The organism is Bacteroides sp. 214 (assembly GCF_010501015.1).
Taxonomy (GTDB): Bacteria; Bacteroidota; Bacteroidia; order Bacteroidales; family Bacteroidaceae; genus Bacteroides.
This window is the reverse complement of the sequence record NZ_QVML01000018.1, coordinates 1-57,671: the sequence shown is the minus strand read 5'-3', so window position 1 is coordinate 57,671 and position 57,671 is coordinate 1. Positions and strand designations below refer to the sequence as shown.

Here is a 57,671-nt window from a genome sequence, read left to right as displayed (position 1 = left end):
CTATATGCAGACCAATATGTCAAACAAAAACCTTTAAACGGAAATGAAAGAAAAAGCAGGCGAAATTGCAGGCAAAATCTGGGTGGCTCTTAACGAGACAGAAGGATTGACAGCAAAGCAACTGAAGAAAGCTACTAAAGTTTCAGCTGAAAAAGACTTATATCTTGGTCTTGGTTGGTTGCTAAGAGAAGATAAGGTAACTGTTAGCGAAGTAGAAGGAGAACTTTTCATAAAGTTAGCCTAACCTAAACAGAATCTTTGGAAACAAAAAAAGCGCGTTGGTGCAATGTAACATTGCTATCAACGCGCTTTTTTTTAGAAGCTGTTTTGAATTAGCTCGTTCTTTTATTAGTGCTATTAAAGAAAAAGCGAAATCATCTTATAGTAATTATTCTGTGGAAATTCAAAACAGCTTCTTATCTTTGTCGGAAGTATCACTTTATTTAATCAAAACATGAGAAAATTACTATTACTGACCGTTCCTTTTTTTGTTTGGGCATGTAGCTCGACCCAAAAAGAAGAAGCGCTAACATGGTCGCAAAAGATGGTTGAATCGCACGGACTTGTCGATTTCTATTGCAACAGACACCATCAGGCAGAGTTGGGTACTACCGGATGGGATTATGTTTCCGGACTTGTTGCCAATTCTGTATTACAAGCATGGACTCTGTATCCTGAAAAAACAGAGTATTACGACGCTGTGAAGGCGTTTGCCGACTTTAGTACTAACGAAGACGGAACTATGATATTAAACACTAAAGGTGAAACCGCCCTTCGGAAAGATAATATTGATGACCTTCCTGCCGGACGTATTTACTTCACCTTATATAAAGAGGAGATGAAGAGAGGTAATACGAAAGATGCCGAACGTTATAAAACAGCGGCAAATTTAATTCGTAATACACTTAAATACAATCATGCGCGCATTGCTGAAGGATTACCCGGTACAGGTGGTTTTTATCACAAAGCCAGTTACCCTAATCAAATGTGGTTGGATGGCCTTTACATGGGTTCGACAACTTATGCCGATTGGCAAAATGCTTTTGGCAAAGAAGATGAGGCAGACAACGTAGAAAGCTGGAGTGATATAGCGCTGCAGTTCAAAACTCTTCACCATTATACCTATAATGCCGAAAAACAATTGAACTATCATGCATGGTCGGCGAATCCGAAAGATGAAAATTCTTTTTGGGCAAATCAAACCGAGCCTTTCTTGGGAGCAAGCAAAGAGTTTTGGGGTCGCGGTATGGGATGGTATTTTGCTGCACTGGTTGATGTTTTAGAGTTTATGCCGAAAGATCATGCCGATTATGAAGCTGTGTTGGCCATCTATAATGAAGTAGCCGCCGGATTGAAACGTTGGCAAGATCAAGAGTCAGGTGCGTGGTATCAACTTCTACAATACGATGCTACTGTGGCAGCCGATGGAAAAGGAGATATTATAAATGGCGAAACTTACAACGTAGGCACAGCTTCTAACTATTTAGAAGCTTCTTGTTCGTGCATCTTTACTTATGCTTATCTTAAAGGTATCAGACTTGGATTACTCGACAAAACCATCTACGAACCTGTTGCCGAAAAGGCTTATAAAGGCTTATTGAACACCTTTATTCGTGAAAATGAAACAGGAACGCACATTGTACAAAGTTGCGCTTCAGCAGGTTTAGGACCAGCCAAAAATCTTTCGCGTACAGGTACCATTAACTACTACCTCTGCGGTAAGGATATTACTGTTGTTGAGAATGAAGGAAAGGCTATCGGAACCTTCATCATGGCGTCAGTAGAGTATGAAAGAAGGAGTAAATAATTGCAAAAGATCTCTGTGAAGACCCTGTGAAGGATAAAAGAGGGGGTCTTCACAGACAACTTACTCATAACCATTTACTTACAGCGATATGTGAAGGTGAAGACCTACAACAGCTTATTACATCTCTGTATACACAAACAAAAAAGCGACTTACAATAAGGTCGCTTTTTTGTTTATAGCCACTTTTTTGAAAAAAACACTATCTTTGCACCCTATAATATAAAATTGGATGAAGAATATACGTAACTTTTGCATTATTGCCCATATTGACCACGGAAAATCAACACTGGCCGACCGTTTGTTAGAGTTTACAAAGACCATTCAGGTTACTGGTGGGCAAATGTTGGATGATATGGATTTGGAGAAAGAGCGGGGAATTACTATTAAAAGTCACGCCATTCAAATGGAATATACTTATAATGGAGAGAAGTATATTCTAAATTTAATTGACACTCCGGGACATGTGGACTTCTCGTACGAAGTTTCTCGTTCTATTGCCGCCTGTGAGGGCGCATTGCTTATCGTAGATTCCACACAAGGGGTACAGGCGCAAACGATTTCTAATTTATACATGGCCATCGAGCACGATCTCGAAATCATCCCTATTGTAAACAAGTGCGACATGATAAACTCCATGCCCGAAGAGGTCGAGGATGAAATCATTGAGCTGTTGGGTTGCAAACGCGAAGAAATTATTCGCGCTTCTGGCAAAACAGGAATGGGTATTGAGGAGATTCTGGCTGCTGTTATTGAGCGAGTACCACAACCCAAAGGAGATGAAGAAGAACCACTTCAAGCATTAATATTTGACTCAGTCTTCAACTCTTTCCGAGGGATAATTGCTTACTTTAAGATAGTAAATGGTGTGATACGCACAGGCGATAAAGTGAAGTTTATTAATACAGGCAAGGAGTACGACGCGGATGAAATAGGGGTGTTGAAAATGCAAATGATGCCCAAGAAGGAACTACGCGCAGGAGATGTGGGTTATATTATTTCGGGAATCAAAACTTCGAAAGAGGTAAAAGTGGGTGATACCATTACGCATATTTCACGACCAGCCAAAGAGGCTATTTCTGGTTTTGAAGAGGTTAAACCCATGGTGTTTGCAGGTGTTTATCCTATTGAGGCCGAAGACTATGAGAACCTTCGCTCTTCCTTGGAAAAACTTAAATTGAATGATGCTTCGTTAACTTTCCAACCAGAAAGTTCACTTGCATTGGGCTTTGGTTTCCGTTGCGGATTCTTAGGACTGCTGCATATGGAAATTATACAAGAACGTTTGGATCGTGAGTTTGACATGAATGTAATCACTACCGTTCCTAACGTATCCTACCAAATATATGATAAGCACGGAGAAATGACCGAGATACACAACCCCGGTGGAATGCCCGATGCAACGCTTATTGATCATATTGAAGAACCTTATATTAAAGCATCTGTCATTACTGCTACTGATTATATCGGACCAATAATGACCCTATGCTTAGGAAAACGCGGTGAGTTACTGAAACAAGAATACATATCGGGCAATCGCGTAGAAATATATTACAGCATGCCACTTGGCGAAATTGTAATCGATTTCTATGATAAGCTTAAAAGTATTTCAAAAGGGTATGCTTCGTTTGATTATCACATGGAAGGATTCCGTCCATCAAAGCTTATTAAGTTGGATATCTTATTGAATGGCGAACCGGTGGATGCACTTTCTACATTAACACATATAGACAATGCATACGACTTTGGTCGCCGTATGTGCGAAAAGCTCAAAGAGCTGATACCAAGACAGCAATTTGATATAGCGATTCAGGCTGCGATTGGCTCTAAAATCATATCTCGCGAAACAATTAAAGCTGTACGAAAAGACGTAACAGCAAAATGCTATGGTGGTGATATTAGTCGTAAGCGGAAGCTACTCGAAAAACAAAAAAAGGGAAAGAAGCGTATGAAGCAAATAGGTAATGTGGAAGTTCCGCAAAAAGCTTTCCTTGCAGTGTTGAAGCTTGATTAAAAATAAAATCTCATAACTAAAAAAGAAATAATATGGCATTTCTAAGTCCGCGAAGACGTTTAACCACCATGAATATAATGGGTAGTGTTTTACTTTTCTTAGCAGCATTACTCGCTGCCGTATTAGCGAATTCACCACTTGCTCACTATTATCACGATTTCCTAGCTCTGGAGATGGCGTTGCAGATAGGAGAGTTTAACCTATTTTCGCACGGTGGCCATCCGCTCACTGTGTTTGAGTTTATAAACGATGGGTTAATGGCTGTTTTCTTCTTCTCAGTAGGGCTTGAAATAAAACGCGAACTACTTGTAGGTGAGTTATCCTCGTTCCGTAAGGCATCCTTACCATTTATAGCTGCTTGTGGTGGGATGATTGTTCCGGTATTAATTTACTCTTTGATTTGTACGCCCGGCACACCGGGAAGTGAGGGGCTAGCTATTCCGATGGCAACGGATATAGCCTTTTCACTGGGTGTGTTAAGTTTACTAGGACAACGCGTTCCACTTTGTTTGAAGGTATTCCTGACTGCTTTTGCTGTTGTAGATGATATTGGCGGCATATTGGTTATCGCTATATTCTATAGTAATCACATTGCCGTTTCCTATCTACTTTGGGCAGCATTGATTTTTGCCGTATTATATTTCTTGGGACGTAGTAGGGTTGTTCCAAAGATGCTTTTTGTATTGGGTGGCGTTATTGCATGGTACTTGTTTTTACAAGCGGGTATACATAGTACAATCGCAGGTGTGATATTAGCGTTTGTAATTCCAGCTCGTCCGCGACTGAATAGTGGAAAGTATATCGAGCGTATCCGTCGCGTAATTAATACTTTCCCTACCATGAATGATGAAAGTATTGTGCTTACCAATCAACAAATAGCAAAATTAAAGCGTGTGGAGTCGGCTTCGGACAGAGTCATAAGTACGCTTCAATCTCTGGAAGACAACTTGCATGGCATGGTTGCTTTCTTAGTACTTCCATTATTTGCCTTTGCTAATGCCGGTGTTGTGTTAGGTGGCGGTGAGGGAGAACTAATAGGACCAGTAGCTATTAGTATAGCAGCAGGGCTTATAATTGGTAAGTTTATCGGAATATTTAGCTTTACCTGGATGGCTATTAAATCAAAATTGGTACCTATGCCCATTGGCATGAATTGGAAGAATCTTGCTGGAGTATCGCTATTAGGAGGTATTGGCTTTACGGTTTCACTCTTTATTGCGAATCTTTCGTTTGGCAATACAAATCCGGAGTTCCTTAATCAAGCTAAATTTGGAGTCTTAACAGGTTCTGTAATAGCGGGTATATTGGGTTATACAGTGTTACACTACGTATTATCTAAGAAACAATAACAAGACAACAGTTGTTAATCGGCCATTTTCTTTAATTCTTTGAAATGGTCGATTAGTTTCACATAATCACGGTCGCAACAGAAGTCAAATTTATCCCACAAGTCCTCCATAATTACGGCACCACCAAATCCAAAATCTTTTATTTCCAATAAATTATCTACAGTAACGCCACCGAAGGCCATAACCTCTGTATCAATAACATCCTTTTTTACAGCTTCACGCAATTCTTCGGGAGTATACCTTCCAAAATTTCTGCCGTCGGAGTCAATATCATATACAGGCTTCAGAAATACATAATCATAAAAGTGTTTCTTTCGTGCCAATTCTTCGAGCGAACGGCAGGAGCAACTTACATGGCCGGCGTAATCATATGGTTCTTTTGGGTTTCGCGCATTGAGATGAATACCCATTAAATGAAATTCTTCTTTGAGGTAGAAGTGTTCGTGTGTAACAATTCGCTTATGGTATTTTTCGGGAATAAGCGTAAGCAGTCTTTCCGAGAACATCGCCGATGTTTCAGGTTTTCTGAGATGAAGAATATCCAACCCCTCTTCAAAAAGAACTGTAATAATCTTATCTTCTTCTACAAAGAAAGTCGGACTTGTTGTTACAATTAATTTCATTTGGCTTCCCTATATAAAACAAAGGTACTCATTTGGCGGTTGGTTGGCATATCTTTAAAGTGAAATTATGTTATGATAGTTTCTTTAAGACAATTCTGGCACAAGCTTTTACGGCACTTGCATGGTTGTTTAGATTCTCATTTTCCAGATAGATACGTAGTTCGGGTAGCAGTTCAGGCTCTTTTATACACAATATATAAGCTATTTTTATGTATAAAGATTGTGCGGCAATGCTTTCATTGGGAGAAAACATGCGCACTAAACAGTAGTTTAATAACGGAATAGAGATAGGTTCTTTTACTGGGATATTGCGGATAATAGATAGCCAAAGACGTCTAACTCCACTGTGCGTACAAGCAAATAGCCGTTTTTCGATATCATCTGCTTTGGGTGTAAACCATTCAGGATGTATTCGTGAGAGATGGTCGCACGCCCAAGCAGCCCTCCACGAAACTTTTTCTTCGCTATCTTGTGTGAGTTGGTAGAGGATTTCTACTTCATCGGGATTTTTGATTGCTGATTCAATTATTTTGTCTAGGAATTTTCTTCCGAGCGGTTCGGATAATTGTTTACGAAGAAGGATGGTTTTGTTCATAGCCTCTTATAATTAATGATGCAAATAAACAAAATAATTCGATGTTCAAGATGATTTTGGTGGTTTTTATTGTATGTGTTCTTCTGTTATTAGAAAACCAGCTTTCTAGGTAGAGATAATGAATAAAGCCAAATAAAAAATCTTTCATTGGTGTTTTTTACATTTATTGTTTATATTTACACAATAAATGATAACAATTTATATATAAATACTAATGAGTAATTATTAAACTATTATGAGAATACACATTAAAACTACTCCAAGCATCGGGATTGTACCCTACGATTACCAACAACGTCTTATTGGTGTGTTACACAAATGGTTGGGAGAAAACAATTTACACGACCTTATATCCTTGTACTCATATTCATGGCTTATGAATGGGGAAGGCAAAGGCAAAGAAGGTCTTTCTTTTAATAAAGGTTCAGAATGGTTCATCTCTTTTTATGATGACACCTACTTGAAAAAGATTATAGACACTATATTAAAACATCCCGAAGTGTTTGGTGGAATGAAAGTAAAAGAGGTATTCATCCAAGAAAACCCCGACTTTACCAACCAAGAGGTATTTCAACTGGCCAGTCCTATACTTATAAAAAGGAACATAACTGAAGATTTTGAAAAACACTATACTTTCAATGACGAAGAATCCAATGCCCTAATGAAAGAAACTCTGCTACATAAAATGAAGGAAGCAGGCCTGGAGCAAGACGATACCCTGGAAATAGCCTTTGATTTGTCTTACCACAAACGAAAAACAAAGAAGGTAAATATTCACGGAATCGGGAATATTGCCAATTACTGCCCGGTGATTATAAAAGGGAAGCCGGAGACGAAGCTTTTTGCATGGCAGGTGGGACTGGGAAATTGCACGGGGAGTGGGTTTGGGAGTTTGAAGTAAAAGAATTCCTGTTGGAAACAGCAACTTCCGGTTCCCATAACCAGAAGTTAATTTCAAGAAGATGGTGCGATTAACATGGAGTACTTTACTATTTCAATTCCAACTCCTCTCGAAATCGCCCAAAGATACAAAGAATACTCCAAAAGATATATCTATATTAAAAAACTTTAAAACGCATACTAATAACATGTAATACTTTACTTGGATAACTATATTTGCAGCAAATAAATAAACAGTATGCAAACTAAAAAAGATAATATAATGCCTGAATTAAACACATGGTTCACCCACCCCACCGGTGACCCGTTTTCTGACATAGGTGGCTACGTCATTAAAACGTTGCATCAAAGATTCCCGGATAAAGATATTCTTGGATTGATTGAGTATGTTACAAAAATCTACGTTGATAAGTGGAAAGCAAAAATCAACCCTTTCTTTCTGAATTCCAAAGTAACTCAGCCTGCATTTAATGCGCAAAAGAAGATTGAAGAAACGCAGAAATATTTCGCGGCACTACTTAATGGCACAGAGAAAAATGATAAAGGCTTTTGCAGGATTACAGGACAGGAAACCTTATTATTTGCAGCAGGAAGAGACAACTCCATTCTTTCTGGTTCAAGTACATTCGTGAATTTCCATCATACTTTTGACGGTGGAATCATGCTTTCAAAAGAGGCTATCATTCGATTTCATTTTGTTCCGTTGGGTTGTGTCTACCTATTAGGAAAAATTGCTTTGATACACAGTAATAATCAGGAAATAACAGAGTTCTTTGCTCAAACAAACTGTAATTTGAATTTAGATGCAATTGCCAAAGGTGCATCTGAAGGCATATTAAGGTCGCCTTGCAAATCGCCAGGGACAGCTCTATTCCGATTTGTCGAGAAAATAGTTCTTGACACCAAAAAGGAACTTGGACAGGTGATTCGCGTTCATTCAAACAACTCGATGACCCTTTATCATTTCACTAATTTTGGGGCAAGTCCTGAAGTCTCAATTTATCAAGTACCAGCCAAAGTCTTCGATTTTCATAGAGCAATGCAAACCTCTTCGCTAAAAAAAGATTGGGCTGATTTTGTTAATTCACATTATAGAAGTAGTGAATATAAAAAAGCTCAATACCAAAAAGAAACACGGAGATATGAATGGGAGCAAAAAGGGGGAAAAGGCTTTATAGAAGAATCTGATTACCAGAATTGGAGTAACCCCATCTACGATAAACTAATTGAAGATCGGTCAATACTAAGAAGCTTCATGTATTGGAGTGTGGAAAATAAACTTAATTTCAATATTGTAGAAATCTATCAACAATATATACGTAACATGAAAAAGGAAACAATTGCTAAAATTCAGGAGATGGCGGAATTTATTCTTAATGCCAATGATGAGCAAGGTGTAGTGAAGTCTATTAAAGCCTTAAACAATGCCAAAAGCTCGTATCTACTGAGAAGGTTTATTATTAATGACATTGTAATAAAGTATTCTAAAGAAAATGAAGGTATCCTTCTAACTGTAGAAGATTATACCGAATACCTATTCCCCGATTCAAGCTCTTGGCAAGAAACCAGGGATGTTTTATTGATAGCTATTTTTCAGAAAATACATGAACGAAAAATAAAAATCGAAAAAGAAGAATTAATAACTGAAGAAACCGAATAAAAAAACAATTAGACATGGAAAACATGGTAGTACAAGGATTTGTCCTTCTGGACGTAGACGTTGTGGCACTTAACAACGCAGGGAAAAGCACTAATACGCTTAATGATAACGGAGTAGCCACAAAAACCATTATTAAGAATGGGAGAAGGTATGTATATGTATCGGGACAGGCATGGAGATATTGGTGGCGAGAAGCCTTACAGAAAAATCAAGCATGGAAACTTTCACCTATAACTCGTGAGGCTAAAATTGCATTTACCAACGCCAACCCTATTGAATTTGCCGATGATGACATGTTTGGCTATATGCGCGCTGCAACCGAAAAAATAAAAGATGAAAAAGGCAAAGAGAAGAGCATGAACATTACCGTTACCAGAACTTCACCGCTTAAAAACTCGGCCATAGTTTCGGTTGCATCAACATTTCCGGTAGAAAATTGGTCGAGCATGTCGCGCCAAGAAGGAGAGGCCGTTCCGTACTTCAAACAGGAGTATAGCGCTATTATGAAAGGAATGTTTAGCTTAGATGCAAATATGGTAGGCACATTCTCTAATTATAATAGAACGGGTTACATGAACCTATCGCAAAAACTTCGCGAAGAAGCCATTTCAAAAGGGGCTATAGAAATAGAGGATCCTTTTGTAGAAAAACAAAAGCTGATTCGACTGCCTAAGGAGGTTCGTGAAAAAAGAATCATTGATACCATTCAAGCATTGAAATATATTTCTGGGGGGGCCATGCAAACCAATAATATGGGAGATGTTACTCCTAAATTTATTATTTTGGCTACCACCAATACCGGCAATCATCCTTTTAGCCATGTTGCAAAATCTAAAGGAGACCGAGATGATGTGGCTTGCCTTGATATAGAAGGAATCAGAGAGGTGCTTAATGAGTATAGAGATACTTTTATTGGCAAAGTTTTCATAGGCAAACGCACTGGCTTTATGGACGACCATTCTGATAGCTTGAAAGCATTAGCTAATGAATATGAAGGCTTAGTTATATATGGAGCCGTTAATGAAATGATTGATGCTTATTGTGCACAAGTTCAAACTCAATTAAGTTAAGATGGAAGTGTTCCGAATTAAGATAAGTTCGTGGACCTCAAGCTTTAGATATCCGAATATTATTTCCGGATTTCAACCAACGCTAGAAGTCCCTCCCATATCTACTGTATTGGGGCTTATCAATGCGTGTTCGGGTAAGTATTTAATGCATCATTCTTTTATGATAGGTTATTATTTCACCTATCAAGCAAAATCGGTAGACTTAGAAACTATTTATCAAATAGAAAACGACAGTAAAGGAGTTCCGAAAAATCAGGTTAAATCCAATGTTATTCGACGAGAGTTTCTTTATGATTGTCAGCTCTATATTTACATAAAAGACGAACAAATAGCAGGCTATTTTCGGAATCCGCATTACCAACTAACTTTAGGGCGGAGTAGTGACTTGGCTAGTATAGAGTCTATTGAGATAGTTGAATTGACAGAAAAAGAAGATGCGACACACATTGCCGGACAGGTAATCCCTATCAAAAAGCACCTATTGCCGGGTACATTGCAAGCTCTACCTGCGTATTTTAGTAATACTATTCCGCGAAAACCTTTATTGGTGGAACCTTATAGTGTTATTTCATGTCATAATCCTGTTAGGGATCCTCAAATGAAAATTTATGCTGATTCGGTTGAAGGAGATGAAATTGATATTTACTTTCATCAGATAACTGTGCCTAATGAATAATACAAATAAATTTCAGGTTCTGGCAAAATCAGAACCTGAAATTTCGCTTACTCAACATATTTGTGACTGTTTATGTATTTATGAGCAGCTAAGAAGGTGTATTCCAAACTTACCTTTGGTGGATAGGGATTTTTTTTGGAACTCACTGAAAAATTGCATTATACTACATGATACAGGAAAAGCACATCGGGAATTTCAACGGATGCTAAAGAATTTACATAATAAGTGGAATGGTCAGCGACATGAAATCTTCTCGGTCATACTTGCGAGTTGCATAAATTTAACTGAGAAAGAAAAAATATATATTCTACCTGTAATTTTGTGTCATCATAAATCTTTCGATGAATTATACTCACGAATAGAGTATGATTATAAGAATGAAGACGATTTTCTTCTTGATATTTTAACTGATTGTAAAACCAACTTCCGGGAAGAATTAAATCAAATAGACAAAAGAATAATCAGTGAAATACTTGGCGAATATGAAATCAAATTTCAAGATGAAGATTCCAATCTCAATATTCATACTTTTATAAATCAATTGAAAAGCAAAGTAATATTTAAGAGCAGCAATATTTCTGTTGAGTACCTGTTGCTTATTGGCGCATTGAAACAATGCGATCATTTAGCCTCAGCAGGCATCACTAAACTCAAACAACTCAATGAAGGGGATTTTAGTTTTACACATAAATTTCCACCACATTTTCATCAGAAAAGAGCATCAGAAACAGCAGGAAACATTATTCTTAAAAGTCCCACAGGTTCGGGTAAAACAGAAGCAGCCTTCCTGTGGGTAGAAAATGAGATAAAGAATCGGGGGCAAGGTCGAGTATTTTATGTATTGCCATTTACTGCTTCTATTAATGCAATGTACGAGCGCCTTAATCGTGAAGTATACGACAACAAAGTAGGTATGCTACATGGGAAAGTTACTCAATATCTTGACGCAAAGATGTCGGAAGATTCTAGTATTGAAGGAGTTACTTTGAACGAAGATTTCAAAACGTTAGTAACTCCCGTAAAAATAGTCACTCCTTTTCAACTACTAAAACATTTATTCGGATTAAAAGGCTATGAGAAAGGATTATTCGAGTGGGCAGGTGCTTATTTTATCTTTGACGAAATCCATGCTTACGAACCCAATGTTTTCGCGCAGATTGTGGCCTTATTAAAGTTTGCCATTCAGAAACTTCACGTACATGTTCTAGTCATGACAGCTACCTTGCCGCAATATTTGCATAAAGAACTAGAGGCGGCTTTAGGAAACCATGAATTCATTCAGGCTGACACAGCTTTGTATAATGAATTTATGCGACATCAAGTATTTATGTTACCCGGACTTTTATCTGATTCATTAAAGTGTATACAAAGAGTATTAGATATTGGAAAAGAAAAAGTCTTGATTGTATGCAATACAGTAGAGCAAGCACAGATTGTTTACAATGAACTGGATTGTACTAACAAAGTATTATTGCATGGACGGTTTAATAATAGAGATCGCGTAAAAAAAGAAAGAGAATTAAAGGGAGATTCTGTAAAATTGCTTGTAGGCACTCAGGCTATTGAGGTAAGTCTTGATATTGATTATGATATTATTTACACAGAACCAGCTCCGCTTGATGCTTTGATTCAACGTTTTGGAAGAGTAAACCGAAGAAGAAAAAAGGGTATTTCACCCTGCTATGTGTTTGTAGAAAGGAGTGAAAATGATAAATACATTTATAAAGAAGAAATAGTTCAAAACACAATAGAAATACTTAATCGTTGCATTCAAGAAGAAGATGGATTTGTAAAAGAGGCCAAATTACAAGAAATGATGGACTTTGTTTATCCTGATTGGCTGAAAGGCGACAGAGAAGAGTACAATCAAACTTTAGATTTACTAGAGTACTTCACTCAAAAAAGTTTAGTTCCATTTAGTGAGTATCCTGAACAAGAAGAGGAATTTTATAAACGGTTTGATGGAATAAAAGTGTTACCAGTTGAATTGATTGATGAATATCAAAATCTTCTAATTGAAAATCAATATGTTAGAGCTGAGGGATTGTTGGTCTCTATTAGAAAAGGACGTTTTGCCAGTCTTAGAAGTACTAATGAAATTTATAAGCAAAGATTTTGTTTTGAATCAAACAAATCTAAAGACCTATATGATAAATCCGTCTGGATTATAAAACGTGTCTATAGTGAGGAATTAGGACTTCAAATGAATATGTTTAAAGAAACAGATTCAGATAATCAATTATAAATAATATGCGCATCACCGGTACTCACTTCAACTATCTGTTTGTTTGTAAACGAAAACTATGGTTGTTTATAAACAACATCAACATGGAGCATACTTCAGACCTTGTTTATGAGGGTAAGTTGATTCATGAAAATAGTTATCAACAGCGTTCGTATAAATATGAAGAGATTGAGCTGGATGGTATCAAGGTTGATTTCTATGATACCAAAAACAAAATCATTCATGAAATTAAGAAGTCCAATAAAATTGAGGCAGCTCACGAATGGCAGTTAAAATACTACATATATGTATTCGAACGCAATGGAATAACAGGAGTATCGGGCATCTTAGAATATCCGTTGTTACGAAAAAAGGAAACGATTATCTTAAGCAGCATAGACAGGGAATCCATTCAGAAGATGGAAAAAGAGATTGAATCCATTGGAGAATCGGATACCTGTCCACCAATTGAGAAGACTAAGATTTGCAGAAACTGCAGTTATTTTGATTTTTGTTATAGTGGAGAGGAAGAATCATGAAGAAGACATTTTATTTGTTTAATCCGGGTGTGTTGGAGAGAAAAGACAATACACTTAAATTCACTCCGGTTTCGGAGGATGGAGATGGTAGAGAAAGAGATGGACAACCCCGTTATTTACCGGTCGAAGATATCAGCGAGTTTTACGTCTTTGGCTCTTTGCGAGCTAATAGTGCTTTATTCAACTTTCTCGGTCAGAAAGATATAGCGGTTCATTTCTTCGATTATTACGAAAACTACACCGGTTCTTTCATGCCTAAAGATTCGCTTCTTTCGGGAAGAATGCTGTTAGCGCAAACTTCCTTCTATCAAAACAAAAAGAAACGAATGGTTATTGCACAGAAATTCATAGAGGCTGCTGCGCACAATATGATTAAAAATCTTCAATATTATAACAGGCGTGGCAAGGATATGGAGGATATAATAAATATCATTAAAGAATATGCATCTAAAATATCCGAAACCACAGCTGTTGACGAACTCATGGGAATAGAGGGATTGATAAGGCAAAATTATTATCAGGCATTTAACCTTATTCTGGGAGAGTTTACTATGGGTGTTCGCACCAAACAGCCTCCTCAGAACGAGGTAAATGCTTTAATTTCATTTGGTAATATGATTTGCTACACAGTTTGCTTAAGGGCTATTCACCAAACTCAGCTAAATCCTACAATCAGTTTTCTTCATACCCCGGGCGAAAGACGATATTCTTTAGCCTTAGACGTGGCAGAAATATTTAAGCCTATTATTATTGATAAAGCCATCTTTAAAGTGCTTAACAAGAAGGAAATTCAAGAAAAGCACTTCGACAAGAAGCTCAATAGGTGCTTATTAAACGAATCGGGCAAAAAAATCTTCGTGAAAGCTATTGAGGATAAACTAACTGAAACAATCAAACACAAAACATTGAACCGTAGTGTTAGCTACCGTCATTTGGTGAAATTGGAATGCTACAAATTATCAAAGCATTTATTGAACATTGAAGAATATAAACCTCTTAAAATGTATTGGTAATTATGTATGTTGTTTTAGTTTATGATTTTGGCGAGAAACGGGTAGCCAAAATGCTCAAATTATGTCGCAAGTACCTTAATTGGATACAAAATTCAGTATTTGAGGGAGAAATTTCAGAAGTTCGTTTAAAAGAACTTGTATCTTTGGCTAAAGGTTTTATGAAAGAGAATGAGGATAGTATCATTATCTTCAAAGGTCGTCAGCAGAATTGGGTCGACAAGGAAATCATAGGAAAAGAACGAAGTAATATTGATGTTTTTCTATAGGTTGTGTTTGTCGATCCATGCTATAAAACTGATTGAGGATTGTTGTGGATTACAAAGTGGTCTTTGACGTATTGATTATCAATTTGTTAGATGTAATGTCGATCTTCTAGAGATTTATTGTTATTATGGGTCGACAGATTTTTTGAATAAAAACACCCTCTGTTTTGCAAATAAGTAACTGATTATCAAAGTGAAAAATATGGAATTTATAGGGGTCTTAATCGTACTGTTGTAGAATTGAAATACCGAACAACAATGCCGATTCTGATAGAGGACAACGTCTTAATCGTACTGTTGTAGAATTGAAATTTGACTTTTCCAAGCCATCCAATGCACCTTGCAATGTCTTAATCGTACTGTTGTAGAATTGAAATTTCCGCAAGATGTGCAAAAGTTGTTGCGTTGGCAGTGTCTTAATCGTACTGTTGTAGAATTGAAATAAAGACGGAAGAAAATGCAACCGCCCAAGTATCCATGTCTTAATCGTACTGTTGTAGAATTGAAATAGAAATCACATGAAGAAATTGCATCTTGTACGAAGGTCTTAATCGTACTGTTGTAGAATTGAAATGCAAAACATCCAATTCAAACAAGACAATCAAGGTGTCTTAATCGTACTGTTGTAGAATTGAAATATTCTTCCGTGGCTGCATTTTCATACCCTTGTCGGAGTCTTAATCGTACTGTTGTAGAATTGAAATCCATTCTTTCAATCCATTAAGTGTTACAAGCTGAGTCTTAATCGTACTGTTGTAGAATTGAAATAGCCTACAGGAATAAAGTATAATGTTACTGGATTAGTCTTAATCGTACTGTTGTAGAATTGAAATACTTATAAGGCGCTATATCTTCTTCGTCGAACTCGTCTTAATCGTACTGTTGTAGAATTGAAATACCTGCACACCGTTCTTGCCCACCATGGCATCAAGAGTCTTAATCGTACTGTTGTAGAATTGAAATACTATAAGCACAACGAGCACCGTGTAATACACTGGGTCTTAATCGTACTGTTGTAGAATTGAAATGATATTATAGGTTTCGGACTCGTCGAAACCAATGTGTCTTAATCGTACTGTTGTAGAATTGAAATGTTTACAAAGAAGCCTATCCAGACACTTCGGTAGCGTCTTAATCGTACTGTTGTAAAATACAATATAAGAAACGGAGTTTTTTCAATTATTGGAGATTGAAATACACCAATGCCTATCTTTCTCAAACAAAATTCTTTCTAAACTGCTATTTGTGCTTTTATACAAATGTATTGCTTTAACTTATTAAAGACTTGTTAATAAAAGCTATATAGAAACTTTTTATGTACCTTTGCGGCAAATTTAGAAAAGAACGAAGATATGGCCTTTACCAACAATGTAATGATTGTGCGCCACAAGTTGCTGGCGAAGCTTGTAAAGCTCTGGAAAGAAGAGCAGTTGACAGAGAAAATAGACCGTCTGCCAATTGAATTAACCCCCCGTCAGATGAAGGTTCACGGACGTTGCTGTGTGCATAAAGAACGCGCTGTGTGGAAATACAAGACTTTTCCTTTGCTTGGTTTTGATATGTCCGACGAGGTCGACGAACTTACACCACTTTCGGATTATGCAAAGAAAGCCCTCTCTCGTTCTACAAACGAAAAGGAGAACTTGATGTGTGTTATTGACGAGGCATGCTCATCGTGCGTGCAAGTGAATTACGAAATCACCAATCTTTGTCGTGGCTGCGTAGCTCGCAGCTGTTATCTCAATTGCCCCAAAGGTTCTATCCACTTCAACAAAAGCGGAAAAGCCGAAATAGATCATGATACCTGTATTTCGTGTGGTAAGTGTCATCAAAGCTGTCATTATCATGCCATTGTATATATGCCGGTTCCTTGTGAGGAAGCCTGTCCGGTAAAAGCTATTAAAAAGGATGAATATGGTATTGAAAGTATCGACGAATCCAAGTGCATCTATTGTGGCAAGTGCATTAACGCTTGTTCATTCGGTGCTATTTTTGAAATATCACAGGTCTTTGATGTGCTACAACGTATTCGCAATGGCAAGGAGGTAGTGGCTATTGTTGCTCCTTCTATAGCTTCACAATTTAAGGCTCCACTGGAACAAGTGTATGGCGCAATACGCAATATGGGTTTCTCGGATGTAGTGGAAGTAGCACAGGGAGCAATGGAAACAACCCGTTGTGAAAGCGAAGAGTTTATAGAAAAATTAAACGGCAAAGAACCATTTATGACCACCAGTTGCTGTCCGTCGTACATGCAATTGGTAGAAAAACATATTCCTGGTATGAAGAAATATGTTTCTTCTACACGTTCACCAATGTACTATACGGCTAAAGTGGTAAAAGAAAAATCGCCCGATGCTGTTGTGGTGTTCATAGGCCCGTGTGTGGCGAAACGTAAGGAAGTGAAAAATGACCCTTATACCGATTTTACCCTTACATTTGAGGAACTAGGCTCGATGTTGGCAGGTTTTGAAATAAACTTAGCAGATATGCAACCTTATTCTGTTTCTTTTGCCTCGAGTAAAGAAGCACATGGGTTTGCCAAAAGCGGTGGCGTTATTGAGGCAATCAAAGCTCAGCTTAATGGCAAAGATGTAAATGCCATACAAGTTGCCAACCTCACAAAGAAAAATGTGGCTTTATTACGTTCGTATGCCAAAGGTGGCAATGCCCCGGCGCAGTTCCTTGAAGTTATGGCGTGCGAAGGAGGCTGTGTTACCGGCCCCTGCACAAGAGTAGAGGCATCGGCAGCACAACAACAGCTGATGGAAGAATTGATGAAGATACGATAAAGTAACTGTAGCTTATTTTGCTACATTATTTATCGGTTTCCCAGCTTGATACGCTTCTATATTTTCCAGCATTACTTTCATTAAGCGCTGGCGCGAAGCATACGTAGCCCAAGCAATGTGTGGTGTGATATAACAATTCTTTGCGGTCAGCAACGGGTTGTCTGCTTTGGGTGGCTCTGTTGATAACACATCCAAACCGGCGGCATAAATAACTCCGTTGTTCAAGGCATCCGCAAGGTCTTGTTCATTGATAAGTTCACCGCGACCTGTATTAATGATAATAGCACTTGGCTTCATAGAAGCAAGGCGTTTGGCATTTACCATTTCTTTGGTAGCATCATTGAGGGGGACATTGAGTGTAATAATGTCACATTCATGGAATAATTGGTCTAACTCCATCTTTTTAATTTCGGGAGGGAGTTGTAAGCGCGATTTTGAGGTGTATGCCCATACTTTCATCCCAAATCCGAGGGCAACACGAGCTACGTTATAGCCAATCTGACCTAACCCAACAATACCTATTTTCTTTCCTAAGAGCTCAATAAGTGGTGTGTCGGTAAATGTAAAGTCCTGACTCTTCTCCCAACGACCTTGGTGTACTAAGTCCGAGTGATGTTTTACCTGCGAAGTTATATTGAGAATGTGTGCAAAGACTAATTGACCTACTGAAGGAGTGCTGTAAGCCGGTATGTTTGTTACGATGATTCCACGAGCTTTAGCTGCTTCTATATCCAGGACATTGTAGCCTGTGGCAAGTACACCGATATATTTCAAATCGGGTAGGGCGTTGATGAACTCTGCAGGGAGTCCGGTCTTATTGGTTAGAACTATTTCTGCACCGGCAGCGCGTTGCAGAACCTCTTCGGGGGCAGTGCGATCGTATATTTCACATTCGCCCAACTGTTTTAATTCATCCCATGACAGGTCACCCGGATTGAGGGTAAAACCATCTAAAACAACAATTTTCATAGACTAAATTTATTATTTATTATATTTCTCGCCCCATAACATTTTCATTCGCTCAGTGAGTTTATCCTCAGCAGGATTACCTTGCGGCATCCATATCCGGTTGTTTTTTAGTTCATCGGGCAGATATTGTTGGTTCACAAAATTTCCTTCGTAGCTATGCGCGTATTTATATTCTTGTCCATATCCTAGCTGCTTCATCAATTTAGTAGGTGCATTGCGTAAATGAAGTGGCACAGGAAGATTACCCGTTTGGCGTACCAACTCAATGGCTGCATCTACTGCCATGTAGGCAGAGTTGCTTTTCGGACTTGTGGCTAAGTAAATAGTGGTTTGTGCAAGCGTAATACGCCCTTCGGGCCAACCAATTTTCATCAATGTGTCAAAACAAGCATTTGCAAGTAAAAGAGCATTAGGGTTGGCTAGTCCAATATCTTCGGAAGCAGAAATAACCAATCGGCGAGCAATAAAGGCAGGGTCTTCACCACCTTCGACCATGCGTGCCAACCAATAAATGGCACCATCAGGGTCGCTACCACGAATAGATTTGATAAAGGCAGAGATGATATCATAGTGCATTTCTCCATCCTTATCATACGCTAAGGGGTTTTGCTGAAGGCGTTCGGTTACGATGTCGTCGGTAATAACAACCGTGTCGGCACTATCCGATTCAACAACCAGTTCTAATATATTCAGCAGTTTGCGGGCATCTCCTCCCGAAAAACGAAGAATAGCATTTGTTTCTTTTAATTCGATACTTCGCTCTTTGAGAACCACGTCTGTTTTAATAGCGCGATTAAGTAATTCAAGCAAATCCTCTTTTTCGAGAGATTTGAGCACATAAAGCTGACTACGTGAAAGTAACGGACGAATAACCTCAAATGAAGGGTTTTCTGTTGTTGCACCAATTAAGGTAACAACCCCTTTTTCTACTGCGCCTAACAAAGAATCTTGTTGAGATTTGCTGAAACGGTGTATTTCGTCAATAAAAAGAATAGGGCTTGCTTGCGAAAAAAAACGGTTACTCTTTGCTTTTTCAATCACCTCACGCACATCCTTTACACCCGAAGTTACAGCACTCAGCGTATAAAAAGGTGTTTCAAGTTTATTGGCGATGATGTTTGCAAGTGTTGTTTTACCCACACCCGGAGGTCCCCACAAGATAAATGAGGATATACGCCCCGAATCAATCATCTTACGCAAGATAGCACCCGGACCCACCAAGTGTTTTTGTCCGATATATTCGTCCAGCGTATTGGGTCTAAGTCTTTCTGCCAGTGGTTTTGTCATAGCATATATGATTTCGTTAGAATATCATCTGAATCATGAAGCGTATGCCGTGCTTGTTGATACCGGGATTGTCGAGGTAGGTCAATCTGCGCACATACTCCACATGAATCAGCTTAAAGATATTGTATATACCAACACTCGCTTCCATATAAGGAGTCTTGGGATCCATAACAAAACTGGTATATTCGCCATCGCGCATTGGGAAAAGGAATAAGTCTCCATCTCCCGGATTTTTGAACGGATTATTCTTGTTCGACAAATCGCCCCATAATGCCTTGAAACGAAAGGCTTCTCTCCATTTTAGTTTTTTAAGTAATGGTATGCGATTAAAAAGTTTGCCATTCATGTCATAATTAAAAGAGATAGAAGCATAGCGGTCGTTCATAAACTCCATATTGTTAATGAGGTTGAACGTCTCTTTCTGTGTAATGTATGAGAGGTTAGCTGCAGGAAGTATCAGTAATGGATGCGGTACTTTATCCCATTGAACACCCGCTTTTACGAAAACATCTACTTTTCCCCACGATGAAAGCCAAAATCGCTTCCAAATACTTGCTTCGGTAAGGTTGAAGTTGTAATCACCACCAAAAACATCTTTCACACCCATTGTGTACGAAAGTGTATAAATAGGTGCGTCGAGTGATACAGGACGACGACGCTGTTTGGTGTTGATAAAGGTCTCACCCGGAGCATAGCGTAGCACTACACCCAATTCAGTAGTTGAAATGTCATTGATTATAGTTTGTGCATCATCATTCTTTATATACTCTAGTCTTCCTGCGGGTTCGTCGTTGCGTAAACGTGCTGTTGCTACTACAGAAAATCCGGAGTTTGTTTCTAATTCGTACTTCACCGAAGCATCGCGGATATAAGACATTTGATCTACTTTGGTTGCTTTCATAGAGACAAACATATTGTCTTTATCGGTAGCTAAATATTTATCCATAGGCGACATTACGTCATAACGGTAACCAACAGACAAGTTGTGTCGTGGAAATTCCCATGGGAAGAATTCGCGTTTGTCGAAAGAGTAGGTGAGTTCAGCCTCATATTTCCAACGCTCATCTTTAAGACCATATGCCGCGTATCCTTTCAAGAACCAGTTTGGATTCAGCTTAGCAGTAGTTTGTCCACTTAATCTAAAACGTGTGCCGTCAACAAAATTGCTGGAATAAATCGTATTAATAGGGCCAAAGTCAAATTTACTAGGGTTCCCCGTCTCCACAAAATTCTCAATTAATGCTTTTGCACCAAAGATGATAAATTTGAAACCGGGTATTTGTTGTAAGTGATTTACAAATAAATCCATCGAACTTTCTGTTTCGGTAAGTGGAACTTGCCGTGCCTGTGCCCAGAATTCGTCGCTTTTATTGAGCATATCTGCTTCTTTAATAACAGTTCCACGCAGCCTGAATAGCCGTGCTTCAATGGGCTCAAATTCATAATTGGTATATTTGGTGGTACGTCGTACCTGTACACCTGTGTTCGCTCCAAATATTGTCATATCCACTACCATGTCATCGTCAGTCAACACCCAGTTGCCATTAGGTAGTTGGGTGAATTCCTGCGTAATGTCTAAGTTTTCCACAAAGTTCACACCAGTTTTCTTGGGTAGGTTCATCGTGCATTTTTTCACAGCATAAGTAGAATCTTTTAAAACATAAAGATGTCCGGTAAAACCAAAGTCTTGTGAATTGGCAGGAACAAAGCTCAAATGTACACATTCATTCCTGTCTACCATAACTGTATCCATAAGATAGTAGTGATAGAAAGAAATACCCGAATTAGAGATGGGACTAACAAAACGTTGTTGCAATAGGCGAATGTCATTATCGTAAATATTCACATCAGAGAATACATCGGTAAGAACAGTTCCCATCATACCTCCGGTAGAGAATAGCTCTTCAATACCATTAGAATTCATTCCTTTAATTATCGACTTTTCGCTGTGCGGATCCTTGCGGTAAATTGTTTGTGAGGCTGTTTCTTGTACGGAGATAGGGAGAATTTTCTTTTGGCTTTCGGGAGAAACTTCAACTTGTTCTTTCATAAAGGAGAGTTTCTTGAAAAGCCCCTCAGTAAACATTTCGTCGGTAACGTTGTTTATTGAGGTTTTCATTTTCTGATACTTATCGTACTGGTAATAATCGTTTTCCTCGAGATTTTGAGCTTTCTTATTAGCAATAACTTTGCGCATAAACTCCACTGCAGGGTTATCTTTGCGAGAATAGCGTTCGCGTTTTGGTTTAATAACCACCTCACTCAACATGTATGAGTCCTCAGACATCTTAATATTAAGAAATTTCGTGTCGGGTGTTATCTTAACAACCTTTGTGTTGTAACCTACTGCCGAGAATGTTAGCTCGTTCCATCCTTTACGAGTCTCAACAGTGAACTCTCCCTTTACATTGGAAACCGACCCCACACCTTTTCCTTCATAGAACACAGAAATATACATGAGTGGCTCGTTGGTTATTGAATCTGTTATTACTCCTTTGATTTGGGAGTATGCCTGATTACTAAAAAGAACTACAAACAGTAATATGATGAATTTGCAATACGTTCTTGCCATAATATTTTAAACATAAGGTGACAAAGTTAATAATTAACAGTCGAATTGTTTACTAATATAGTCTAAGAAAATAGATGTTAACTTAAAGAAACACTCTAAATTCAGCACGGAATAATTATTCTAGAGTGTTTTCTTTAGACAGTAACTCAAGAATTCACTGTTTTTTATTGTAGTTTTGTAGCAAAATAAACAGAATGTTATCCATACTGATACCCACATACAACCTGTCATGCGTAGAACTGGCAAAAGAACTACATTGCCAGGCTACATCCGCGGGCATCCTTTTCGAGATGCTTGTGGCAGATGATTGCTCTGTGGTAGATGCAGCAAGGGTAGCAAACCAGCAAATAGCCGAGTTAAGCAATGCTCGTTTCATAGAGATGAAAGAGAATATGGGACCGGCAAAGTTACGTAACTACCTGGCACGGCAAGCACGCTATAAATATCTGCTTTTTGTTGATTCGGATACCTTTCCTGTAAGCACAAACTTCATCAAAGCATACCTCGAAGCTACAACAGAGAATAGTGTAGTTTATGGAGGCTTTGTTTATAAACGCGAACTACCGCCAGCAGAATATTTGCTACGATACTATTATGGTATTCATGTAGAAGAGCGTTCGTTGCAGGAGCGACTGCGACGGCCATACCACAGCTTTATCACGATGTGTTTTCTCATTCCACGTGTAGTGTTTCTGCAGGTACTGTTCGACGAAAGCTTCCATTTGGGCTATGAAGATAGTTTGTTTGGTATGCGCTTGCAACAGCAAAATATCCCCGTTGTACATATAGATAATCCTGTTTATCACAATCACTCGTGCAATAATGAAGTTTTTTTATTTAAGACGAGGCGGGCAGTACAGAATCTTGTTGGACATGAAGAAGAGATGCGTTCTATGGTTCGACTACTGAAAATCTATCATACCATCAAGTGTATGAGGTTGGTGAAACCTGTAGCATGGTTTTTTGCAATGACTCAAAAAAGCATCGAAAAGAACCTTTGTGGTACTTCTCCTTCACTTAAATTATTTGCTTTTTATAAATTGGCTTATCTTTGCAGCCTGAAAACAACAAAATTACCGTAAATAGAGCCATGCCTACATTTATTCAGATAATAGAATTTCTCGGAACGTTTGCTTTCGCAACCAGTGGTATTCGTCTTGCTTCGGCAAAGAATTTCGATTGGTTTGGCGCTTACGTAGTAGGACTTGCCACAGCAATTGGTGGCGGTACTGTTAGAGATTTATTGTTGGATGTAACCCCTTTTTGGATGACTGCACCAATCTTTCTTATCTGCTCGGGGCTTGCGTTGCTTTGGGTAATACTGTTCAGTAAATCATTAGTACACTTGAACAACACCTTCTTTATGTTCGACACTATTGGGCTTGCACTATTTACCGTTGTAGGGGTAGAAAAGACGCTTGCTTTAGGCTATCCTTTTTGGATTGCTATTATTATGGGGGGCATTACCGGTTCGGCAGGAGGGGTGCTTCGTGATATACTCATCAACGAAATACCACTTATATTCCGTAAAGAGATATATGCTTTGGCTTGTGTGATAGGTGGAATCGTTTATTGGGGATGCAGCATGTTTGGATTCAACTTGTTGGTTGTACAAATACTCAGTGGAGCATCTGTGCTTGTTGTGCGTTTGTTTGCTGTTAAGTTTCAACTTGGCTTGCCCAAACTTAACGGAGAATAATTTCTTTTCGAACTCTTATCTCTGATTTCACTTTCTTTTCCCACTGTTTTCTTAACACAAAAACACTCAAAAAAATAGGCTCAAGTCGAAATCTTTTTTGGTGCTTGTCCTCTCTTTACATTTCTGCTTATTCCCCCAAAAAACAACGTGCACTAAGACGCTTCTGAGAGGGGTATTTCAGCCCCAAATACTTGACGCGTCAACTCTTTATACTTGACGCTTCAAGTATTTGGAGCACACGGCTATACTATTTAATGATCCGAAAATTAGCCGTGAGTGTATACATATAGTCTACGTCCAATTAGATTTAAACGAACCAATAATTGAAATTGTTTTTGCAAGCTGTTTCATTTTTGTAACATCAAATTGTTCTAAAACTCTTGAATATTCTTATCAAACAGTCTAAAACACCTTCTAAAAAACAAAACCTCTTCTTTTTTATTAACTTCAAGTCATTATAAAACTATCAATTGCTTCAAATTTAATAAGCAATAAAAACAAAACCAGAATTATGAAAGTAAACTTAAGTTTTAGAAAAGAGCTTATTAGCATACAAAATGAGTTACATCGATTTGCACTGAAATTGACGTCAAATACAGAAGAGGCAGATGATTTGTTGCAAGAAACGATACTCAAGGCTTTAGATAATGAAGATAAATATACCCCCGAAACGAACCTTAAGGGGTGGGTATACACAATTATGAAGAATCTTTTTATAAACAACTATCGCAGAATTGTACGCAAACAGTTGTATGCTAAACAAACAGAGATTATATACAGCAATTCCCTGCAGGTCTCGGGCAAAGATGATACGGAAACATACTGCGATCTAAAGGAAATATATCAAGCAGTCAACACTTTACCTCTAGAATACAGACTGCCTTTTTCTATGTACATTTCGGGTTTCAAATACTGCGAAATCTCCGAGAAATTGGGACTTCCGTTGGGCACTGTTAAAAGTCGCATATTTTCTACCCGGCAAAAGTTGCAAAAAAAGCTAGTAGACTTCATTGCATAATTCATTCCCCTAATAGTATTCTTCTTTATAAAAATATTACTCTACAAAAATTTGTAATTGTAGAGTAATGATGACTACCTTATTGTCTTTTTCGAATACTTTGAATAAAAAAGGAAGTGTTTATTTATAGATTGAAAATAATTCGCTTGATTATGTTTCAAATATAAATGAAAGCGGCAAATAGGGGTATTTATGGCTTCTTATGCACTGCTGGAAAACATGATATTAAACATACTATTTGTAGTTCTTTTAATAAAGAAAAATTTCTTTAATTCAAAAAACACTCTCTATATTTGTAGTGTAAAAACCGTATCTAAATACATTATTAAATCTATGAAGGAAATTAAGTTTAGTCTCGTATATCGAGACATGTGGCAATCGTCGGGTAAATACCAACCACGATTAGATCAGTTGGAGCGCATTGCGCCGCTAATTATTGAAATGGGATGTTTCGCACGAGTAGAAACAAACGGTGGCGCTTTTGAACAGGTAAACCTCCTGTATGGAGAAAATCCCAACAAAGCCGTTCGCGCTTTTACCAAGCCTTTCAATGATGTAGGAATCAAAACACACATGTTAGACAGAGGGTTGAACGGGCTACGTATGTTTCCTGTTCCTGCCGATGTGCGTAAGTTGATGTATAAGGTAAAGCATGCTCAAGGGGTAGACATTACCCGTATTTTCTGCGGATTGAACGATGTACGAAATATAATTCCATCTATTAAATACGCATTAGAAGCGGGAATGACACCACAAGGCACTCTTTGTATTACCTATTCGCCTATTCATACGGTAGAGTACTATGCCGCTATAGCCGATCAGTTAATTGAAGCTGGTGCTACGGAAATTTGTTTGAAAGATATGGCTGGTATTGGTCGTCCGGGTATGCTTGGAAGATTAACCAAAGCTATCAAAGATAAGCATCCTGAAATTATATTGCAATATCATGGACACTCAGGGCCAGGCTTGTCTATGGCATCTATCCTTGAGGTTTGCGAAAACGGTGCAGATATTATTGATGTGGCTATGGAACCAATCTCATGGGGCAAGGTGCACCCGGATGTAATTTCAGTGCAAGCAATGCTAAAGGATAAAGGGTTTAAAGTTCCGGAAATCAACATGAAAGCATACATGAAAGCACGTGCAATGACGCAAGAATTTATCGACGACTTCTTGGGCTTCTTTATGGATGATACCAATAAATATATGTCTTCCTTGCTACTGAAGTCAGGGCTTCCCGGTGGTATGATGGGATCAATGATGGCAGATTTGAAAGGTGTACATTCGGGTATCAACATGTACCTTAATTCAAATGGAAAGCAAGAGTTGAGTATTGACGATTTGCTATTGATGCTGTTTGATGAAGTGGAGTATGTATGGCCAAAATTGGGTTACCCACCATTGGTAACACCTTTCAGTCAATATGTGAAGAACGTGGCGCTGATGAATGTAATGGCAATGGTCAAAGGCGAAGAACGCTGGAACATGATAGACTCGCATACATGGGATATGATTTTAGGTAAAAGCGGTAAGCTTCCCGGCGAGTTATCCTCCGAAATTGTTGAGTTGGCCAATTCAAAAGGATTAAACTTTACCGATGCCGATCCACAACAAAACTATCCGGATAAGTTGGACGAATACCGCAAGGAAATGGAAGAAAAAGGTTGGGATGTTGGCGAAGACGATGAAGAATTGTTTGAACTGGCTATGCACGACCGTCAGTATCGTGATTATAAATCGGGTGTTGCCAAAAAACGTTTTGAAGAAGAACTGGAACGTGCGCAAAACGCATCTTTATCTACTAAAGGCTTCAAAGAAGAAGATATCAAGAAACTGAAACGAGCCAAAGCCGAACCTATCGTAGCTCGCGAAAAGGGTAGGGTGTATTGGGAATATGACATCACAGCTGCCTCTATGCCGCCCGAAATTGGTCATAAATTCTTTGAAGACGATACTTTCTGTTACATTGCTACACCGTGGAATACCATTGATAAAGTACCGGCTAAGTTTAATGGACGTATCATTGAAGTATGTGCTAAACAAGGTGAGATTGTGAACAAAGGCGACATACTTGCTTATATTGAAAGGATACACGAGGTTGCATAACTAACCTCAGGTTTTTTTAATAATAGTGTAGGGTTACGTGGTGGTCTATTTAAAAAGGACTTCCGCGTAACCTATTAATTTATCATAGCGTTCGCCAAATGGGCGATGATATACCAATACACGGTATTCATTCTCTGTTTGGTAATAATTCCCTTCGAGCAAAGCGGTGTTACCTTTGCAATCACCATCAGGAAGATAAATGTATTGATAGTTATAGGCTCCTTGTTTCAGAAGCTGAACCGTTTCGTATTGTTCTAGCTCAATATTATAATTTAGTTGGTATTGCGGTATAAATTGATTATGCGTAAAGCTACCTTCCAAATAGATCTTCCCTTGTGATAACACACGTTCACGCCATGGTAGCGCAAAATGCACTTGGAAGTAATCGGCTTCCGTGTCACTATCATGAGCTTCGGAATTTCGGATTAAGAACCTTCCGTTTTGATCTTGGTCGAAGATATAATTGTCATTACGCTTTTCGCTCGGATAAAGAAAAACGTTATAATGAGGATTGAGGTAGCTTATGCTTTCTACGCCTTGCGACAAATAGCGTGTGCTGACAAATTCCATGCGACGATATTCATTACCTGCTGGAAAAATCAATTCGTTTTTGTGTTCATAGCGTAGCTCATTTCCGCCAATAAAGCTAGGCGTTATATTCGTTACCATATTATCCGTGCGATTGTTCTGTAACACTTGCACTTGCACTTCATCACGTGGATTGCGTATTTGGTAGCCACTGTGATCTACACGAAAACTAACTTGTTGATGTACAGTGTTTCTATCTATATCAGTATCTGAACTAACATCTATCGAAATGCTTGATTTCTTTTCAAACACACGAAAACAGGTGCTAAGAACGGGTTTGTTTTTATCTCCCTCCTCATAGAAGGTTACTACGTAATTGCCCGAAATCTTAAAGTGTACATATTCATTCGGTAGTCGTAGCTTATAGTGTGTATAATCTACAGTTGTGGCACGCGAATATTCATAATCTTCCACCGGGTTATCATTAAATCCTTCTAAGAATTGAATGTCTTGTACATTCGAGGCACTCCAATCAGCGTTGTGATGTGTAATAACATAGGTGTATCTTCGATAATCGTGCGAAAGTAAGTCGAAAGAAACATCTACAAAATCATCTGTTCCCAGCTCTAATACAGGAAAGGCATCGAATGTTTCGTTCTTCACCACTTGTACAGTTCGTATATCCGAAGAAAAAACCTTGGTTTGTTGTCCCCAAAGAGACAACAAACCAAGGCTAAATAAGATAACACACAAATACCTCATGTGTTTATGCATTTTTATTAATTAGTTAGAAGCTGCTTGTGCATCTTTAATCATTTGTTCACTAGCGTACAAAAATACTTCAACACGACGGTTTTGAGCTGCACTCAATGATTCGTCATATTGGTCATAAGCTACACCTTCTACGTGTTTGAATTGGTTGATACCTACACCACAACTTTGCAAGTAGTTGCGTACAGATTGTGCACGTTGAGTAGATACACGTTGGTTAACTTCGTATGTACCTGTTTTGTCGGTATGGCCTATCACATCAATGTCCAAGGTTGCGTCGCTCTTCAATACATTGGCAAATTGACGTAATGCACTCTTGGAGTTTTCGCTCAAAGTAGAAGAGTTCAATCCAAACAAGATACCCGAGTCGAATGTAACTTTTACAGCATCCAAACCGTTTACGTCTACAACTTTCTCTACATTGGCACCTTCAATGGCAGCAGCTTCGGCGGCTTTCTTATCCATTTTGTTTCCAATAATAGCACCGGTACCAGCACCTACTGCTGTTCCTACCGCAGCACCAATAGCAGCACCTTTTCCTTTACCAAAAATACCGCCTACAATTGCTCCAAGAGCAGCTCCAGAGCCAGCACCAATAGCTGTTCCTTTTACTGTGTTGCTTGAATTACACCCTCCTAATCCTAAGGAGATTACCATCGCCATGCTCAAAAATAGAGCTGTAAATTTGATTTTTTTCATCAGTTAATGTTTTTAAAAGTGAGTTTTGTAATGCTTTAAAACAATGCAAAAGTAGTTTTTGATTTCCAAATATGGACCTTTTTATGTTAAAAATTTATATAATGCGGGTATGAGTGCCCTGAGAGCGGGATAATATCTCTTCTTCCATTTTTATATAAGTTGGTTTTTGTCTAATTAGTAAATATTGTTTATATCCCCAAAACATCTTGCAAACCGCCACTTACAAATGCAGCATTTGTTGTGATCGAAATACTGCATTTCGATTAAGTGGTTTGCTGCATTTCGAAGTCATCAAATGCTGCATTTACAAAAACCCCCTTACAATACCTTCTAGATGGGGTTATTTGTAAATAAATTGCAATTTCAGCAAGTTTGTTTTACAATAATAATTAAGATAATAGTTTACATAATTGCTGAAAATTGATAATTCAGAAGCAAGGATACGGATGTTTCTCATTTCACTTCTTACTATATTCTGCATTATATCTGAATGTGTTTCTTTCTAAATGTCGTATCTTTAGCTCCGAAAGTAAAAAACAGTTTCTTATATGGAAAAAATTCTGTTACATACTTGTTGTGCTCCTTGCTCATCGGCTATAATTGAGTGGATGTTGCACAATGAATATCATCCGGTTATCTTCTACTACAACCCCAACATTTATCCTCTTGCAGAATATGAGATCCGTAAAGGGGAGTGTACGCGTTATGCAAAATCACTTGGTCTTGATATTATCGATGGTGATTATAATCATCAAGCATGGATGTCTTGTATTGCAGGTTTAGAGGCTGAACCCGAAAGAGGTACTCGCTGCTTGGAATGTTTTAAAATGCGGTTACTCGTTTCGGCAGGAAAGGCAAAAGAGCTGGGTATTGAAAGGTTTACGACAACATTGGCATCTTCTCGGTGGAAAAACCTAAATCAAATAACCGAAGCGGGTATATGGGCGGCTACACAAGTTCCCGAAACAGTTCTTTGGGAAAAGAATTGGCGAAAAGGCGGACTATACGAACGACGCAATATACTGCTTAAAGAACATAATTTTTATAATCAACAATACTGCGGATGCGAATTTAGTATGGGCAGTAAAAACACCTTGAAAACGAAATGAATATATTATTAAACCTTTTGTGGCTGATTTTTGGCGGATTGATAACTTGCATAGAATATATCATAGCCAGTTTATTAATGATGATTACTATTATTGGTATACCGTTTGGTATACAAACAATGAAATTAGCAGGATTAGCACTACTACCTTTTGGCAAAGAAGTACGTACATCTCCTTCTTCCGGTGGTTGTCTTAGCGTGTTGATGAATGTGTTATGGTTACTACTAGGTGGTTTAGGAATTGCAATATCCCACCTCTTGTTTGGTCTCTTTCTTTGTATAACAATAATAGGTATTCCTTTTGGTCGTCAGCATTTTAAGCTTGCCGCATTGGCACTAACTCCATTTGGGAAAGAAGTTGTAAGCAAGTAACTAGGTAAACAAGTTCGCTATCGGAAAGAAATCGTAAACACACTTCCTTTATTTACTTCCGACTGTGCACGAATTCGGCTATTGTGTAATGCCAAAATTTGTTTGCATAAGCTCAAACCTATACCAGAGCCGGATGCTTTTGTTGTATAAAACGGAATAAAAATCTTGTCGAGCACTTCGGGTAAAATTCCCTCCCCGTTATCTTCTACACTTAGTTCCACTTGCTTCTTATCCTGAAGATAAACAGCTTTGATTACTATATGTGGATCTGTATTTGTGGCACAAGCTTCTTTGGCGTTTCTTATCAGGTTGATAAGTACTTGCTCTATCTGTGTGCGGTCAATCTCTAAGTTTTTGTCGATTGCTAAAGGAATAATCTCAATAGCAGAATCGGAATATAGTTTCTTGATATCGGCAAGCAATCCATTGACAGAAACAACAGTTAGCTGCGGTTGTGGAATGCGCGTAAGGCGGCGATAGTTTTCTACAAAGCTCAGTAATCCTTTACTGCGGCGGTGAATCGTTTGCATGGCTTGCAACATCACTGCATAATCTTTTTCCACAACACTTTCGGATAATTCTCGTTCGCTAAGTGTTTCTGACAGTGAGATGATGGGGGTGATAGAATTCATTATCTCGTGTGTTAGTACACGAATTAGTTTTTGCCATGCCTCCATTTCATTACGTTCCAACACAGATTGAATATCCTTTAAGCTAATTAAAAGCTTTTCGACCCCTTGCGCAATAAAGCTGGTCGAAGAAACAGTAATTTCTTGTATGGTACCATTCTTTGTGTGAGTAATAATCTGCGAGTTGCTTTTTATTGCATCTAAAATATCCTGAGGTATCTGTTTACTAGTCGAAAATAGTGATATAGCCGTTTGGTTCATCCATTCGATATTCCCTTCTTTATCAATAACAAGTAGGGCGGTATCTACTTTACCGAGCAGATTTTCGTAATACTGCTGCTTGACTTCCTCGTCCAACATGCGATTGCGAAATATTTTCAATACACTGGAGAATTCTTCGGATACCTCCTGAATCACTTTGTTTTTTACTTGTACAGGAAAACTTTGCGATGTGTCATCAAAACGTATGCTGTCCGTTAGACGATAAACCATGCGAAGGTATTTCATTTGCATCGTGTAAAGGTGCGTGCCGGTGGCAGTTAGTAGCAGACAAACCAGCAACAAACTAAACCACAATTGTGCTTCGTATAGTTTATACGCAAGTACTGACAAACCAGCAATTGCAATAATATGCAAGGCTACATAAAGTGAGTAACGTTTCATAGATTAAACTTTTCTAATTTGCGATATAGGGCAAAACGGGTTATCCCAAGTTGTTCGGCTGCTTTACTAATGTTTCCATCAGTTAAGCGCATAGCGCGTTCAATGGCGTGTTTCTCCAATTGTTCTAAGTTCAATACTTCATCCTCTTTGCGATTACGCTGCGGCGTATGAAAAAAGAAGTGTTCGGGACGAAGCAGTGAGCCATCACTCAAAATAACGGTTCGTTCAATGATGTGTTGTAGCTCTCGCACATTGCCTGGCCAAGAGTATTTCAGCAACTTGGCTTTGGCTTCACGCGTAAATCCACGCATCTCCTTTTTGTATTTATGCGCATATAGTTTCAAGAAATGCTCGGCAAGCAAGAGTATGTCATTACCTCGTTCGCGTAGTGGTGGAATTTGTATTTCGATTGTGTTTATGCGGTAGAGTAGGTCTTGACGGAACTGCTCTTCTTCTACCATTTGGTGGATATCTACATTGGTAGCGCAAATTAATCGTACGTCAATAGGTTGTGTTTGTGTACTTCCCAACCGTGTGATTTGTCGTTTTTCAATAGCAGTAAGTAGCTTGGCTTGCATAGGAAGAGAAAGATTACCTATTTCATCTAGAAAGAGAGTACCTCCTGTTGCAACTTCCATACGTCCCGATTTTGTTTTACGAGCATCGGTAAATGCTCCTTTCTCGTAACCGAAGAGTTCACTTTCGAAGAGTTGCTCTGGGATGCTGCCAAGATCAATGGTAATAAATGGCTTCATCGAACGTGGGGAATAGCGGTGAAGCATGCGGGCTATAACATCTTTACCGGTACCGTTTTCGCCAAGGATAAGGATGTTTGTATCGGTATTAGTTAGTTTTTCTACTGTGCTGAACACTTCTTTCATAACAGGTGATTCGCCAATAATCATTTGCTCCTTGTTATCGTCACTTAAGAGTTCTACTTGTTCTTTCAATACATTAATTTCCTGTTGAGACTTGCGCAGTTTCAAACTAGAAGAAAGGGTAGCAAGTAATTTTTCTTTCTCCCACGGTTTGGAGATAAAGTCAGTTGCACCTGCTTTAATTGCTCGTACAGCTTTATCGGTGTCGGCGTAGGCAGTCATGAAAATGACAATAGCCTGCGGATCTATACTTAGGATTTTTTCTAAACATTCAAATCCTTCTTGTCCACTGATAGCATCCCGGCTAAAGTTCATATCTAACAAGATAATATCGGGGTTGTACATGGATAAGAAAGGAGATATCTTTTCGGGCGTAGTAGCTACGATTATTTTCTCAAAGTGAGGTTCTAATAGTAAGTTGAGAGCAAAGAGTACATCTTTGTTGTCGTCAATAATAAGAATTTTACCTTGTTTATTCATCTTTATATGCGGTAGTTGCTTTTAGTACCGCGACAAATATAAACATAAAGGTAATGTGTTGTATGTGCGTAAACGCACAAATTAATCTTCTGTCGGAATCGTAAACCAGAATTCACTTCCTTTACCCAATTCAGAAGTAACGCCTATGTCACCACCAAACTGCTTTGCAATAGCCTGACAGATAGAGAGCCCTAATCCGGTTCCTTTCACGAAAGCATCTAATTTCACAAAACGATCAAATACTTTTTTCTGTCCTTCTTCCGAAATTCCCGAACCGGTATCGCGCACATAGAAGCGTAAGAATTTACCTGTTACTTCATATCCCATAGTGATGCTACCTTTTTTGGGTGAATTTGAGTGCATTGTTCAGGAAGTTTGTTATTACTTGTGACAAACGGTTGCGCTCTGTGTTCATCACCAAGCTATCTTGTGGAATGTTACAAATCAGCTCTACGCCTTCTGGCATCTTCACCTGATATGCCATTTCTAGTTGGCGTAGTAACTCGGAAATATCTGTTTCTTGGAAATTAAACTGCATCTGGTTGGTCTCGATATTAGATATATCAAGAATATCATTAATGAGTTGTAATAGCAACTCATTATTTACTGCAATAATATGGTTGTATTCTTCTGCTTCTTCGGGTGTTTCGGCAAGAGGTAACATTTGCGAGAACCCTACAATCGCATTAAGTGGTGTGCGAATCTCATGACTCATGTTAGCAAGAAACGCACTCTTGATACGGTCATTTTCTTCCGCTTTGATACGTAAATTAATTAGTTCCTGTTCGCGTTTTACATCTTTTGTGATGATGCGAAGTACTCCGAATACTTTTTTTGCGATACTATTCTTGTTGCCTTTAAGTACTTGCCCCACAACATGTACCCATTCTACAGTATTGGTAGTCGGAATCTTTATTTTTATTTTTATGTCAACATTTTCTTGCTCACCTTTTCGAATAGCTTTCATATTCTCAGATACTACAGAGTGGTATTCGGGTAGGATGAAATCCTTCATATATTGCTCCATCGTTTGTGTAGCGTTCTCTGAAAGTGGAATAAAACCTGGTGAGTAGAATCTGTTTTCATCCAAAAAGATTTCCCAAGGTATGATATTTGATGCTTCTAATGAGAATTCTAACATCTCTTTTGTTTCCTTGAGCTTAGCTTCCTGAGCCAGTTTCTCAGAGATAACCTGTATAATACCACCTATTTTGGTGATTTTACCACTTCCTGTTGCTTCTACAGCTGCTCCGGTAAAGTCTATCCATTCATACTCGCTGGCATTTGTTCTTCTTGATCGGAACCGTAAGTTGAAGGTTTTTCCCTCAATATACCCGGCATCAATATAAGCTTGAAATTCGCTGCTGAAGTAGGCTTGATCGTCAGGATGCGTAATCTCTTCAATATATTGCTTAAGAGAGAAATTAGGCGCGTTTTTATCCTCAGCATCGTGCGACAAAACAAACCGTTGCTCCTCAACTATGTATAATAACATGTATACAGATAGCTTGGAGAGTGTTTGTTCGTAGAATTCAATGTGTGAGGTTAGTTTTGCTTCACGGTTTCTTTCTTCGGTTATAATCCAAAATAATTTCAATATTTTAAGAGGGTTACCTTCTTTATCGCGTTGCGAAACAATAAATGTGGTATCAAACCATTCGTATTCTGTACTTGTATGGGGCATAAAACGATAACACACCTTCATGTCATCTGCCTTATTCGCTTTAGCATCAATTAAAAATTGTGCGGGAGTTTGCCAGTCGTCCGGATGCATGCGGTCTAAATATTGTTGCCAGTTGAAGTCGGCAGGAGCACACATCTCATCAGGTAGGTAATTGAAACAATCTTTTACAACGTCATATTCCAAGAAGCCAAGCTTTGGTGATTTGGCAAATACTTCTAAAGATAGGTATCCATCGTCAACCTCTTCGATAAGATTTGGGATAGAAACTTGCTGGTTATTTCGTTGTGGCTTTGAGTTACATTTATTTAGGTTGTTCCAAAAATAAAAACATGCAGCAGCCAGCGCAACAACTAAGAGAAGTAAGATAACAATAACTACAGAATAATATTCCATGTGTTTTCAATCGAAAGGTGGTTTTACTAAACGGCACAAATATATACAAAAAAATAAAATAATTGATACAAGAAGAAGAAAAATATACACATAGACTCATACACTCATAATCAACGTCATAATAATACGGTATAAATTCTCGTTCTTTCTGCTTCAATGAGCATATAAAATGTTCGTTATCGCACTCGTTTTGTGCTAATATGCACAGGGTTTTTCTTTTATGTATTCTGTAATTTGTTGATAGCTAATTGTTTATTCATTTGGCATGTGTTTTGATTGGTATTCAGCATAGGAATCAAAAAAACTACCTGAATGATACGATACATAACATCCATGTTTATTCTAAGTGCAACGTTAATTTGTGCGCAATCGCCTACTAATGAACTAACACTGGAAAATACCATACAGCAGGCTAAGAGAACATCGCCCGATGCACAAACTGCAAGGCATAGTTTTCGCTCCGAATACTGGAACTACAAATACTTCCAAGCCAACTACTTACCTTCGCTCACGCTTTCTTCCGATCCATATCTCAATCGTGCTATTAATAAGGTAACAATGAGTGACGGAACCGTAAAGTTCGTAGAACAAAACTTGCTAAGTACGGATTTGGCACTAACGCTTACACAAAATATTCTGTGGACGGGTGGTAGCTTATTTGTCGAAACAGATGTACAACGCATGGATATGCTTAATGATAAAGTAACCTCTTGGCAAACGTCGCCCATAACCGTGGGTTACCGACAGTCATTATTTGGATATAATAGTCTGAAATGGGACAAGCGTATTGAACCCATTCGTTACCGCGAAGCGCGCAAAAATTATGTAGAAACTCTCGAATTGGTTGCGGCACGTGCAACCAATATGTTCTTTGCACTTGCTGTTGCACAGAGTAACTATGATATTGCCTCCTTTAATTATGCTACCGCAGATACACTTTATCGCTTTGCCCAAGGTAGATATAGTATTGGGACTATTACCGAGAACGAAATGTTACAACTCGAAATCAACAAACTAACCGAAGAAACCAAGCAAATAAATGCCCGTATTGAAGTAGATGATTGTATGCAAAATCTGCGATCTTATCTCGGTATACAAGATGATGTTGAGCTGAAAGTGCTTGTCGACGAACAAGTGCCCGATTTCATTGTAAACCTACCCGAAGCTTTGGCATTAGCACGTCAGAACAGTCCTGATATTCTTAATATGCAACGACGAAAACTACAAAGCGAAAGCTCTGTGGCTCAGGCAAAAGCGAATGCCGGACTTAAAGCAGATGTTTATCTTCGTTTCGGGCTTACACAAACAGGTAGCAAACTAAAACAAGCGTATGAAAATCCACTGGAACAACAGTATGTAACACTAGGGTTATCGCTACCTATTTTAGATTGGGGACGTGGAAAAGGGCGGGTACGTGTGGCTCGCTCGCAGCGCGATTTGGTTTACACACAGGTAGACCAAGATAAAACAGATTTTGAACTTAATATCCGTAAACTGGTAAAACAGTTCAACCTGCAAGCACAGCGGGTAAAGATAGCTGCTTGTACAGATGAAACTGCACAGCGTCGCCATGATGTAGCACGACGACTCTATATTTTGGGTAAATCCACCATATTGGATTTGAATGCCTCCATTAGCGAAAAAGATTCTGCTCGCCGTGCTTATATCAACACACTGCACAACTATTGGAGTTTGTATTATACGCTCCGAAGTATCACACTGTATGATTTTGAACACAACACGGAGATTGTTACTAATATAGATGAATTGATTAAATAATAAAATAGAAACAATGGATATTAAACTCGAAAAGAAACCTTGGTACGTTCGATATAAGTACTATTTAGCTGGTGGAACTCTCTTTGCTACATTCCTGATTTATGTAATTGTTCTTTCGGTAGGACCTCGTAGACTCCGCATAGATATAGAAAAATTACAAATCGTAGAGGTGAAGAATGATAAGTTTATGGAGTATGTAGATGTAGAGGGTGTTGTACAACCCATACTAACCATAAGAATAAACAGTCGGGAAACGGGTAGTGTAGAGCGTATTGTGGGCGAGGAGGGAAGCATGTTACGAAAAGGAGACACTATTCTTGTACTTGCTAATCCGGATTTGATTCGCAGCATCGAAGATCAACGCGATGACTGGGAAAAGCAACTCATCACCTACAACGAGAAAGAAATAGAGATGGAGCAGAAAAGCTTGAATCTCAAGCAACAAGCACTGCAAACCGATTATGAGCTGGCGCGTTTGGAGAAGAGTTTCGGACTCGATAAAGAAGAATTTCAAATGGGTATTAAGAGTAAGGCGCAATTAGAAGTTTCGGAAGACGAGTACCAGTATAAATCGCAAAACGCCAAACTACAACGCGAAAGCTTGCGTTATGACTCTGCTGTAACTGTTATTCGTAAAGATCTAATAAAGAACGATATTGAGCGTGAACGTAAAAAATACCTGCGTGCGCAAGAACGTCTGGAGAATATGGTAGTAAAGGCACCCATTGACGGACAACTCAGTTTTGTGAAAGTAACTCCCGGGCAGATGGTTTCATCGGGCGAGAACATTGCAGAGGTAAAGGTGCTCGATCAATTCAAAATACACACCTCGCTAAGCGAATATTACATCGATCGAATCATCAACGGGCTGCCTGCTACCATTACTTATCAGGGACGCAAATTTCCATTAAAAATAACTAAGGTAGTACCTGAGGTAAAAGAGCGTATGTTTGAGGTGGATTTAGTTTTTACCGATGAAATGCCTGATAATGTACGGGTAGGAAAGAATTTTCGGGTACAAATAGAACTGGGGCAACCCGAAGATGCACTTGTTATTCCGCGTGGAAACTTTTATCAATCTACTGGCGGACAATGGATATATAAAGTAAGTGCCGCGAAAACTAAAGCGATAAAAGTTCCCCTTTCTATCGGGAGACAGAACCCGCAACAATACGAAATCATCGATGGTTTGCAGCCGGGAGAATTTGTTATCACTACAGGATATGATACCTTTGGGGAGGCGCAAGAGTTAATATTGAAATAGTATGATAAAACATTATTTGACAGTAGCGTTTCGAAATGTCTTTAAGCACAAGGCACAGAGTATTATAAGTGTTTTAGGGTTGGTAGCTGGCCTTTTCTGCTTTACAACTACGAACTATTATGCCCGTGCTTTATATCGAGGAGACGAGGTATTTCCTAAGTTCGAACGGATGGCAAAACTACACTTGAAGTATGGAGAAAGTCCGCATTTGATGGCTCCTACAAGGGATGTGCCTGCCGGAAAAGAAGATATCGATCAGGTGCTTGCACTCGATTTACACGAGGTTGAATACGCTGCTCAATATAGCACACCGACACGCTACAATATAACAATATCCGGTGAAGATGGCGAAGAATTGCTGTATTATACTACGGCTATGAACGCTAATGTGAATTTTATAAAGATGTATCCCAGTAAGTTTTTAGAAGGAAGTGAACAATTATGTACTTCTCGTCCTCGTTCTGCTTTGATAACACAATCATTTCTTCGCACACTCGGATTTCAGGAATCTGTTGTTGGGAAAACATTTACAGTAGTATCTCGTTTTGATGCGGATTTGGAACCCCAGCAAGTTTATACCATAGCAGGAGTAATAGCAGACTATCCTGGGTATGCTAACTTTACATTGTTTAATAGGAAGGTAGATATTATATTGCTTAATGATGATTGTAATGAAGCTACCTTTATGTTGAAAGAGAAAATAAAATTAAGCGAATTGAATGACCGTTTACAATCATTACAAGTTAAATCATGGCAAGGTCAATATAGTAATTTGATAATTGACTATATAAAAGACCAGCGTCGTGTACCAATTCAATTGATGATTATCGGGTTCATTGGCTTTTTGGTGATGCTATCAGGCGTTATCAACTTCCTGACCTTCTCGATAGGTTCATTTATCAATCGGAACAGAGAATTAAGCCTTCGTAAAACAGTCGGAGCTAATAATGTACATTTCTTTATATTGCTGTTTACTGAGTTGGCAATCATTGTAATAATTGCAGTTTTTGTATTAGTTCCTATTTCGGAAGTTTTTTATCCATACTTATATTCTTTATTACCAACAGAATTTCAATTTTTCTTTATTGATGCTCACGAAGCTATGATACATAATATAGAGTATGGTTTGATTATCTTATTAATCTGTGCAGTAGTTGCATTCATAGCAGTTGTTCGTATTAAGCTAAGCAAAACGCTTATGATTATGCGGCGTGGTAATAGTACCGGACGCAAACATCGACTGCGTAATATGATGCTTGGTTTTCAATTGTTCATTGCTATCATATTTTTGATTGCTGTTGGTACTTGTATTTCGCAAAGCTATTCATTGTCTGGTGAATATGAAACACATGTAGGTGGTAAAGATGCACAACGCGATATTGAGTTGCGATTGTATAAGGATTTTGTATTACGTAAGAATGGAGAAAACATAATCCAGTTTGTTCAGTCTAAAGATTGGGCAGAAGTTGTAGGGGGTATTAAACATGATTTGGTTGATTTTGAACAAGGGGAGTATAGCTATGGTGTTTCCATAGGAAGCGTAACGCCTGGTTATGCAACATTTACTGGCTATAAAGAACTAAAAGAAGTGTTGTCTCGTGATGAATACTTTTGCTTGGTAAATGATAAATTGAAACGATTACTGGAACGCGATTCTACTATGAATGGTGTGCCTGGGAATCATGGTATGTTTTATCCAGTTACAGGTACGGTAAAAATGGAAGAGGGTAAGAACTATACAGCTTATGTTCCGTTTACTGAAGGACTATTAAGTGTAATACATATTCGAGTTAAGCCTACAGCGGATATAAATGAAGCAATAAAAGAACTTTCTGCATTCATGCAGGAATTCTTACCCGTTAATTTTGATCTTCCTATACAGACCACAACAGAAAGCAACAACCACATTGTCTTTCTTTTTAACATACTACTCAGGGTATTTGCTATCTGTGCGATTGTCTGTATATTAATATCTATTTTAGGAATCTACGGAGCAATATCACTTGATACGGAACGTAGGCAAAAGGAGATAGCAATACGTAAAATAAACGGAGCAAGTATTAAATATATATATTGGCTGTTTGGTAAGCTTTATATAACAATCTATGTACTTGCAGTATTTTTTGCGGGGGTAATCGGTTGGTTTGTTATATATCTGATGTCAATCAATCAGAAATTTTTCAAAATAGTGCTTAACCCTAACGACCCCTTGCTCTGGTTGGGTGTGCTTTTTACTTCCGCATTAATCGTATTCTTTACAGTATATTATCGTATTCGTTGTATTTCTCAACTTAACCCTGCCGATATAATTAAAAACGATTAGCAGTATCATTAAACAAATACAAAATGATTACACATTATCTTAAAACAGCACTTCGCAACTTATTGAAGTTTAGGGCTCAAAGCATTTTCAGCATTGTGAGTGTTTCCATAGGGCTTGTCAGTTTTCTCTTTGGCTATCAATGGCTGACGTATGAAACATCTTTCGATAGTTTCTATCCTAAATCCAAGCATATTTATAAGGTGGTTGGTGTAGAATTACAAACAGGCAAGATGGTAGATAAAAACTCTTATGCCTTGATGCAGACACTTCAAACCGATTTTCCTGAAATAGAAGCGGTAATTCCTATTTATAGTCGATATGGATCTACACTTAAAGAAGGTGATAGGGTGCTTGCCGACCCTTTGTTGGAGGAGTTTGTTGATGAACGGTTTTTGCAATACTTTACTCCACAAGTAATATGCGGTAAACCTGCCGAAGACCTGATGCAGCAAGAAACCGACCTCGTTATAACGCGCTCTTACGCTGTGAAACATTGGGGGAGTCCTGAAGAGGCAATAGGGAAAACAATACAGGGAGGATATAAAAGGACATTGGAAGTGGTTGCTGTAATAGAAAACTACCCGGAAAACTCCAACTTTAAGGATCTAGAAGCCTTAATGGTAGATATTCAGACTCGAAGATGGGCAAATAGGATAGAAGAACAGAGGAGATGGACTCAATCTCAAGTATGGATATACATTTGTTTGCACGAAAATGTGAATGTAGAGGCATTTGGCGAAAAAATCTCTACTTATTTGATAGATAACAAACTCAATGAAAACCTGAAGCTTGAACTTATTCCGCTAACCGAAGTACGCCACGCGTTTGCTGCTGATGGTTCTTTTAATATCAACTATATCCGCACCTTTGCGGCAACTACTTTTATACTTCTCATTTGTGTATTCCTTAACTTCCTCAATTTGTGGATGAACAGGGTAAACCAACGCATCAAAGAAATGCGTTTGCGACATGCTATCGGAGCAAAGAAACATACGCTTATCGGGCAGCTACTAACGGAGGTGGTGTTGCAATTCCTCTTCATACTATTGCTGTCATGCTGCATGATTGAGGTATTATTGCCACTACTCTCTACCTTTTTTAATATAACAATGCTACCCGATGGATTGTGGAGAAACTTTTTTATAGCTTACCTTATTGGTCTTATTACAATGCTGCTGCTTTGCTATCCACTCCTGCTCATTTTTATACGAAGGTCGGCGTTGACTCTTTCGGGTGGTGTTCAGGCGCATCATGCATCTATGACGAGAAAAGTGGCAATGACGTTTCAGGTAGGTATTTGTGTAGCGTTTATCTTTAGTGCGTTGAGCATTGGTCACCAGGTTCAATACATGATGAATAAGGAGTTGGGATTTAAAAAAGAAGGACTGCTTTTCTTCAGAATGAGCAATGGTGACAGAGAGGCGACTGTACGTCAGATTGAAACTATTCCACAGATTGAACGGTTTGCGGCTGCCGGTATTTTCTTGATTAGTCATGAACCACGCACAACCAATATCATTGATTGGGAAGGTAAACCGGAAGATTACAAACCTAATTTTCAGATGCTCGATGTAGATAGTGCATTTCTGGCTACAATGAAAATCAATCTATTGGCTGGAGATGCGACCGACGCATTGATAAACGAAGAAGCAGCTCGTGTTATTGGTGGCGATAATCTGATTGGTTCAAAAATTCGTCATTGGGATTACTCTACAAATAGAAGTGGAGAATATGGTATGCGCGAAGTAACGATTAGTGGCATTGTAAAGAACTTCCAGTCGGCAAGCTTTCGTCACCCTGTCATTCCGGTATTGTTACTTCCCGATAATAGACAACGATATCGGGGATATGCGTACTACGCCCGTGTTTCGCCCGATAAGGAAGAGGAGGGTAAGCAGTTAATCTTCGATGCTTTTCGACAAGTAGCTGCCAGTAGCGATCCCGAACCTAAAATAAGTTCTGTTACAGAAGTGCTCAGCAGTTTGCACAAATCGGAAGAGGGTAGCTTGCGGTTGTTTATTATGCTGGCATCGTTGTCGGTCATCATTTCTTTGTTTGGCATTTACTCCATATCACACTCTACGATGCGTCGTCGTCGTAAAGAGATAGCTGTTCGCAAGGTTATGGGTGGAAGTACAAAGAACATCATCCGGATGTTTGCATTTGAATATTTGCAAATTACAGTTATAGCCAACGCTATCTTTATACCTATTGCGTGGCTCTTTGTACATAGCTGGATGCAACAATTCCCTATGCGGGCAACAGTAGGCTGGTTGGAAGTTGTAACAGTACTGATTGTTACCACGCTGTTTGTAATGGCTACAGTGCTGGGACATATCATAAAAGCGTCAAAGGAGAATCCGGCAGATGTTGTAAAGAGTGAATAATAAGATAAAAAATAAACCAATTAAAATAATTACATCATGATTAAAACAGTAGAACTTCAGAAAATCTTCCGTACGGAAGAAGTAGAAACATGGGCATTGAACAAGGTAAACATCGAAATTAAAGAGGGTGAATTTGTTGCTGTAATGGGACCTTCGGGTTGTGGTAAATCCACCTTATTAAATATTCTCGGATTGCTCGATAATCCTACTGGTGGCGAATACTACCTTAATGGAAAAGAGGTGTCTAAGTACACCGAATCACAACGCACCAATCTGCGTAAAGGTGTTATCGGTTTTGTATTTCAAAGCTTTAACTTGATTGACGAACTCAATGTGTATGAAAATATCGAGCTACCATTGTTGTACATGGGTATTTCCTCTTCCGAGCGTAAACAGCGTGTGGAGAAAGCTATGGAGCGAATGGCAATAACACACCGCAGTAAACACTTTCCGCAACAGCTTTCGGGCGGACAACAACAGCGTGTAGCCATTGCCCGTGCGGTAGTTGCCAACCCCAAACTAATACTTGCCGACGAACCTACAGGTAACCTGGACTCCAAGAACGGAAAAGAGGTAATGGGCTTACTTGGTGAACTGAATAAAGAAGGAACCACCATTGTAATGGTAACGCACTCGCAACACGATGCGGGATATGCTGACAGAATTATTAACCTGTTCGATGGTCAGGTAGTTACTGAAGTAAGTATGTAAGCCGTATGATACTACACTATCTAAAAATAGCCTTTCGCAATCTACTGAAGTACAAAACGCAGAGCACCATTAGCGTTATTGGATTGGCTATAGGCTTTACAGCCTTTGTTTTGGGCAGTTACTGGTATTACTGGGAACATACCTTCGATACTTTTCATCCCGATTGGAAGCATACCTATATGATTACCACTAGCGGCATTTCCAAAACTGCAGATGGTAAAGATTTAGAGCTTAGTCAGCTTCATGAAGAAGTAAGGAGCCACTTTGCCACTTTCCCCGAGATAGAACAGATGTGCGCCACAAGCGAGATAAGCTATCGGTCGGATGGAAAGGAAAAGAGTTGGATGGGGCTTCGGGCAGACTCTGCGTTTTTCTCTATGTTTCAAGCTACTTTTAAGGAAGGGAGCATCAGGGGTAATGCCTATAACGGCAAGTCGGTGTTGCTAACCGAAAAGACGGCACGCTTCATCTTTGGCGATAGCCTTTGTACTGACAAACGTTTTCAGGTAAACGAACATCGATCATTTCATATTGCCGGAGTAATACGCGACTATCCGCAGAATACAAACTTTAAGTTTGATTACATTGTATTGGGTGAGGCGAAAAAGAATAATCAGGGACGCAATACGGTGTACGTTCGGGTAAATCCACATGCCGATATCAACTTACTGAGGCAAAAGATAGAGTCATACCGCTTGGATAAGGTGGCTACCCCATACAGCAAACCTGCCGAATGGAGATTTCATTTGCGTTCGCTTCCCGAAGTGCATTTCTGTTGCAACCAGCATCTTTCGGCACGCTTTCGCAATATCAATATCCTTGCTTTTGCGGGACTGCTTGCTTTCGTCAGCGCATTGATGAATCTGTTGGTACTTTTCATTGGACAGCAGCAACGTAAGCTGGGCACTAACCTAACTTTTAGGTTGCTGGGTGCTTCCTTACGCGGACTTACCGGAAAGAAACTTATAGAACTATTGCTGCCGTTGCTCTTTGCATTTTTGCTGGCGTTAGCGCTTATCGAATTGATTTTTCCGTATTATCAGCAATATACGCGAATAGAGAATGACGGTTTCTTTACCGGCATAAACCACTCGTTGGAGCGTGAAGATATCTTCCTGGCAAGTGTCGTTATTGCAGCTTTGTCGGTAGTCGTTTTCTTGGTGGTAAGTTTGTTCCCAATCCTTGTGTTACTAAAACAGAAGAAAGGACATGTGGCATCGCGCTTCTTTCGCAATGGGTTGATAACCGGACAAATTTTCATTGGCTCGCTGTTGCTTATCACTTCGCTGTGTATATATGGTCAGTTTAGCTTTATGTCTAACACCGATAAAGGCATAAAGACAGAGAATATCTGGCAGATAGACCTTGGTTTTAGTGCAGCGAATAGCAAAGATTGTCGCCCTTTCAAAGAAGCATTGCAGAACAACCCGTATATAGAAGATGTTACGGGCTTGGTTATGCCTGTTCTCTCTCAACAAGGTGGAGATAATTACTGTACGTTTATCAGCCACCTGATGATAGAAGGAAGAGATATGGAAGAAAACTCCAAGGACTACCTTGTAATTGTCGACCCCAACTTCCTCTCCTTTTTTGGACTACAAATGAAAGAGGGCGAATGGATAACGAATCTTGGTACGTATGATTATGTGGTGAACGAAACCGGCGCACGTATGCTTGGCGAAGGGGGTCAGGTAGGCAGGCGGATAAACAAACATCCTGATAACCCTATGTCTAACAGTATTTGTGGCGTAATGAAGGACTTCTACTACAGTCCTATGCAGTACCCCATTGATAAACTCTTCTTTGCTATCATGGATGAGGTTAAGTATTACTACTCGCGGCAACAATACTTCTACATCAAAGTACAACCGCAGAACAAAGAGAAGGCTTTGGCGTTTGCTCGTTCTTTGTATAAAGAGTACGAGAAAGAAGATATAGATCCCAGTAAACAGTTCATCTACCTGCCCGACCTAGTAGAGGAGTTCAGTCGCGATGAGAAAACCATGTCGAGCATCTTTACACTTTTAGCGTTGATTTGTATCCTGATATCTTCATTTGGTATCTATTCACTGGTTAGCCTATCGGCAGAACAGAGGAAGAAAGAGATTGCTATTCGCAAAGTAAATGGTGCGGTTTTCAGAGATATTCTGCAGTTGTTTCTGCGGTCGTACTTGTGGCAGTTGGTGGTGGGCAATGCTTTGGCACTTTCGCTGGGATATGTATTTGTACAACACTGGCTCGAAACGTATGCGTATCGGGTAAATATACATGCAGGTTATTATGTTGCTGTATTTGTGGTAACGGGATTGCTAGTTGTACTCTCGGTAGCTGTGCAGGTAAGAAGGGCGGCCGCTCAGAATCCCGCGGAATCTATAAAAGAAAAGTAAAACGAGCCTTTAGGTCTTCACATTCACATATCGCTGTAAGTAAATGACAGTGAATGGGTTATGTGTGAAGACCCCCTCTTTTATCCTTCACAAGGTCTTCACGACCAATTTTCTGACTGTCAGCCATAGGCGCATGCTCCGTCAGCCATAGTCTCACGACCCTTCAGCCATAGGCGCACAATCACTCATCCATAGGCTGAAAAGTAGGCCAACGGATTAACAAGGTTTTTATTGATAGTAAAAATAGTGTTTAAAGAAAAATGCCACGTTACTTTTTATGAGTAAACGTGGCATTTTATATTAGGCTTGATCTTTTCTTAGATGATTCCCATTTTCTTGAAACATACGATTAGCTTATCTACCGCATAATCAATCTGGTCGATGGTATGAGTTGCCATAAGCGAGAAACGAATTAATGTATCTTCGGGCGAACAAGCGGGAGGAATTACCGGATTGATAAATACTCCTTCGTCAAAAGCCATTTTAGTAACAATGAATGTTTTCTCCATGTCGCGCACATAAAGCGGGATGATAGGAGTAGAGGTGTTACCAATTTCGAAACCTGCATCGCGGAAACGCTTTAAGGCATAGTTGGTATTCTTCCACAGGTTCTCAAGGTATTGAGGTTCGTCCTTCATAACATGCAAAGCAGCACGTGCGGCAGCTGTAGATGCCGGAGTAATGCTGGCACTGAATATATAAGAACGGGAATTGTGGCGAAGGTAGTTGATGATAGACTCATCGGCAGCAATAAAACCACCCAGGGAAGCAAATGATTTGCTGAATGTTCCCATGATAAGATCTACATCCGGGGTTAGTCCGAAGTGATCGCACGTTCCACGTCCTTGATTACCAAGTACACCAAGCCCGTGAGCTTCGTCAACCATGATGTTTGCATTATATTTTTTAGCCAGACGCACTATTTCGGGTAAGTTGGCTATGTCGCCTTCCATACTGAAAACTCCGTCTACAACAATCAGCTTAATAGATTCGGGTCTGCACTTGGCAAGTTCTTTTTCAAGCGAAACCATATCGTTGTGTTTGAACTTCAGTGCGGTAGAGAATGATAAACGTCTGCCTTCTACAATTGATGCGTGGTCAAGTTCATCACATATAATATAATCTTCACGGCCGGTAACACAAGAAACCACGCCAAGATTAACCTGAAAACCTGTTGAGTAAATGATTGCATCTTCTTTTCCTACGAATGCGGCAAGTTCTTTTTCTAACTCTATGTGCATATCGAGTGTACCATTGAGGAATCTTGATCCTGCACAGCCGGTACCGTATTTGCGGGTTGCTTCAATAGCTGCTTCAATGACTTTCGGGTGGTTTGTAAGTCCGAGGTATGAGTTCGACCCGAACATTAACACTTTCTTACCACTCATTGTTACCTCTGTATCTTGTTCGCTTTCAATGCAACGGAAATAGGGATATACGCCCTTTTCTTTAATTCGCTGGGGAACGTCGTATTTCGCTAATTTCTCCTGTAATAATCCCATTTGACGATATTATATATAATAATAGGTATAACAACTCTTTGTTGTGTGTTTCAAAATCGGGGTCAAAGATAATAAAATACTTTTAGACATTCTTTTTTTATATGAAAATATTCAATAAACCACTTTAATGTTGCTCATTGTATGCTTAGTTAATGAAGAAAGTGTTATTTTTGTCGTACTTTGATAATAAAATGAAGCATATTAATTTTATAGTAAACCCAATATCAGGTGTTGCCAATAAGGAACTTGCTGTTAAACTCTTTGACAATGTTATTGACAAAGAAAAATATACATGGGAGGTTTTTTATACAGAGAGAGCTGGTCATGCTTCTGAAATAGCTGCTCAAGCTGCTGCAAACAAAACAGATATAGTGGTAGCGGTAGGAGGCGATGGGACTATTAATGAGGTAGCACGTTCGCTTGTGCATACAGAATCGGCACTGGCAATACTTCCTTTTGGTTCCGGAAATGGTCTTGCAAGACACTTACAGATTCCTATTGACGTAAAAAAAGCTTTAAACATAATAAACGAAGGTGTTGTAGCACCGATGGATTATGGGAAGATTAACGACATTCCTTTCTTCTGCACCTGCGGAATAGGATTCGATGCGTTTGTTAGCTTAAAGTTTGCCCAGGCAGGCAAGAGGGGTATGCTTACTTACCTTGAAAAGACATTGCTTGAGAGTCTGAATTACCAACCCGAAACTTATGAGCTGGAAACCGAAGATGGTACACGAAAGCATAAAGCTTTTTTAATAGCTTGTGGCAATGCATCGCAATATGGAAACAATGCGTATATAGCCCCTAATGCTTCGATGAGTGATGGGCTGTTGGACGTTACTATTCTTGAACCATTTACGGTATTGGATGTACCGTCGCTTTCGTTTCAATTGTTTAATAAAACTATTAACCAGAATAGCCATATAAAGACGTTTCAATGCAAGAGTCTTCGTATTCGTCGAAGTAAACCAGGAGTGGTGCACTACGACGGCGACCCCATTATGGCAAACGAAGACCTGAATATTGAAGTGATAAAAGGCGGTATCAATGTTGTAGTCCCTAAAAATATGAAAGAGGGTGCTATGAATATACTCCAAGCTGCGTCGGATTATTTTGCTGGTATGCGCATGCTCAACGAAACTATTGTAGAAGACATTAGTCAGCGAAATAAAAAGATAATCGATAAGAATGTAGCGATAATAAAGAAGCTGACCAAGAAAGATTAAGATCGTGGAGAAAGAGGATTGCAAAATAATCTCTATTTTTGTTGCCTTAATTATAAAATCAAAACAATAAACATATATTATAAAGATGTATAGAACACATACTTGTGGAGAGCTGCGTATCTCCGATGTTAATACCAGCGTTACGCTGGCGGGTTGGGTGCAACGCTCACGTAAAATGGGAGGGATGACATTTGTTGATTTGCGCGACAGATATGGTATTACACAACTCGTGTTTAACGAAGAGGTGAATGCTGCTCTTTGCGAAGAAGCCAATAAATTGGGACGCGAATTTGTAATTCAAATAACCGGAACTGTAAATGAACGTTCTAATAAGAACGCTAATATACCTACGGGTGATATTGAAATCATTGTTTCAACACTCAAAGTACTGAATGCTTCAATAACTCCACCTTTTACTATCGAAGATAATACCGATGGGGGAGACGATATCCGAATGAAGTATCGCTATCTCGACTTGCGTCGTAACTCAGTGCGTGCAAACTTAGAGCTTCGCCATAAGATGACTATTGAAGTACGCAGCTATCTGGATAAGCTAAACTTCCTCGAAGTAGAAACTCCCGTACTGGTTGGCTCTACACCAGAAGGTGCACGTGACTTCGTAGTACCTTCGCGTATGAACCAAGGACAGTTCTATGCTTTGCCACAATCTCCGCAAACGCTGAAACAATTGCTAATGGTGTCGGGCTTCGACCGCTACTTTCAAATAGTGAAGTGTTTCCGTGACGAAGACCTTCGTGCCGACCGTCAACCGGAGTTTACCCAAATAGACTGTGAAATGAGTTTTGTGGAGCAAGAAGATGTATTGAATATCTTTGAAGGCTTGTCCAAACACCTGTTCAAGTCACTCCTAAACATAGAAATAAGCGAACCTTTCCAGCGCATGTCATGGCACGATGCTATGAAGTATTATGGAAGCGATAAACCCGACTTGCGTTTCGGAATGCAGTTTGTGGAACTAATGGATGTGTTGAAAGGTCATGGCTTCCCTGTATTTGATGGGGCCGCCTATATTGGTGGTATATGTGCCGAAGGTGCAGCAAGCTATACCCGCAAACAACTTGACGCATTGACCGACTTTGTAAAACGTCCGCAGATTGGTGCCAAAGGCATGGTGTATGCTCGCGTAGAAGCAGACGGTACAGTAAAATCAAGCGTGGATAAGTTCTATACACAAGAGGTATTGCAACAAATGAAAGCTGCTTTCAATGCAAAACCGGGCGATTTGATTCTTATACTTTCGGGAGATGATGCGATGAAAACACGCAAACAACTCAACGAGCTTCGTTTGGAAGTGGGTTCTCAACTTGGCTTGCGTGATAAGAGGAAGTTTGCTTGCTTGTGGGTGGTAGATTTTCCTTTGTTTGAGTGGGATGACGAATCTGGTCGTTATATGGCGGTTCATCACCCGTTTACTTCGCCAAAGCCCGAAGATATTCACTTATTAGAAAGTGACCCGGGTGCTGTTCGTGCAAATGCGTACGATATGGTTATAAATGGAGTTGAAGTAGGTGGTGGTTCTATCCGTATTTTTGATAGCGAATTACAAGCGCAAATGTTTAAGTTGCTTGGCTTTACACCCGAACGAGCACAGGAGCAGTTTGGTTTCTTGATGAATGCCTTTAAGTATGGTGCACCTCCTCACGGTGGGTTGGCATACGGACTTGATCGCTTTGTATCGCTCTTTGCCGGCTTGGATTCTATCCGTGACTGTATTGCTTTCCCAAAAAATAATTCAGGACGCGATGTGATGCTGGATGCTCCTTCGGTATTGGATCAATCACAATTGGACGAGTTAAGTTTGATTGTTGATGTGAAAGAATAACAACTATAATTTAATACTTATGAAACACAATTACTTGAGATTAGCACTCTTGACGCTTATCTTGGGCTTTTCTCAATTGTTGGTAGCTACAGAGTACTATGTAGCTACCACCGGTTCGGATCAGAACCCGGGAACTAAAGAGTCTCCTTTTGGAACTATTCAAAAAGCAGTCGACGCAGCTGCCCCCGGAGATGTTATTTATGTATTTGGAGGGCGATATAAGCCAACAAAACGTATTCTTATAAACAAAGCAGGTAGGGCTGATGCTCGTATTTGTTTGTTTGGTGTTGCTGGCGAACAAGTAATTATTGACGGCAGCGAGATGGTAGCTAACAGTGAACCTGAGTTCAAAATGTCTCGTTGTATTTATGTCAATCATCTGGGCAACTATTGGCATTTCAAAAACTTAGAAATGTGCAATGCCAAGGACAACGGAATGAAATTGGAAGGAAGCTACAACATTGTAGAAAATTGCCGGTTCTACGATAATAACGATACTGGCCTTCAACTAGGAATGTATAAGGAGTTTACTTATGAAGAAACAAAATCGTTTCCAATCTCGGGAGAGCCTCAATACAATCCTAACTACAGCTACTCAAGCCATAATATTATTCTAAATTGCGACTCCTATTATAATTATGATGCCGTAGGCTATGGTGGCAAGGGAGATGATGGCGGTGACGCCGACGGATTTGCTGCTAAGTTGTTTCCCGGTCCGGGCAACGAGTTTATTGGCTGTCGTGCTTGGAATAACTCGGATGATAACTGGGACTTATACATGGTATATCATCCTGTTTTAATAAAGGATTGCTGGTCATACAAAGCAGGATATGACAAAAATGGCACAGCACGAAAGAATGGAAACGGCTTTAAGCTCGGAGGAGGAGGTTCTGCCGGCGGGATTAACTTCAATCAGTCTGTTGGCGCTCATGTAATTATGAACTGTGTTTCTTTCGGCTCTTTACACAAAGGGTTCGACCAGAACAATGCTCAGGAAGGAATGTATCTTTTCAACAATCTGAGTTTCGACAATGAATATAACTATCGTTTTCCTACCGTCATTGATTATGGTGTGATGTATTTAAGAAACAACGTGGGCTGGGGTGCATCGAAAGAAAACCATGAATTCTTTACACCGGGTAAAGATGGCTATACAAAATACCCCGATAGTGACTATAACTCATGGACAACCTTGGATAGTAGCAGTTCTATTAAAGAAAGCACTAAGGTAAACGGACAAGCCAATAAAACCAAAAACCGCGCCGACCAGTTCGTTAGCTTATCAGAAGCTGATTTCAAAGCTCCTCGCCAAGCAGATGGTTCTCTTCCTGATAATGGTTTTGCTCGCTTAAAAGAGACAAGTGAGTTGGTAGATGCAGGACAAATCATAGCAAACTTTGCTCCGGTAAATTCTATTCCGGCAGATTTGCTACCGTTGCATTATAAAGATATAGCCAATATTACAATTGATTATGCTGGTAAGTCTGCCGATATGGGAGCCTTTGAATTGGAAGACCCTGCTAAAGCAAAACTGAGTTTTGTATCTGGTAGTACAGAACAAACAGTATATATAGGAACGGCCATTGAGCCAATTACCTACAAGTGGGGCGGTGCTACCACAGATGTAACAGTAACCGGTATTGAAGGGACGGGACTTGTGGCAACAAAAAATCCGGATGTCAAAACTGTAGTTATTTCGGGCACCCCGACAGCTACCGTAAATTACTCCGTTACTACTGTAGATGGAGAGAGTCCGGTTACGCTTTCGGGAGTTATCACAGTTTCTACAATTGCTCCCGGAACATTGGTGTGCTCTTCTGATAACTTAAAGCAGACAGTTAATATTGGAGCTGCCATTGAAGACATTATAATAGAATGGGGTGGTGGAGCTACTGATGTTACAGTAACCGACTTACCCGATGGTTTGCAACAAACGAAATCAGGAAACACGTTGAAAATAGTTGGTACACCAAACCAAGAAGGCTCATTTACGGTTACTACTGTTGGAGGAATGAAACCCCTCTCTTTGTCGGGCTCTATAACCCGTGTTGTTCCGTCGAAAGTGCTTACCGGCAATTGGTATTCGATAAACGAATCGTATGAAAAACGCCATGCCGACTTGCAAGGCAATGTTGTAACTCTTTCTTCTGATTCTTATACGTCGTGGAATCCAACGTATACAGAGACGGGTGGTGCTACTCCTTTCGGTCATGCCGGAGCGATTGTTGTAGGACGTAGCGGAGGATATGTACAATTTGAATTGCCCAGCCTGATGGAGCTGAAGGTAAACATGTACACCACCGGTGGACGTACCGTGAATATTCTTTATGGAACTCCCGGCACCGATGTTAGTACCTGGAAAAAATGGGATAGCGGTAGCTTCTCTAAAGGAACATTTAGTGGTTGGGACATGATGGCAAAAGCAGGAATAGAGGAAACAAAAGAGCCGATTGCCGTACGCTTCGTTAACATGGTAAGCGGAGGAGAAATCCGTATTTATGATTTATTCATTCGGGTTTTTGATCAATCACCTTCAACCGGAGTTGCTGAGATCTCAGAAAAAGAAACATTCAAAGTATATCAAACAGAGACAGCGTTTATAAGTTATGGCGACATCGCTTCTATGAAAGTATATAATCTATCGGGACAGTTGGTTTCTCAGTCGGTTATGTCTCAAGCGGTATCTGTTTCCGGATTGGCTCCTGCTGTTTATATCTTGCATATAGTAGATAAGCATGGACGACAAGGAAGAGTGAAGATAGTTAAGAGGTAAGTTTCTTAATGTAGTGCTAATAATAAAGGGGGCGTTTGAGCCCCCTTTATTATTTAATCAATAAACCTTTTCACAATTCCTGCATATTCGTCAATCCTTCTGTCGCGTAAGAACGGCCACCATCTACGCACATTCTCCGAACGTTCCAGATCAACTTCTGCTATCAGGTTCTCTTGCTTCTCATTTCCTGCTTGTATAATGAACTCGCCTTGTGGGCCAGCCACAAAACTATTGCCCCAAAAACTTATTCCATTTGTTTGTCCCGAGGGGTCTTCTTCATGTCCAACTCTATTTACCGAAATAACCGGAAGTCCGTTTGCCACCGCATGTCCGCGTTGAGAAATAATCCACGCATTGAGTTGGCGCGATTTCTCTTCTTCCGTATCCGAACTTTCCCAGCCAATTGCCGTAGGGTAGATGAGCATTTCGGCACCTTTAAGTGCCATCATACGGGCAGCTTCGGGATACCATTGATCCCAACAAACCAATACGCCGAGTTTACCCAGTGACGTTTGAATAGGCTCAAAGCCCAAATCACCCGGAGTAAAGTAGAATTTTTCGTAATATGCCGGGTCGTCGGGTATGTGCATCTTGCGATATTTACCCGCGATACTACCGTCCGTGTCAAAAACTACAGCAGTATTATGGTACAAACCGGGAGCTCTTTTCTCAAACAGAGAGGTTACCAGCACTATGTTGTGTTTAGCTGCAAGATTTGCATAATATTCGGTAGAAGTGCCGGGAATGGTTTCTGCCAAGTCGAAGAGATTGGTGTCTTCTGTCTGACAGAAGTATAAACTATTATGCAGCTCTTGCAAAACTACCAGTTGCGCACCTTTGGCGGCACAATCGGCTATATTCGTAGTTAATTTTTTAATATTCTCGTCTACGTTTGCTGTATTGGATTGTTGAATCAATCCTACTGTAATCTTTCTCATGGCTATTCAATTACGTCTTTAGGATATTGCATGGTTACACAGTGAAGTGACCCATGTTGTTTTATTAATGCGCGGCAGTCAATACCTACTATTTCGTAAGTTGGAAATGCTTCGCGCAATACTTCGGCAGCTATAGTGTCATTTTCCGGTTGGTTGTAGGTAGGGTAGAGTATCGCACCGTTTATAATCAAAAAGTTGGCATAAGTTGCGGGCAAGCGTTCACCGTCTTCAATAATAGCATCTGCCATGGGAAGCGCAAGCAACTTGTAGGGTTCACCGCTTAGTGTACGGAAACCTTTGAGTTGTGCTTCCATAGCAGCAAGTTCCGAGTAATGCTCGTCTGCTGTATCCGTACATTTTACATAAGCAATCGTGTTGTTTGGACAAAGACGTGCCAATGTATCTATATGACTATCAGTGTCATCTCCTGCCAAATAACCAAAGTCTAACCATAGCACCTGCTTTAGATTGAATCTCTTTTTGAGGTATTCTTCTATTGCCTCCCTGTCAAGGTGGGCATTACGATTAGGAGAGAGCAAACATTCACTGGTAGTAAGTATTGTTCCCATTCCATCGCTTTCGATGGAACCACCTTCGAGTACAAAGTTTAAGCAATTTTGATATGTTCCGTGTAACGCAATTGCTTTGACTGCCTCACGCGTAATAAGATTGTCGGCATCTGATGCAAACTTCAGCCCCCATCCATTGAAGGTAAAGTCGAGTAGGATAGGAGTGCCTTCTTCTAATAAAGTTATAGCACCATGATCTCTTGCCCAAGTATCATTGGTAGGACACTCCAGCAAACGCACGTTATCCATGTTTACACGTTTGGCTATTTGTTCTTTCACAACTTCTGGTTCAGGAGTAGCAATTAATACCAATTCGCGTTTGGCTATTTCTGATGCTATCTGGATAAAACACTCGGTTGCCTCATCAAGCATATATGCCCAATCGGTGTCTTTGTGTGGCCAAGTAAGTTGCACACCACTTTGCGGATACCATTCGGCAGGGAGGAAAGTATGTTGGCTCATTTATTTTCTTCTTTAGGTTTGCGGTCAAAAAATGGATTCTTAGAAGATGCGCTGACAGGTATAGCATATACTTGTTTACATCCTTTCAGCCAATTCAGCCGCTGTGCAGCCAATCCGGCAGAGAACATAACACGTGTATCTACCCGTAAATCGGCAGCCATAGCACAAGCCGAACCAAGAGCAATCCCCACATCTACCGAGTTAATAGCGCAAGGAACCCCTTCGCTTCTGGCAGCACAGGTTGCAAAACCACAATGTCCGCAGTTGAGCCCTTGTGCTTCATCGCGCGTACCTATTAATATAATACACTCCGCATTTAATATATTATCCGCGTCTCGCAAGAAAAACTTCATTCCGTTTTCTTTCTCCATTTCGATCAGCGTATCAGAAAGCTTCTGAATTTCTTCTTCGGTAATAACTGCTATTTCAAGAATATCAACACCTCGTCCTTTAGGAGCTGTTCTTGCAGCTGTCATTAGCTGACGTGCTACATCCAACAGGTGTTGGTGGCGACTGTTGCGTTCGTTAATCAACATAATATTTTGTGTGGCTTAAAATTATACGGGCAAAGATAATTATCTTTGGATGAAAAATTGAATAAAAGCTTGCCCGAAAATGGAATTGACCAATAGTATATTGAAAATGATTGCGGATTTGCCAACGCCCGGCTACTTTGTTGTTGTGGAGTTTATACAAACTACAAACAAAATGCCGCAGGGAATTGAACTGTTTATTCAAGGAAAGCTGGAAGCCATTGAGAATGGCGTAACAGGTAGGAAGTTCAAGTATAAAGAGGAAGAATGGGTAATGATGTTTACCTTCTTTCCTACTAACCAAGTGGTGGATGAACGATATGCTTTGAAGAATAAAGTCATAAAAACAAGAGGCTCACGTTGATAGTGAGCCTCTTGTAATTTATTGTAATGTGGTTTTAGAACATATACGCGAATGAAATAGAGAAGTTTCTGTTTTTTATGCCTAAGTTTTCATCATCAGCTTCTATGAGACCAAAGTCGTAACCGAAAGCAAATCTATATTTTTTTGCAATTTCAAATCCGGCTTTCAATCCTAATCCAAAGTCAAAACGCTTAAACCCGTCATCTCCAAATACATCTTCTTTCATACTTTCGCCTTCCGCTTTTACTTTGGCTTTACCAAACAGACCAAATCCCAAATAAGGACCAGCGCTACCAAAAATAGAAAAATCATCGTTAACAGCATATTTATAGCCAAGATGAATAGGTATCTCTAAATAATAAGGGTTTACAGTAAATTTAGCTAGACTCCCTCCATCTATCTCAGCACCTTTTAAGGATAGCAATGCAGCTGCATCAAGATACAAGCCTTCCACTGATTTTGAGAGAGAGAACTCAGCTCTGGCTCCCAAATTGAAACCAATTCTAGAATCAAATCCGGAAATGTTGAAGTTACTTACATTCATACCTCCAACGATACCCCAACGAGTTCCTTCTTGTGCAAAAGCACCACCAACAAAAAGAATTGAAAGAAGTGCAGATAATAATAATTTTTTCATAAAACAGAAAGTTTTTGTGTTTGTCAGACTCTCCAAACTATTAGTTGATTTTAAGAAGCGTGGGTCTGTAATATAATCGCATCTCCTTTTGTGTAGCTTCGATTTATATCTATCGCTTCGTTGATTTAAAATGTTGTTAATGCAAAGCTATAAAGATTTTTTAAGTTATATAGAATGAAAAGTGAACTTTCTTTAATTAAAACCTTAAAAATATGCCGGAACAAACGTTTATTTATTCTCGAATCTACTTTTTATATCTCTTTCAACTCTTGTTTGTTTTACTTTCATTGCCATAAGATTAAAACTACACTGCCATAGTTACTAAGAACTTATTGAACTTCATCTCTGTCGCTTTTGAACTGTATTTATGTTTTTTTGAAAGTAGCCTATTTATCTCTTCACAACTGTGATGATATCTCTTCACAGTTGTGCCGATATATCATCACATATGTGAAGAGATAAAACTGAAACTTGCAAAAGAACAACAATGCAGTGTTATGACTTATACTGAAAGTGGTTGTCAGTTTTTACTGCTTGTTACTAAAAAGGTTGTCGCAATATATCTTTTCATTCTAAAAAGGTTGTCATTCATATC

45 protein-coding genes and 1 CRISPR repeat array are annotated in these 57,671 nt (G+C 39.3%); of the genes, 29 read left to right on the top strand and 16 right to left on the bottom strand.

Annotation, left to right across the window (positions count from 1 at the left end; genetic code table 11):
- The first annotated feature begins 43 nt into the window (after window positions 1–43).
- The 4 genes from D0T50_RS11920 (at window position 44) to nhaA (ending at window position 5,167) form a co-directional block, all read left to right on the top strand.
- Window positions 44–244, top strand: coding sequence for a winged helix-turn-helix domain-containing protein (locus D0T50_RS11920; RefSeq protein WP_163223755.1), 201 nt, complete (start codon window positions 44–46; stop codon window positions 242–244).
- Window positions 245–454: 210 nt separating this feature from the next.
- A complete protein-coding gene (locus tag D0T50_RS11915; protein WP_239058264.1) occupies window positions 455–1,807 on the top strand; it encodes a glycoside hydrolase family 105 protein in 1,353 nt (450 codons plus the stop codon).
- 229 nt (window positions 1,808–2,036) lie between these two features.
- Window positions 2,037–3,818 carry a translation elongation factor 4 gene (lepA, locus tag D0T50_RS11910; protein WP_163223754.1) on the top strand — a complete coding sequence of 594 codons (1,782 nt, stop codon included), beginning with the start codon at window positions 2,037–2,039 and terminating at the stop codon, window positions 3,816–3,818.
- A 32-nt stretch (window positions 3,819–3,850) separates the two neighbouring features.
- Window positions 3,851–5,167, top strand: a complete 1,317-nt coding sequence (gene nhaA, locus D0T50_RS11905; RefSeq protein WP_239058263.1) for a Na+/H+ antiporter NhaA — start codon at window positions 3,851–3,853, stop codon at window positions 5,165–5,167.
- A gap of 14 nt (window positions 5,168–5,181) precedes the next feature.
- Here nhaA and D0T50_RS11900 read toward each other — a convergent pair whose 3' ends face one another.
- Complete coding sequence (locus D0T50_RS11900; RefSeq protein ID WP_163223753.1) at window positions 5,182–5,790, bottom strand: thiamine phosphate synthase; 609 nt, start codon at window positions 5,788–5,790, stop codon at window positions 5,182–5,184.
- A 70-nt stretch (window positions 5,791–5,860) separates the two neighbouring features.
- The gene (locus D0T50_RS11895; RefSeq protein ID WP_163223752.1) at window positions 5,861–6,385 is read right to left on the bottom strand and encodes a hypothetical protein; all 525 of its coding nucleotides are present in this window, start codon (window positions 6,383–6,385) and stop codon (window positions 5,861–5,863) included.
- A 235-nt stretch (window positions 6,386–6,620) separates the two neighbouring features.
- Between D0T50_RS11895 and cas6 the strand changes: the two genes are divergently transcribed.
- The 9 genes from cas6 (at window position 6,621) to D0T50_RS11850 (ending at window position 17,522) form a co-directional block, all read left to right on the top strand.
- Complete coding sequence (cas6, locus tag D0T50_RS11890) at window positions 6,621–7,286, top strand: CRISPR-associated endoribonuclease Cas6 (protein WP_163223751.1); 666 nt, start codon at window positions 6,621–6,623, stop codon at window positions 7,284–7,286.
- A gap of 237 nt (window positions 7,287–7,523) precedes the next feature.
- Window positions 7,524–8,945, top strand: a complete 1,422-nt coding sequence (gene cas8a1, locus D0T50_RS11885; RefSeq protein WP_203558236.1) for a type I-B CRISPR-associated protein Cas8b1/Cst1 — start codon at window positions 7,524–7,526, stop codon at window positions 8,943–8,945.
- Between the two features lie 14 nt (window positions 8,946–8,959).
- A complete protein-coding gene (gene cas7i, locus D0T50_RS11880; protein ID WP_163223750.1) occupies window positions 8,960–10,015 on the top strand; it encodes a type I-B CRISPR-associated protein Cas7/Cst2/DevR in 1,056 nt (351 codons plus the stop codon).
- A 1-nt stretch (window position 10,016) separates the two neighbouring features.
- A complete protein-coding gene (cas5b, locus tag D0T50_RS11875) occupies window positions 10,017–10,691 on the top strand; it encodes a type I-B CRISPR-associated protein Cas5b (RefSeq protein ID WP_163223749.1) in 675 nt (224 codons plus the stop codon).
- Window positions 10,684–12,936, top strand: a complete 2,253-nt coding sequence (gene cas3 / locus D0T50_RS11870) for a CRISPR-associated helicase Cas3' (RefSeq protein WP_163223748.1) — start codon at window positions 10,684–10,686, stop codon at window positions 12,934–12,936. Before cas5b ends, cas3 begins: the two co-directional genes overlap by 8 nt.
- A 5-nt stretch (window positions 12,937–12,941) precedes the next feature.
- Entirely contained in the window at window positions 12,942–13,454 is a 513-nt protein-coding gene (gene cas4, locus D0T50_RS11865; protein ID WP_163223747.1) for a CRISPR-associated protein Cas4, read from the top strand.
- Entirely contained in the window at window positions 13,451–14,467 is a 1,017-nt protein-coding gene (cas1b, locus tag D0T50_RS11860) for a type I-B CRISPR-associated endonuclease Cas1b (protein WP_163223746.1), read from the top strand. The genes cas4 and cas1b overlap by 4 nt, the downstream gene beginning before the upstream one ends.
- A gap of 2 nt (window positions 14,468–14,469) precedes the next feature.
- Entirely contained in the window at window positions 14,470–14,733 is a 264-nt protein-coding gene (cas2, locus tag D0T50_RS11855; protein WP_163223745.1) for a CRISPR-associated endonuclease Cas2, read from the top strand.
- A 214-nt stretch (window positions 14,734–14,947) separates the two neighbouring features.
- Window positions 14,948–15,888: a CRISPR direct-repeat array (repeat unit 30 nt; unit sequence GTCTTAATCGTACTGTTGTAGAATTGAAAT).
- Window positions 15,889–16,082: 194 nt separating this feature from the next.
- Complete coding sequence (locus D0T50_RS11850) at window positions 16,083–17,522, top strand: monomeric [FeFe] hydrogenase (protein WP_163223744.1); 1,440 nt, start codon at window positions 16,083–16,085, stop codon at window positions 17,520–17,522.
- 12 nt (window positions 17,523–17,534) lie between these two features.
- Here the strand turns inward: D0T50_RS11850 and D0T50_RS11845 are convergent, their stop codons facing one another.
- Genes D0T50_RS11845 through D0T50_RS11835 form a run of 3 tightly spaced genes read right to left on the bottom strand, consistent with a single transcriptional unit; the run spans window position 17,535 to window position 22,350 of the window.
- Entirely contained in the window at window positions 17,535–18,491 is a 957-nt protein-coding gene (locus D0T50_RS11845) for a D-2-hydroxyacid dehydrogenase (RefSeq protein WP_163223743.1), read from the bottom strand.
- A gap of 12 nt (window positions 18,492–18,503) precedes the next feature.
- Window positions 18,504–19,778 (bottom strand): replication-associated recombination protein A, encoded by a 1,275-nt coding sequence (locus D0T50_RS11840; protein ID WP_163223742.1) that lies wholly within the window; start codon window positions 19,776–19,778, stop codon window positions 18,504–18,506.
- Between the two features lie 16 nt (window positions 19,779–19,794).
- Window positions 19,795–22,350, bottom strand: a complete 2,556-nt coding sequence (locus tag D0T50_RS11835; RefSeq protein ID WP_163223741.1) for a DUF5686 and carboxypeptidase-like regulatory domain-containing protein — start codon at window positions 22,348–22,350, stop codon at window positions 19,795–19,797.
- A 194-nt stretch (window positions 22,351–22,544) separates the two neighbouring features.
- Here D0T50_RS11835 and D0T50_RS11830 point away from each other — a divergent pair, with 194 nt between their 5' ends.
- The 4 genes from D0T50_RS11830 (at window position 22,545) to D0T50_RS11815 (ending at window position 27,173) form a co-directional block, all read left to right on the top strand.
- A complete protein-coding gene (locus tag D0T50_RS11830) occupies window positions 22,545–23,432 on the top strand; it encodes a glycosyltransferase family 2 protein (RefSeq protein WP_163223740.1) in 888 nt (295 codons plus the stop codon).
- Between the two features lie 8 nt (window positions 23,433–23,440).
- A complete protein-coding gene (locus D0T50_RS11825; protein ID WP_163223739.1) occupies window positions 23,441–24,049 on the top strand; it encodes a trimeric intracellular cation channel family protein in 609 nt (202 codons plus the stop codon).
- Between the two features lie 511 nt (window positions 24,050–24,560).
- The gene (locus D0T50_RS11820) at window positions 24,561–25,067 is read left to right on the top strand and encodes an RNA polymerase sigma factor (RefSeq protein WP_163223738.1); all 507 of its coding nucleotides are present in this window, start codon (window positions 24,561–24,563) and stop codon (window positions 25,065–25,067) included.
- A gap of 333 nt (window positions 25,068–25,400) precedes the next feature.
- Complete coding sequence (locus D0T50_RS11815) at window positions 25,401–27,173, top strand: oxaloacetate decarboxylase (RefSeq protein ID WP_163223737.1); 1,773 nt, start codon at window positions 25,401–25,403, stop codon at window positions 27,171–27,173.
- A 45-nt stretch (window positions 27,174–27,218) separates the two neighbouring features.
- Here the strand turns inward: D0T50_RS11815 and D0T50_RS11810 are convergent, their stop codons facing one another.
- Together D0T50_RS11810 and D0T50_RS11805 are read right to left on the bottom strand one after the other, a co-directional pair.
- Window positions 27,219–28,463: a DUF5103 domain-containing protein gene (locus tag D0T50_RS11810; RefSeq protein ID WP_163223736.1), complete on the bottom strand. Its 1,245-nt coding sequence runs from the start codon at window positions 28,461–28,463 to the stop codon at window positions 27,219–27,221.
- Between the two features lie 21 nt (window positions 28,464–28,484).
- Complete coding sequence (locus D0T50_RS11805; protein ID WP_163223735.1) at window positions 28,485–29,171, bottom strand: OmpA family protein; 687 nt, start codon at window positions 29,169–29,171, stop codon at window positions 28,485–28,487.
- A gap of 548 nt (window positions 29,172–29,719) precedes the next feature.
- Between D0T50_RS11805 and D0T50_RS11800 the strand changes: the two genes are divergently transcribed.
- Together D0T50_RS11800 and D0T50_RS11795 are read left to right on the top strand one after the other, a co-directional pair.
- Window positions 29,720–30,280 (top strand): epoxyqueuosine reductase QueH, encoded by a 561-nt coding sequence (locus D0T50_RS11800; RefSeq protein ID WP_163223734.1) that lies wholly within the window; start codon window positions 29,720–29,722, stop codon window positions 30,278–30,280.
- Window positions 30,277–30,651 carry a YccF domain-containing protein gene (locus tag D0T50_RS11795; RefSeq protein WP_163223733.1) on the top strand — a complete coding sequence of 125 codons (375 nt, stop codon included), beginning with the start codon at window positions 30,277–30,279 and terminating at the stop codon, window positions 30,649–30,651. Before D0T50_RS11800 ends, D0T50_RS11795 begins: the two co-directional genes overlap by 4 nt.
- A gap of 17 nt (window positions 30,652–30,668) precedes the next feature.
- Here D0T50_RS11795 and D0T50_RS11790 read toward each other — a convergent pair whose 3' ends face one another.
- The 4 genes from D0T50_RS11790 to D0T50_RS13820 form a co-directional block, all read right to left on the bottom strand.
- Entirely contained in the window at window positions 30,669–31,943 is a 1,275-nt protein-coding gene (locus D0T50_RS11790; protein ID WP_163223732.1) for a PAS domain-containing sensor histidine kinase, read from the bottom strand.
- A complete protein-coding gene (locus tag D0T50_RS11785) occupies window positions 31,940–33,301 on the bottom strand; it encodes a sigma-54 dependent transcriptional regulator (RefSeq protein WP_163223731.1) in 1,362 nt (453 codons plus the stop codon). The genes D0T50_RS11790 and D0T50_RS11785 overlap by 4 nt, the downstream gene beginning before the upstream one ends.
- Window positions 33,302–33,382: 81 nt before the next feature.
- Window positions 33,383–33,628: a HAMP domain-containing sensor histidine kinase gene (locus D0T50_RS13825; protein WP_239058262.1), complete on the bottom strand. Its 246-nt coding sequence runs from the start codon at window positions 33,626–33,628 to the stop codon at window positions 33,383–33,385.
- Between the two features lie 7 nt (window positions 33,629–33,635).
- A complete protein-coding gene (locus D0T50_RS13820; protein WP_239058261.1) occupies window positions 33,636–35,378 on the bottom strand; it encodes a histidine kinase dimerization/phospho-acceptor domain-containing protein in 1,743 nt (580 codons plus the stop codon).
- A gap of 312 nt (window positions 35,379–35,690) precedes the next feature.
- Here D0T50_RS13820 and D0T50_RS11775 point away from each other — a divergent pair, with 312 nt between their 5' ends.
- Genes D0T50_RS11775 through D0T50_RS11750 form a run of 6 tightly spaced genes read left to right on the top strand, consistent with a single transcriptional unit; the run spans window position 35,691 to window position 46,229 of the window.
- Complete coding sequence (locus tag D0T50_RS11775) at window positions 35,691–37,157, top strand: TolC family protein (RefSeq protein ID WP_163223730.1); 1,467 nt, start codon at window positions 35,691–35,693, stop codon at window positions 37,155–37,157.
- A 13-nt stretch (window positions 37,158–37,170) separates the two neighbouring features.
- A complete protein-coding gene (locus tag D0T50_RS11770; RefSeq protein ID WP_163223729.1) occupies window positions 37,171–38,421 on the top strand; it encodes an efflux RND transporter periplasmic adaptor subunit in 1,251 nt (416 codons plus the stop codon).
- A gap of 1 nt (window position 38,422) precedes the next feature.
- Window positions 38,423–40,744 carry an ABC transporter permease gene (locus D0T50_RS11765; protein ID WP_163223728.1) on the top strand — a complete coding sequence of 774 codons (2,322 nt, stop codon included), beginning with the start codon at window positions 38,423–38,425 and terminating at the stop codon, window positions 40,742–40,744.
- Window positions 40,745–40,767: 23 nt separating this feature from the next.
- Complete coding sequence (locus D0T50_RS11760; RefSeq protein WP_163223727.1) at window positions 40,768–43,131, top strand: ABC transporter permease; 2,364 nt, start codon at window positions 40,768–40,770, stop codon at window positions 43,129–43,131.
- Window positions 43,132–43,167: 36 nt separating this feature from the next.
- On the top strand, window positions 43,168–43,842 hold the full coding sequence (locus D0T50_RS11755) for an ABC transporter ATP-binding protein (RefSeq protein ID WP_163223726.1): 675 nt from the start codon (window positions 43,168–43,170) through the stop codon (window positions 43,840–43,842).
- A 5-nt stretch (window positions 43,843–43,847) separates the two neighbouring features.
- Window positions 43,848–46,229 (top strand): ABC transporter permease, encoded by a 2,382-nt coding sequence (locus D0T50_RS11750; protein WP_163223725.1) that lies wholly within the window; start codon window positions 43,848–43,850, stop codon window positions 46,227–46,229.
- 317 nt (window positions 46,230–46,546) lie between these two features.
- On the opposite strand, the gene D0T50_RS11745 is transcribed toward D0T50_RS11750, so the two are convergent.
- Complete coding sequence (locus D0T50_RS11745) at window positions 46,547–47,731, bottom strand: aminotransferase class I/II-fold pyridoxal phosphate-dependent enzyme (protein WP_163223724.1); 1,185 nt, start codon at window positions 47,729–47,731, stop codon at window positions 46,547–46,549.
- A gap of 191 nt (window positions 47,732–47,922) precedes the next feature.
- On the opposite strand from D0T50_RS11745, the gene D0T50_RS11740 reads away from it, so the two are divergent.
- The 3 genes from D0T50_RS11740 (at window position 47,923) to D0T50_RS11730 (ending at window position 53,573) form a co-directional block, all read left to right on the top strand.
- Window positions 47,923–48,957 (top strand): diacylglycerol kinase family protein, encoded by a 1,035-nt coding sequence (locus tag D0T50_RS11740; RefSeq protein WP_163223723.1) that lies wholly within the window; start codon window positions 47,923–47,925, stop codon window positions 48,955–48,957.
- A gap of 85 nt (window positions 48,958–49,042) precedes the next feature.
- A complete protein-coding gene (aspS, locus tag D0T50_RS11735; RefSeq protein ID WP_163223722.1) occupies window positions 49,043–50,800 on the top strand; it encodes an aspartate--tRNA ligase in 1,758 nt (585 codons plus the stop codon).
- Between the two features lie 19 nt (window positions 50,801–50,819).
- On the top strand, window positions 50,820–53,573 hold the full coding sequence (locus D0T50_RS11730) for a T9SS type A sorting domain-containing protein (protein WP_163223721.1): 2,754 nt from the start codon (window positions 50,820–50,822) through the stop codon (window positions 53,571–53,573).
- A gap of 53 nt (window positions 53,574–53,626) precedes the next feature.
- Here D0T50_RS11730 and D0T50_RS11725 read toward each other — a convergent pair whose 3' ends face one another.
- Genes D0T50_RS11725 through D0T50_RS11715 form a run of 3 tightly spaced genes read right to left on the bottom strand, consistent with a single transcriptional unit; the run spans window position 53,627 to window position 56,078 of the window.
- Window positions 53,627–54,511, bottom strand: coding sequence for a carbon-nitrogen hydrolase (locus D0T50_RS11725; RefSeq protein ID WP_163223720.1), 885 nt, complete (start codon window positions 54,509–54,511; stop codon window positions 53,627–53,629).
- Window positions 54,512–54,513: 2 nt separating this feature from the next.
- Window positions 54,514–55,542 carry an agmatine deiminase family protein gene (locus D0T50_RS11720; protein ID WP_163223719.1) on the bottom strand — a complete coding sequence of 343 codons (1,029 nt, stop codon included), beginning with the start codon at window positions 55,540–55,542 and terminating at the stop codon, window positions 54,514–54,516.
- Complete coding sequence (locus D0T50_RS11715) at window positions 55,539–56,078, bottom strand: ferredoxin domain-containing protein (protein ID WP_163223718.1); 540 nt, start codon at window positions 56,076–56,078, stop codon at window positions 55,539–55,541. The genes D0T50_RS11720 and D0T50_RS11715 overlap by 4 nt, the downstream gene beginning before the upstream one ends.
- Before the next feature lie 79 nt (window positions 56,079–56,157).
- Here D0T50_RS11715 and D0T50_RS11710 point away from each other — a divergent pair, with 79 nt between their 5' ends.
- Entirely contained in the window at window positions 56,158–56,439 is a 282-nt protein-coding gene (locus D0T50_RS11710; RefSeq protein WP_163223717.1) for a hypothetical protein, read from the top strand.
- A gap of 34 nt (window positions 56,440–56,473) precedes the next feature.
- On the opposite strand, the gene D0T50_RS11705 is transcribed toward D0T50_RS11710, so the two are convergent.
- Window positions 56,474–57,076 carry a porin family protein gene (locus D0T50_RS11705; RefSeq protein ID WP_163223716.1) on the bottom strand — a complete coding sequence of 201 codons (603 nt, stop codon included), beginning with the start codon at window positions 57,074–57,076 and terminating at the stop codon, window positions 56,474–56,476.
- Window positions 57,077–57,671 lie beyond the last annotated feature (595 nt).

What these genes read in the sequence shown, in the direction of transcription:
- D0T50_RS11920 (WP_163223755.1), top strand. Translation starts at nt 44, where the DNA reads ATGAAAGAAAAAGCAGGCGAAATTGCAGGCAAAATCTGGGTGGCTCTT.
- D0T50_RS11915 (WP_239058264.1), top strand. Translation starts at nt 455, where the DNA reads ATGAGAAAATTACTATTACTGACCGTTCCTTTTTTTGTTTGGGCATGT.
- lepA (WP_163223754.1), top strand. Translation starts at nt 2,037, where the DNA reads ATGAAGAATATACGTAACTTTTGCATTATTGCCCATATTGACCACGGA.
- nhaA (WP_239058263.1), top strand. Translation starts at nt 3,851, where the DNA reads ATGGCATTTCTAAGTCCGCGAAGACGTTTAACCACCATGAATATAATG.
- D0T50_RS11900 (WP_163223753.1), bottom strand. Translation starts at nt 5,790, where the DNA reads ATGAAATTAATTGTAACAACAAGTCCGACTTTCTTTGTAGAAGAAGAT.
- D0T50_RS11895 (WP_163223752.1), bottom strand. Translation starts at nt 6,385, where the DNA reads ATGAACAAAACCATCCTTCTTCGTAAACAATTATCCGAACCGCTCGGA.
- cas6 (WP_163223751.1), top strand. Translation starts at nt 6,621, where the DNA reads ATGAGAATACACATTAAAACTACTCCAAGCATCGGGATTGTACCCTAC.
- cas8a1 (WP_203558236.1), top strand. Translation starts at nt 7,524, where the DNA reads ATGCAAACTAAAAAAGATAATATAATGCCTGAATTAAACACATGGTTC.
- cas7i (WP_163223750.1), top strand. Translation starts at nt 8,960, where the DNA reads ATGGAAAACATGGTAGTACAAGGATTTGTCCTTCTGGACGTAGACGTT.
- cas5b (WP_163223749.1), top strand. Translation starts at nt 10,017, where the DNA reads ATGGAAGTGTTCCGAATTAAGATAAGTTCGTGGACCTCAAGCTTTAGA.
- cas3 (WP_163223748.1), top strand. Translation starts at nt 10,684, where the DNA reads ATGAATAATACAAATAAATTTCAGGTTCTGGCAAAATCAGAACCTGAA.
- cas4 (WP_163223747.1), top strand. Translation starts at nt 12,942, where the DNA reads ATGCGCATCACCGGTACTCACTTCAACTATCTGTTTGTTTGTAAACGA.
- cas1b (WP_163223746.1), top strand. Translation starts at nt 13,451, where the DNA reads ATGAAGAAGACATTTTATTTGTTTAATCCGGGTGTGTTGGAGAGAAAA.
- cas2 (WP_163223745.1), top strand. Translation starts at nt 14,470, where the DNA reads ATGTATGTTGTTTTAGTTTATGATTTTGGCGAGAAACGGGTAGCCAAA.
- D0T50_RS11850 (WP_163223744.1), top strand. Translation starts at nt 16,083, where the DNA reads ATGGCCTTTACCAACAATGTAATGATTGTGCGCCACAAGTTGCTGGCG.
- D0T50_RS11845 (WP_163223743.1), bottom strand. Translation starts at nt 18,491, where the DNA reads ATGAAAATTGTTGTTTTAGATGGTTTTACCCTCAATCCGGGTGACCTG.
- D0T50_RS11840 (WP_163223742.1), bottom strand. Translation starts at nt 19,778, where the DNA reads ATGACAAAACCACTGGCAGAAAGACTTAGACCCAATACGCTGGACGAA.
- D0T50_RS11835 (WP_163223741.1), bottom strand. Translation starts at nt 22,350, where the DNA reads ATGGCAAGAACGTATTGCAAATTCATCATATTACTGTTTGTAGTTCTT.
- D0T50_RS11830 (WP_163223740.1), top strand. Translation starts at nt 22,545, where the DNA reads ATGTTATCCATACTGATACCCACATACAACCTGTCATGCGTAGAACTG.
- D0T50_RS11825 (WP_163223739.1), top strand. Translation starts at nt 23,441, where the DNA reads ATGCCTACATTTATTCAGATAATAGAATTTCTCGGAACGTTTGCTTTC.
- D0T50_RS11820 (WP_163223738.1), top strand. Translation starts at nt 24,561, where the DNA reads ATGAAAGTAAACTTAAGTTTTAGAAAAGAGCTTATTAGCATACAAAAT.
- D0T50_RS11815 (WP_163223737.1), top strand. Translation starts at nt 25,401, where the DNA reads ATGAAGGAAATTAAGTTTAGTCTCGTATATCGAGACATGTGGCAATCG.
- D0T50_RS11810 (WP_163223736.1), bottom strand. Translation starts at nt 28,463, where the DNA reads ATGAGGTATTTGTGTGTTATCTTATTTAGCCTTGGTTTGTTGTCTCTT.
- D0T50_RS11805 (WP_163223735.1), bottom strand. Translation starts at nt 29,171, where the DNA reads ATGAAAAAAATCAAATTTACAGCTCTATTTTTGAGCATGGCGATGGTA.
- D0T50_RS11800 (WP_163223734.1), top strand. Translation starts at nt 29,720, where the DNA reads ATGGAAAAAATTCTGTTACATACTTGTTGTGCTCCTTGCTCATCGGCT.
- D0T50_RS11795 (WP_163223733.1), top strand. Translation starts at nt 30,277, where the DNA reads ATGAATATATTATTAAACCTTTTGTGGCTGATTTTTGGCGGATTGATA.
- D0T50_RS11790 (WP_163223732.1), bottom strand. Translation starts at nt 31,943, where the DNA reads ATGAAACGTTACTCACTTTATGTAGCCTTGCATATTATTGCAATTGCT.
- D0T50_RS11785 (WP_163223731.1), bottom strand. Translation starts at nt 33,301, where the DNA reads ATGAATAAACAAGGTAAAATTCTTATTATTGACGACAACAAAGATGTA.
- D0T50_RS13825 (WP_239058262.1), bottom strand. Translation starts at nt 33,628, where the DNA reads ATGGGATATGAAGTAACAGGTAAATTCTTACGCTTCTATGTGCGCGAT.
- D0T50_RS13820 (WP_239058261.1), bottom strand. Translation starts at nt 35,378, where the DNA reads ATGGAATATTATTCTGTAGTTATTGTTATCTTACTTCTCTTAGTTGTT.
- D0T50_RS11775 (WP_163223730.1), top strand. Translation starts at nt 35,691, where the DNA reads ATGATACGATACATAACATCCATGTTTATTCTAAGTGCAACGTTAATT.
- D0T50_RS11770 (WP_163223729.1), top strand. Translation starts at nt 37,171, where the DNA reads ATGGATATTAAACTCGAAAAGAAACCTTGGTACGTTCGATATAAGTAC.
- D0T50_RS11765 (WP_163223728.1), top strand. Translation starts at nt 38,423, where the DNA reads ATGATAAAACATTATTTGACAGTAGCGTTTCGAAATGTCTTTAAGCAC.
- D0T50_RS11760 (WP_163223727.1), top strand. Translation starts at nt 40,768, where the DNA reads ATGATTACACATTATCTTAAAACAGCACTTCGCAACTTATTGAAGTTT.
- D0T50_RS11755 (WP_163223726.1), top strand. Translation starts at nt 43,168, where the DNA reads ATGATTAAAACAGTAGAACTTCAGAAAATCTTCCGTACGGAAGAAGTA.
- D0T50_RS11750 (WP_163223725.1), top strand. Translation starts at nt 43,848, where the DNA reads ATGATACTACACTATCTAAAAATAGCCTTTCGCAATCTACTGAAGTAC.
- D0T50_RS11745 (WP_163223724.1), bottom strand. Translation starts at nt 47,731, where the DNA reads ATGGGATTATTACAGGAGAAATTAGCGAAATACGACGTTCCCCAGCGA.
- D0T50_RS11740 (WP_163223723.1), top strand. Translation starts at nt 47,923, where the DNA reads ATGAAGCATATTAATTTTATAGTAAACCCAATATCAGGTGTTGCCAAT.
- aspS (WP_163223722.1), top strand. Translation starts at nt 49,043, where the DNA reads ATGTATAGAACACATACTTGTGGAGAGCTGCGTATCTCCGATGTTAAT.
- D0T50_RS11730 (WP_163223721.1), top strand. Translation starts at nt 50,820, where the DNA reads ATGAAACACAATTACTTGAGATTAGCACTCTTGACGCTTATCTTGGGC.
- D0T50_RS11725 (WP_163223720.1), bottom strand. Translation starts at nt 54,511, where the DNA reads ATGAGAAAGATTACAGTAGGATTGATTCAACAATCCAATACAGCAAAC.
- D0T50_RS11720 (WP_163223719.1), bottom strand. Translation starts at nt 55,542, where the DNA reads ATGAGCCAACATACTTTCCTCCCTGCCGAATGGTATCCGCAAAGTGGT.
- D0T50_RS11715 (WP_163223718.1), bottom strand. Translation starts at nt 56,078, where the DNA reads ATGTTGATTAACGAACGCAACAGTCGCCACCAACACCTGTTGGATGTA.
- D0T50_RS11710 (WP_163223717.1), top strand. Translation starts at nt 56,158, where the DNA reads ATGGAATTGACCAATAGTATATTGAAAATGATTGCGGATTTGCCAACG.
- D0T50_RS11705 (WP_163223716.1), bottom strand. Translation starts at nt 57,076, where the DNA reads ATGAAAAAATTATTATTATCTGCACTTCTTTCAATTCTTTTTGTTGGT.